The 57,671-nt window shown below is 41.4% G+C and carries 58 protein-coding genes and 1 tRNA gene (2 of these 59 cut by a window edge); 18 read left to right on the top strand and 41 right to left on the bottom strand.

Annotated features, from left to right (window positions below; all coding sequences use genetic code 11):
* The 4 genes from flgC to NFU46_RS04700 form a co-directional block, all read right to left on the bottom strand.
* Positions 1–22, bottom strand: the start of a protein-coding gene (gene flgC, locus NFU46_RS04715; RefSeq protein WP_058586423.1) for a flagellar basal body rod protein FlgC. Its footprint begins 410 nt before the window's first position; only the first 22 of its 432 coding nucleotides appear in the window; the start codon lies at positions 20–22; the stop codon falls past the left edge of the window.
* A 2-nt stretch (positions 23–24) separates the two neighbouring features.
* The gene (gene flgB, locus NFU46_RS04710; RefSeq protein ID WP_054562220.1) at positions 25–435 is read right to left on the bottom strand and encodes a flagellar basal body rod protein FlgB; all 411 of its coding nucleotides are present in this window, start codon (positions 433–435) and stop codon (positions 25–27) included.
* A gap of 135 nt (positions 436–570) precedes the next feature.
* Positions 571–1,401 (bottom strand): protein-glutamate O-methyltransferase CheR, encoded by an 831-nt coding sequence (locus tag NFU46_RS04705; protein WP_054562221.1) that lies wholly within the window; start codon positions 1,399–1,401, stop codon positions 571–573.
* A gap of 21 nt (positions 1,402–1,422) precedes the next feature.
* The gene (locus NFU46_RS04700; protein WP_054562222.1) at positions 1,423–2,355 is read right to left on the bottom strand and encodes a chemotaxis protein; all 933 of its coding nucleotides are present in this window, start codon (positions 2,353–2,355) and stop codon (positions 1,423–1,425) included.
* A gap of 142 nt (positions 2,356–2,497) precedes the next feature.
* On the opposite strand from NFU46_RS04700, the gene flgA reads away from it, so the two are divergent.
* The 3 genes from flgA (at position 2,498) to flgN (ending at position 4,025) form a co-directional block, all read left to right on the top strand.
* Positions 2,498–3,202, top strand: a complete 705-nt coding sequence (gene flgA / locus NFU46_RS04695) for a flagellar basal body P-ring formation chaperone FlgA (protein WP_058586425.1) — start codon at positions 2,498–2,500, stop codon at positions 3,200–3,202.
* Between the two features lie 78 nt (positions 3,203–3,280).
* Positions 3,281–3,601, top strand: a complete 321-nt coding sequence (gene flgM / locus NFU46_RS04690; protein ID WP_054553314.1) for a flagellar biosynthesis anti-sigma factor FlgM — start codon at positions 3,281–3,283, stop codon at positions 3,599–3,601.
* Positions 3,594–4,025 carry a flagellar protein FlgN gene (gene flgN / locus NFU46_RS04685; RefSeq protein ID WP_054562224.1) on the top strand — a complete coding sequence of 144 codons (432 nt, stop codon included), beginning with the start codon at positions 3,594–3,596 and terminating at the stop codon, positions 4,023–4,025. Before flgM ends, flgN begins: the two co-directional genes overlap by 8 nt.
* Positions 4,026–4,138: 113 nt before the next feature.
* Here the strand turns inward: flgN and NFU46_RS04680 are convergent, their stop codons facing one another.
* The gene (locus NFU46_RS04680) at positions 4,139–4,597 is read right to left on the bottom strand and encodes an LPP20 family lipoprotein (protein ID WP_063706505.1); all 459 of its coding nucleotides are present in this window, start codon (positions 4,595–4,597) and stop codon (positions 4,139–4,141) included.
* Positions 4,598–4,707: 110 nt separating this feature from the next.
* Between NFU46_RS04680 and NFU46_RS04675 the strand changes: the two genes are divergently transcribed.
* Positions 4,708–5,898 carry a flagellar assembly protein FlgT gene (locus tag NFU46_RS04675; protein WP_130166619.1) on the top strand — a complete coding sequence of 397 codons (1,191 nt, stop codon included), beginning with the start codon at positions 4,708–4,710 and terminating at the stop codon, positions 5,896–5,898.
* On the opposite strand, the gene NFU46_RS04670 is transcribed toward NFU46_RS04675, so the two are convergent.
* Positions 5,881–6,780 (bottom strand): LysR substrate-binding domain-containing protein, encoded by a 900-nt coding sequence (locus NFU46_RS04670; protein WP_251600135.1) that lies wholly within the window; start codon positions 6,778–6,780, stop codon positions 5,881–5,883. The two genes, NFU46_RS04675 and NFU46_RS04670, sit on opposite strands and share 18 nt — an antisense overlap.
* A gap of 109 nt (positions 6,781–6,889) precedes the next feature.
* On the opposite strand from NFU46_RS04670, the gene NFU46_RS04665 reads away from it, so the two are divergent.
* The 3 genes from NFU46_RS04665 to NFU46_RS04655 all read left to right on the top strand — a co-directional run bounded on the left by NFU46_RS04665 (position 6,890) and on the right by NFU46_RS04655 (position 10,530).
* Positions 6,890–7,618 carry a glutathione peroxidase gene (locus tag NFU46_RS04665; RefSeq protein ID WP_062566773.1) on the top strand — a complete coding sequence of 243 codons (729 nt, stop codon included), beginning with the start codon at positions 6,890–6,892 and terminating at the stop codon, positions 7,616–7,618.
* Between the two features lie 232 nt (positions 7,619–7,850).
* Positions 7,851–9,284 (top strand): sodium:proton antiporter NhaD, encoded by a 1,434-nt coding sequence (nhaD, locus tag NFU46_RS04660; RefSeq protein ID WP_251600133.1) that lies wholly within the window; start codon positions 7,851–7,853, stop codon positions 9,282–9,284.
* A gap of 181 nt (positions 9,285–9,465) precedes the next feature.
* Positions 9,466–10,530 carry a zinc-binding dehydrogenase gene (locus tag NFU46_RS04655; protein WP_251600130.1) on the top strand — a complete coding sequence of 355 codons (1,065 nt, stop codon included), beginning with the start codon at positions 9,466–9,468 and terminating at the stop codon, positions 10,528–10,530.
* A 42-nt stretch (positions 10,531–10,572) separates the two neighbouring features.
* Here the strand turns inward: NFU46_RS04655 and NFU46_RS04650 are convergent, their stop codons facing one another.
* The 13 genes from NFU46_RS04650 to rppH form a co-directional block, all read right to left on the bottom strand.
* Complete coding sequence (locus NFU46_RS04650; RefSeq protein ID WP_251600127.1) at positions 10,573–11,529, bottom strand: alpha/beta hydrolase; 957 nt, start codon at positions 11,527–11,529, stop codon at positions 10,573–10,575.
* 376 nt (positions 11,530–11,905) lie between these two features.
* Positions 11,906–11,980 (bottom strand) — tRNA-Arg (locus NFU46_RS04645).
* A 168-nt stretch (positions 11,981–12,148) separates the two neighbouring features.
* Positions 12,149–12,814 carry a FlgO family outer membrane protein gene (locus tag NFU46_RS04640; protein WP_251600123.1) on the bottom strand — a complete coding sequence of 222 codons (666 nt, stop codon included), beginning with the start codon at positions 12,812–12,814 and terminating at the stop codon, positions 12,149–12,151.
* A gap of 3 nt (positions 12,815–12,817) precedes the next feature.
* Complete coding sequence (locus tag NFU46_RS04635) at positions 12,818–13,492, bottom strand: FlgO family outer membrane protein (RefSeq protein WP_058586441.1); 675 nt, start codon at positions 13,490–13,492, stop codon at positions 12,818–12,820.
* A 14-nt stretch (positions 13,493–13,506) separates the two neighbouring features.
* A complete protein-coding gene (locus NFU46_RS04630) occupies positions 13,507–14,100 on the bottom strand; it encodes a FlgO family outer membrane protein (RefSeq protein ID WP_055020737.1) in 594 nt (197 codons plus the stop codon).
* A gap of 179 nt (positions 14,101–14,279) precedes the next feature.
* Entirely contained in the window at positions 14,280–14,636 is a 357-nt protein-coding gene (locus NFU46_RS04625) for an SPOR domain-containing protein (RefSeq protein WP_251600120.1), read from the bottom strand.
* A 141-nt stretch (positions 14,637–14,777) separates the two neighbouring features.
* A complete protein-coding gene (locus NFU46_RS04620) occupies positions 14,778–15,347 on the bottom strand; it encodes an SPOR domain-containing protein (protein WP_251600117.1) in 570 nt (189 codons plus the stop codon).
* Positions 15,348–15,707: 360 nt separating this feature from the next.
* Positions 15,708–16,589: a UTP--glucose-1-phosphate uridylyltransferase GalU gene (galU, locus tag NFU46_RS04615; protein ID WP_251600114.1), complete on the bottom strand. Its 882-nt coding sequence runs from the start codon at positions 16,587–16,589 to the stop codon at positions 15,708–15,710.
* Positions 16,590–16,615: 26 nt separating this feature from the next.
* On the bottom strand, positions 16,616–17,467 hold the full coding sequence (locus NFU46_RS04610) for a thymidylate synthase (protein WP_054562236.1): 852 nt from the start codon (positions 17,465–17,467) through the stop codon (positions 16,616–16,618).
* Between the two features lie 13 nt (positions 17,468–17,480).
* On the bottom strand, positions 17,481–18,284 hold the full coding sequence (lgt, locus tag NFU46_RS04605; protein ID WP_054562237.1) for a prolipoprotein diacylglyceryl transferase: 804 nt from the start codon (positions 18,282–18,284) through the stop codon (positions 17,481–17,483).
* Positions 18,285–18,298: 14 nt separating this feature from the next.
* Positions 18,299–19,108, bottom strand: a complete 810-nt coding sequence (locus tag NFU46_RS04600; RefSeq protein ID WP_055020682.1) for a sulfite exporter TauE/SafE family protein — start codon at positions 19,106–19,108, stop codon at positions 18,299–18,301.
* 338 nt (positions 19,109–19,446) lie between these two features.
* Positions 19,447–21,723 carry a phosphoenolpyruvate--protein phosphotransferase gene (gene ptsP / locus NFU46_RS04595; RefSeq protein WP_062566761.1) on the bottom strand — a complete coding sequence of 759 codons (2,277 nt, stop codon included), beginning with the start codon at positions 21,721–21,723 and terminating at the stop codon, positions 19,447–19,449.
* Between the two features lie 33 nt (positions 21,724–21,756).
* The gene (gene rppH / locus NFU46_RS04590) at positions 21,757–22,275 is read right to left on the bottom strand and encodes an RNA pyrophosphohydrolase (RefSeq protein ID WP_054562240.1); all 519 of its coding nucleotides are present in this window, start codon (positions 22,273–22,275) and stop codon (positions 21,757–21,759) included.
* A gap of 540 nt (positions 22,276–22,815) precedes the next feature.
* On the opposite strand from rppH, the gene mutH reads away from it, so the two are divergent.
* Positions 22,816–23,487, top strand: a complete 672-nt coding sequence (gene mutH / locus NFU46_RS04585) for a DNA mismatch repair endonuclease MutH (RefSeq protein WP_251600111.1) — start codon at positions 22,816–22,818, stop codon at positions 23,485–23,487.
* A gap of 49 nt (positions 23,488–23,536) precedes the next feature.
* On the opposite strand, the gene eno is transcribed toward mutH, so the two are convergent.
* The 5 genes from eno to rlmD form a co-directional block, all read right to left on the bottom strand.
* Positions 23,537–24,835 carry a phosphopyruvate hydratase gene (gene eno / locus NFU46_RS04580; RefSeq protein ID WP_175079977.1) on the bottom strand — a complete coding sequence of 433 codons (1,299 nt, stop codon included), beginning with the start codon at positions 24,833–24,835 and terminating at the stop codon, positions 23,537–23,539.
* Between the two features lie 100 nt (positions 24,836–24,935).
* Entirely contained in the window at positions 24,936–26,570 is a 1,635-nt protein-coding gene (locus NFU46_RS04575) for a CTP synthase (protein WP_062566759.1), read from the bottom strand.
* 157 nt (positions 26,571–26,727) lie between these two features.
* Positions 26,728–27,528 carry a nucleoside triphosphate pyrophosphohydrolase gene (gene mazG, locus NFU46_RS04570; RefSeq protein WP_175082319.1) on the bottom strand — a complete coding sequence of 267 codons (801 nt, stop codon included), beginning with the start codon at positions 27,526–27,528 and terminating at the stop codon, positions 26,728–26,730.
* On the bottom strand, positions 27,528–29,687 hold the full coding sequence (gene relA, locus NFU46_RS04565) for a GTP diphosphokinase (protein ID WP_058586455.1): 2,160 nt from the start codon (positions 29,685–29,687) through the stop codon (positions 27,528–27,530). Before relA ends, mazG begins: the two co-directional genes overlap by 1 nt.
* A 7-nt stretch (positions 29,688–29,694) precedes the next feature.
* Positions 29,695–31,020 (bottom strand): 23S rRNA (uracil(1939)-C(5))-methyltransferase RlmD, encoded by a 1,326-nt coding sequence (gene rlmD / locus NFU46_RS04560; RefSeq protein WP_175082318.1) that lies wholly within the window; start codon positions 31,018–31,020, stop codon positions 29,695–29,697.
* Positions 31,021–31,100: 80 nt separating this feature from the next.
* Here rlmD and barA point away from each other — a divergent pair, with 80 nt between their 5' ends.
* Positions 31,101–33,869: a two-component sensor histidine kinase BarA gene (gene barA / locus NFU46_RS04555; protein WP_058586457.1), complete on the top strand. Its 2,769-nt coding sequence runs from the start codon at positions 31,101–31,103 to the stop codon at positions 33,867–33,869.
* Positions 33,870–33,905: 36 nt separating this feature from the next.
* Positions 33,906–34,382: an energy transducer TonB gene (locus tag NFU46_RS04550; protein WP_251600108.1), complete on the top strand. Its 477-nt coding sequence runs from the start codon at positions 33,906–33,908 to the stop codon at positions 34,380–34,382.
* A gap of 410 nt (positions 34,383–34,792) precedes the next feature.
* Here NFU46_RS04550 and pdxJ read toward each other — a convergent pair whose 3' ends face one another.
* From pdxJ to rpoE, 10 genes are all read right to left on the bottom strand, one after another.
* On the bottom strand, positions 34,793–35,524 hold the full coding sequence (gene pdxJ, locus NFU46_RS04545) for a pyridoxine 5'-phosphate synthase (RefSeq protein WP_054554340.1): 732 nt from the start codon (positions 35,522–35,524) through the stop codon (positions 34,793–34,795).
* A gap of 43 nt (positions 35,525–35,567) precedes the next feature.
* Positions 35,568–36,254 carry a DNA repair protein RecO gene (gene recO / locus NFU46_RS04540; protein WP_251600104.1) on the bottom strand — a complete coding sequence of 229 codons (687 nt, stop codon included), beginning with the start codon at positions 36,252–36,254 and terminating at the stop codon, positions 35,568–35,570.
* Positions 36,255–36,271: 17 nt separating this feature from the next.
* Positions 36,272–37,204 carry a GTPase Era gene (gene era / locus NFU46_RS04535; RefSeq protein ID WP_054554338.1) on the bottom strand — a complete coding sequence of 311 codons (933 nt, stop codon included), beginning with the start codon at positions 37,202–37,204 and terminating at the stop codon, positions 36,272–36,274.
* Positions 37,194–37,871 carry a ribonuclease III gene (rnc, locus tag NFU46_RS04530; protein ID WP_054554337.1) on the bottom strand — a complete coding sequence of 226 codons (678 nt, stop codon included), beginning with the start codon at positions 37,869–37,871 and terminating at the stop codon, positions 37,194–37,196. Before rnc ends, era begins: the two co-directional genes overlap by 11 nt.
* Before the next feature lie 2 nt (positions 37,872–37,873).
* Positions 37,874–38,809, bottom strand: coding sequence for a signal peptidase I (gene lepB / locus NFU46_RS04525; RefSeq protein ID WP_062566752.1), 936 nt, complete (start codon positions 38,807–38,809; stop codon positions 37,874–37,876).
* A gap of 26 nt (positions 38,810–38,835) precedes the next feature.
* Positions 38,836–40,623: a translation elongation factor 4 gene (lepA, locus tag NFU46_RS04520; protein WP_175079985.1), complete on the bottom strand. Its 1,788-nt coding sequence runs from the start codon at positions 40,621–40,623 to the stop codon at positions 38,836–38,838.
* Positions 40,624–40,693: 70 nt separating this feature from the next.
* Positions 40,694–41,143: a SoxR reducing system RseC family protein gene (locus NFU46_RS04515; RefSeq protein WP_054554334.1), complete on the bottom strand. Its 450-nt coding sequence runs from the start codon at positions 41,141–41,143 to the stop codon at positions 40,694–40,696.
* A 3-nt stretch (positions 41,144–41,146) separates the two neighbouring features.
* A complete protein-coding gene (locus NFU46_RS04510) occupies positions 41,147–42,100 on the bottom strand; it encodes a MucB/RseB C-terminal domain-containing protein (protein WP_251600100.1) in 954 nt (317 codons plus the stop codon).
* Positions 42,101–42,104: 4 nt separating this feature from the next.
* A complete protein-coding gene (locus NFU46_RS04505) occupies positions 42,105–42,731 on the bottom strand; it encodes a sigma-E factor negative regulatory protein (RefSeq protein WP_054562254.1) in 627 nt (208 codons plus the stop codon).
* 1 nt (position 42,732) lies between these two features.
* A complete protein-coding gene (rpoE, locus tag NFU46_RS04500; protein ID WP_036969086.1) occupies positions 42,733–43,314 on the bottom strand; it encodes an RNA polymerase sigma factor RpoE in 582 nt (193 codons plus the stop codon).
* Between the two features lie 393 nt (positions 43,315–43,707).
* Here rpoE and nadB point away from each other — a divergent pair, with 393 nt between their 5' ends.
* A complete protein-coding gene (nadB, locus tag NFU46_RS04495; protein WP_054554331.1) occupies positions 43,708–45,330 on the top strand; it encodes an L-aspartate oxidase in 1,623 nt (540 codons plus the stop codon).
* On the opposite strand, the gene NFU46_RS20515 is transcribed toward nadB, so the two are convergent.
* Together NFU46_RS20515 and NFU46_RS04490 are read right to left on the bottom strand one after the other, a co-directional pair.
* A complete protein-coding gene (locus tag NFU46_RS20515) occupies positions 45,305–45,664 on the bottom strand; it encodes a protein YgfX (RefSeq protein WP_350338387.1) in 360 nt (119 codons plus the stop codon). The two genes, nadB and NFU46_RS20515, sit on opposite strands and share 26 nt — an antisense overlap.
* Positions 45,665–45,704: 40 nt before the next feature.
* Positions 45,705–45,956 carry a succinate dehydrogenase assembly factor 2 gene (locus NFU46_RS04490; protein WP_251600097.1) on the bottom strand — a complete coding sequence of 84 codons (252 nt, stop codon included), beginning with the start codon at positions 45,954–45,956 and terminating at the stop codon, positions 45,705–45,707.
* 120 nt (positions 45,957–46,076) lie between these two features.
* Here NFU46_RS04490 and ygfZ point away from each other — a divergent pair, with 120 nt between their 5' ends.
* Positions 46,077–46,988: a tRNA-modifying protein YgfZ gene (ygfZ, locus tag NFU46_RS04485; RefSeq protein WP_251600094.1), complete on the top strand. Its 912-nt coding sequence runs from the start codon at positions 46,077–46,079 to the stop codon at positions 46,986–46,988.
* A 12-nt stretch (positions 46,989–47,000) separates the two neighbouring features.
* Complete coding sequence (locus tag NFU46_RS04480) at positions 47,001–47,486, top strand: peptidylprolyl isomerase (RefSeq protein WP_054554327.1); 486 nt, start codon at positions 47,001–47,003, stop codon at positions 47,484–47,486.
* Positions 47,487–47,523: 37 nt separating this feature from the next.
* Here the strand turns inward: NFU46_RS04480 and NFU46_RS04475 are convergent, their stop codons facing one another.
* The 5 genes from NFU46_RS04475 to NFU46_RS04455 form a co-directional block, all read right to left on the bottom strand.
* Positions 47,524–47,994: a hypothetical protein gene (locus tag NFU46_RS04475; protein ID WP_175079988.1), complete on the bottom strand. Its 471-nt coding sequence runs from the start codon at positions 47,992–47,994 to the stop codon at positions 47,524–47,526.
* Positions 47,995–48,008: 14 nt separating this feature from the next.
* Positions 48,009–48,803, bottom strand: a complete 795-nt coding sequence (locus tag NFU46_RS04470; RefSeq protein WP_370316364.1) for a YdiY family protein — start codon at positions 48,801–48,803, stop codon at positions 48,009–48,011.
* A 59-nt stretch (positions 48,804–48,862) separates the two neighbouring features.
* Positions 48,863–49,183, bottom strand: coding sequence for an HI1450 family dsDNA-mimic protein (locus tag NFU46_RS04465; RefSeq protein ID WP_054554325.1), 321 nt, complete (start codon positions 49,181–49,183; stop codon positions 48,863–48,865).
* 118 nt (positions 49,184–49,301) lie between these two features.
* A complete protein-coding gene (locus NFU46_RS04460) occupies positions 49,302–52,415 on the bottom strand; it encodes an efflux RND transporter permease subunit (RefSeq protein WP_251600091.1) in 3,114 nt (1,037 codons plus the stop codon).
* Positions 52,416–52,424: 9 nt separating this feature from the next.
* Positions 52,425–53,627, bottom strand: a complete 1,203-nt coding sequence (locus NFU46_RS04455; protein ID WP_251600087.1) for an efflux RND transporter periplasmic adaptor subunit — start codon at positions 53,625–53,627, stop codon at positions 52,425–52,427.
* A gap of 258 nt (positions 53,628–53,885) precedes the next feature.
* Between NFU46_RS04455 and NFU46_RS04450 the strand changes: the two genes are divergently transcribed.
* The 5 genes from NFU46_RS04450 to NFU46_RS04430 form a co-directional block, all read left to right on the top strand.
* The gene (locus tag NFU46_RS04450) at positions 53,886–54,677 is read left to right on the top strand and encodes a crotonase/enoyl-CoA hydratase family protein (protein WP_063706431.1); all 792 of its coding nucleotides are present in this window, start codon (positions 53,886–53,888) and stop codon (positions 54,675–54,677) included.
* 69 nt (positions 54,678–54,746) lie between these two features.
* Positions 54,747–55,100: a CidA/LrgA family protein gene (locus NFU46_RS04445; RefSeq protein ID WP_175079990.1), complete on the top strand. Its 354-nt coding sequence runs from the start codon at positions 54,747–54,749 to the stop codon at positions 55,098–55,100.
* Positions 55,090–55,800 (top strand): LrgB family protein, encoded by a 711-nt coding sequence (locus NFU46_RS04440; RefSeq protein WP_175082312.1) that lies wholly within the window; start codon positions 55,090–55,092, stop codon positions 55,798–55,800. The genes NFU46_RS04445 and NFU46_RS04440 overlap by 11 nt, the downstream gene beginning before the upstream one ends.
* 33 nt (positions 55,801–55,833) lie before the next feature.
* The gene (locus NFU46_RS04435; protein ID WP_251600084.1) at positions 55,834–56,673 is read left to right on the top strand and encodes a mechanosensitive ion channel family protein; all 840 of its coding nucleotides are present in this window, start codon (positions 55,834–55,836) and stop codon (positions 56,671–56,673) included.
* A 100-nt stretch (positions 56,674–56,773) separates the two neighbouring features.
* Positions 56,774–57,671 carry the 5' portion of a PepSY domain-containing protein gene (locus NFU46_RS04430; RefSeq protein WP_105175283.1) on the top strand. 254 nt of this gene lie beyond the right edge of the window, so only the first 898 of its 1,152 coding nucleotides appear in the window; the start codon lies at positions 56,774–56,776; the stop codon falls past the right edge of the window.

Raw genomic sequence — 57,671 nt, 5'->3', positions numbered from 1 at the left:
CAAAAACATTATACAAACTCATGATTAAGCTCCTTGACTACCGAGGGCTTTTTTAAGGCCTTTAATTTTACTACTCATAAATTGCAGGCTTGCCTGATACTCTAATGAGTTCTGTACATACAAGTTTCGTTCCACTTGTATATCGACTGAGTTACCATCACCTGTATCTGCTTGATTTGGCGTACGAAACATTTCTGCACTGCCAACAAAACGACTGCCCCCGGCAATATGTTTAGCATCGGTTCTTACCATGCTATTGCCGCCTTGTTGGTTGCTTTTTGCCGCTTTTAATGCCGAGGCAAAATCGATATCTTTCGCTTTATAGCCCGGCGTATCAGCATTAGCGATATTTGTCGCTAATAACTCAGCGCGTTGTGAACGGATCAACATCGCATGAGGATGAACACCAAATGCTTTATCAAAACTGATAGCCATAACCATCTCCAAAAAATTGACTCTGTAGTGGTTAATGCAAAAGCTAAGCCAAAAATTTAGGAGTGATTTAATTTATATAAGAGACTGAAAAATAGTTAAATTTAGCAACCTAAGGGCTAGGTTGCTAAGGAGGGTTTACTTTTTCTGATAGATGATACCGGGGTTACAACGAACCATATCAAAGCTATCACTTAAGCCCGCCATTGATTCTGACGCACCTAAAAACAGGTAACCTTTCGGGTTTAAAGCTTGAGCAAATTGCGAAATGATTTTAGCTTTTACTTCTGGTGAAAAGTAAATCAACACATTACGGCAAAATATGATGTCAAACTTGCCCATTAAAGCGTATGAATCCAATAAGTTTAAATGTCTAAAGCTGACCATTTTACGTATAGGGTCAACTACCTGAGCCATTCCATTACCGCTGTCCTTGAAGAACTTTTGACGACGCTCCATCGACAAGCCACGAGCAAGGGCTAGCGAGTCATACTCAGCATTCTTGCACATATCAAGCATGGTATTAGAGATATCAGTGCCAATAATTTGCGCACCCATCTTTAATACGCCTGGATTTTTAGATTGGAACTCGGCAACCGACATGGCAATTGAGTACGGCTCTTGTCCTGATGAACTTGCCGCTGACCATATCTTTAGTGGCCTACGCACATCTTTAAGCTCAGGAAATAGTTTTGTTTTCAATAACTCAAACGGATATTGGTCACGAAACCAAAGCGTTTCATTGGTTGTCATCGCATCAACGACAGCGGCACGAAGCTGCCTCTCATGAGGGCTTAGTGTTTTACTTACCAACTGTGATAAAGACTCAACATTAAAACGCGCCATAAGCGGCGCAAGGCGGCTTTTAACTAAATAAAGTTTATTATCGCCAAGCACAATGCCACATTGTTGCTCTAAAAAAGAGCGGAATTGATCGTATTCGCTTTGTTGTAAATGCTTATTTTCCAAAGTAATACCACCTATAAATAATTAATCACAATGAACCCACTTCTTCACAGCTGTCGCTAATTCATCTGGGTTAAATTTTGCAATAAAATCATCAGCACCCACTTTTTCGATCATTGCTTGGTTAAACACCCCACTTAAAGAGGTATGCAAGATCACATGCAAAGGTGATAATTTTGGATCAGCCTTAATTTCAGCGGTTAAGGTATAACCGTCCATTTCTGGCATTTCTACATCAGATATTAATAGACCAACACGTTCAGTAATATCATTTTGACAATCGAGCTGAGCAATCTCTCTTAAACGTAAAAGTGCTTCTTTACCGTTTTTAGCTAGTTCAGTTTGTACACCTAGAGGTTCAAGCGCACGCTTAACTTGGTTTCGAGCTACTGCAGAGTCATCAGCAATAAAGACAATACGCTCACCTAAGTCACGCTGAATCTCACCTTCACCAACTACTTCAGCGCTTACTTCAGTGTTAACTGGGCAAATTTCGTTTAATATCTTTTCTACATCGAGAATTTCAACTAATTCGTTTTCAATCTCAGTGACCGCAGTTAGGTAAGAATAACGTCCGGCTCCCGAAGGCGGCGGCATTATTTTTTCCCAGTTCATATTCACGATTCGTTCAACACCACCAACTAAAAACCCTTGCACTGAACGGTTGTACTCAGCAATGATGATAAAACTGTCTTTGATATTTTCAATTGCAGGGCCACCTACAGCCATCGATAAATCAATAACAGAGATAGTTTGACCACGGATATGCGCAACACCGCGAATGTACGCATTTGATTTAGGCATGTTAGTAAGTGGTGGACATTGCAGAACCTCTCTTACTTTAAACACGTTTATACCAAAGCGTTGTCGCCCTCTGAGTTTGAATAATAGTAATTCAAGGCGGTTTTGCCCAACCAACTGAGTACGCTGGTTAACTGAGTCTAAAATGCCTGCCATTTCAATCTCCTAAAGATAAACAATCAGAGCTGGAACAATAATTGCCTTCTTTGTGTTAAAGCTACATAAGGTTACAAAGCGTCTGTTTTTTGACGCAAAATATTTATACCTTGTTTTCAACCATAAGCATAGTCGAAACAATATGAGTTTGTTAAAAAAAAGCCGAAGATACAGTGTTTTTTATTTTCTTACTAGCCTGTTGTTTACAACACAACTACAGGCAGAAGTTTATAATACCGAGCAACTTCAACAAATCGCCATCGATTTTGTTAGCGAGCAGCTCCCTGATCTGGACACCACACCTCAAATTAGTGCTTTACCATTAGATAGTCGCATTCCTGAGAGGTTATGTGAGTCACCAATTAACAAAGAGTTACCAACTGAGCCTCCTTTTAATCGGCAGGTAACTGTACAACTTAAGTGCCAAGATTTAAATAGTTGGACTCAATACGTTCACGTGCGCATTATTGAGCTCGAACCTGTGGTTGTTGTTACCACTAATTTAGCCCGTGGAGAGGTCATTCGCCCTGAACATTTACGCCTCGAAATGAAGCCAAAGCAATTTGTTAGAACGCAATATGTTCAAGATGAGGCTATACTTATTGGCAGTCGCAGTAAGCGCAACTTGCGTGATGGTAGTCCGATTGTAATGAGCCAGGTTTGTATGGTTTGTAAAGGCGATAATGTAACTATCTATGCTTCATTACGCGGGTTAAGAATTAAAACCACCGGAATTGCTCTAGAAGATGGTACGTTAGACGAATTAGTACGTGTAAAAAACAAAAAATCAGGTAAAGTATTAAATGCACGTGTGGATGGGGTCGAGTCTGTACAAGTAAATATTTAATTTTTTATATTTATGCTAAAGTATCCGCTGTGCCCGCCGATATAAAGGTATATGTTGGGTAATGTATAGGTCAAAATTATGGTAAGCAATGTCAATAATGGTCAACAACAGCCTTCTGTGTTGACAAATACCAAGCAAAAAAAGCTTGATTTACAAAAAGATAATGCTAATGCAGCCGCTGCAAAATCGGCCGCACCAAAAGCAAGTGCAGATTCTGTTAGCTTAACTCCTCAAGCTAAACAGCTAAAATCTTTGCAAGAAAAAGCAGAGCAATCATCAGGCTTTGATAGCAATAAAGTGGCTGAGCTGAAAAAAGCAATCAGTGAAGGTAAATACCAAATTGATGCTGAAAAGCTAGCAAAGAACATCGCTGCATTCGAGTTTGATGTCTATGGCTGATCATAATCATTTAATAGCTAGCAAATTAACACAACAAGTTTCTTGCTTGGAGTCTATTGCTGCGCTGTTAGATGATGAGTTGACAGCCATTGCTGCAAAGCGTGGCGACGGATTAAAGAGTATTGCCCAACAAAAAATCTCTTTGCTCCAACAAATTCAAACCATTGATAAAGAAGTGCAAAAGCTTGTTGCGCATAACGAATCGCAAGATGACGAAGTAAGTGCACTCATTAAGCAAGTAAATACTCTCCTAGCAAGCTGCAAGAAGAAAAATGATGTAAACGCTCACGCGGCCCATCAAGCACAGTTGAGTGTTAAGCAACTTAAAGATATTTTAATCGGTGCACCATCATCGATGACCTACGACCAAGGCGGCAGCGTGATTCAAGGCGATAAGAAAATCGTTCACAACTTGAAAGCCTAAATACTATTTCATTAAAAAAGCGCGATAACTAAGTTATCGCGCTTTTTTAATGCTTGCAGAATTTGCTGAATTTATCCTGCAAGCCAATAGGTTACAACTAGACTAAGTTGCACCTAATAATATGTTACTTTTTTCACTTGGCGCGGTTTTACTTCGCCGATGTATAAATCGTGCACTCGCTTCATATCAAGCTGTAATTCAGTTGCGTAGGTATCCCCTACTGCGTAGGTTTTAATAACCTGCGCCCCTTTGATCACACCTTGTACTTGGCTTTGTAATTGATCGTTATGAGCAACACTGTTTTGTACTGTGGTGCCTGCGGAAATTTTTTGCCCGTAAACTTGCTCAGCAAGCTCGCGATACGCTTCAAGCTTTGAGGCTTTAATCGCAAGCAAAGTCCGCTGCGATTCATTGCTACCTGGTTGAGCACTAATTGGCGCATAACCCACGGCTTTTAGCACTGGGTAGCTATCTGGCTCAATGTAAGTGTATTCTACATGTTTATCAAAAATACTACTGCAGCCGGTTAATGCTGCGCAGGCAACCAGCCCACCGAATAGAAGTGCTCGCATAATTTGCTTCCGCTTAAAACTCTTTGGCTACAAATATGCACGTTTAATGCCACTGTGGTACAGTCCTTGCTCATTTAGGTTATTCATTGGTTTTAATGCTAGGTGTCAGCATGAAAAATAAAACAATAGCCAGCTTAAAAGGCCTTGGCTTAGCCTTTACAATTTTGTTTTCTAACAATAGCTTAGCGCAGTGGTTTGAATCAACAGGCCATGCAGTTGTAAAAAATGGCGATACGAGCCAAGCCAAATCTGCCGCCATTAAAGACGCCATAACTCAGGCTTTAGTGTTTTCTGGCGCTCGAGTAAGCTCTGTACAGACCCTAGTTGACGGGGTTTTGACGCAAGATCAGCTGAAAATAAGCAGCCATGGTGAAATCCAGAAAATAGAATTGATCAGCGAAGACCGCCATAACGACACCTATGCCATCACGCTTCGCCTCGATATTTTTGCTCAAGCAGAAGAATGCCCTGCAAACCAATACACCAAATTTATTGCCGTGACACAAAGCCAACTCGCCAATCGCGAGCAAGCGCGTATGGGCCAAATTTTTGACGTAAACAAAGCCATTAGTGAACACTTATATGCCAGCTTAAGTAATACGCAAATGGCAGCTAAACCGACAGCCTATTACAATATGCCGTTGCGAGTAGATCATTTTTTCACTCAGCAATACGATTACAGTAATGCGCTACTTGAAGAGATCACTAGCCGCAGTAACTCGCAATATGTATTACTGAGCCGTATTCGTGATTTATCGGTTAACCATAAGATCAACAACGATTATGCATTTTGGCAAGATGATAGTTTCAAGCGTGCATACAAAGTAGATTACGTCTTATTTGATGGCACCACTTACGAAAAGCTCTGGCAAAAAAGCTACCAAACAGAAGGCATTTGGCCGTATAAAAAGACTGAGATCATCGATGTATATAGCGACCGATTTTGGGCAACTGACTATGGCCAAGCTATTAGCGATATAAACCAAACCCTAACCTATGACTTGCAAGCTGCAATGGCCTGCTTACCCACGCAAGGTAAAATACTGCATATCGAAAATGACAGGCTAATCATTAACTTGGGGAAGGCGCATGGGCTTGAGCAAGGGCAAATTTTAAATATTGCCCATCATAATTACCTAACAGATGCACAGGGTAATAAGCTCCCGCACAAAATCACCACACTTAACCAGGTAAAAGTGACTCAGCTTTATCAGCAATCAGCGGTTGCCATGAGTATAGATAAGCAACCACTGCCTAACATTCAAATTAACGATATTGTTGAATTAGCTGCTAGCGAGTAAATGAGTTTGTAGGCCTTCATGAGCATTTAGCCAACTAGCTAATTGCTCAACACCAGCTATATGTGGGTAGTGCTTACGAGTTGCAATGACAACTTGGCGTTGCTGGTTTGGTGTTATAGCTAAATACTTCACTCCTTCACGTGGTGTACATGCAAGCTTAGGAACAAAAGTTACCCCATCATCCATTGCCACCAGCGCGAGTAAGGTTTCAATACTGTTACCTTTATATTGGTTCGAGACTTCAACCCCAGCTGAAAAACAAAATTGCTCTGCTTGCTCCTTAAAGCAATGCCCTTCGTTTAACATTAATAAGTCACATTCATGTAATTGAGCTAAGGCAACTTCGATATGTTTTGCTAAAGCGTGTTGCTCAGAAACTGCAACTAAGAAGTCTTCTTTATAAAGCGGTGACACATGATAAGGCGCTAAATCAGCCACATCAGCAACAATTGCAATATCAATCTCACCATTATCAAGAGCCACCAGCGTTTGCGCTGTTTGCATTTCAATAAATGAAAACTGGGTTTCACTAAAGGCCTGCTTCATCGAAGTTAAGAGTGTTGGCAGTAAATAAGGTGCAATGGTAGGAATAATACCTACATTGATTATACCCTTTAGTGGGTCATGTGAGCTGGCGGCTATTTCTTTAAGCACTTGGGTTTGATCTAGGATCAGTGTGATCTGCTTAAGAAGTTGTTCACCTTGCACAGTCAACGTGACCTGCTTTGTTGAACGGTCAAAAATAACAACCCCCAGCTCTTGTTCAAGCTTTTTAACTTGCCCGCTTAAAGTCGGTTGGCTGACATAGCAAGCATCAGCTGCTTTTCTGAAGTGCTTGTATTGCGCAACCGCTTTTACGTATTCAAAGTCTTTTAAATTCATATCACACCACTAATAGCTTTTATCTATCATGCTAATACAAACAAACGATTGGAGCTATCGAAAATTTAATCGCATAATGGCACTCAACAAATCAAGAGGAATCAAAACAATGTTAAACAATATCGAAGGCCAAAAAGTACCAAACGTTACATTCGCAACACGTGTAGACGAGCAGTGGAAATCAATGACCACTGACGAAATTTTTAAAGGTAAAACAGTTGTGCTATTTGCATTACCAGGTGCATTTACACCAACATGTTCATCAACTCACTTGCCACGTTATAACGAGCTTGCGGCTGTATTTAAACAAAACGGTGTTGATGACATTGTATGTATTTCTGTAAACGATACCTTCGTAATGAATGCATGGGCACAAAACCAAGAAGCGCAAAATATCACTTTATTGCCAGACGGCAACGGCGAATTTACCGACGGCATGGGTATGCTAGTCGATAAAAACGACTTAGGTTTTGGTAAGCGCAGTTGGCGTTATTCTATGCTGGTAAAAGACGGCGTTATCGAAAAAATGTTTATCGAGCCACAAAAACCTGGCGACCCGTTTGAAGTATCTGATGCAGATACCATGCTTGAGTACATTAACCCAGCACAGGTAAAACCAGAATCAGTGAGTATTATTACCAAGCCTAATTGCCCGTTTTGTACAAAAGCTAAAGCGTTACTAGAAGCGAAAGGTTATGTGTACGAAGAAATTGTATTAGGTCAACACGCTTCACTAACTAGTTTAAAAGCGATTTCTGGTCGTGAGACAGTGCCGCAAGTCTTCATAGGCGGTGAGCACATTGGTGGCTCTGACGATTTAGAAAAACACTTTGCATAATTTTCAAGTTGGGGCTGCTAATTGCAGCCCTTTATTATTTTAAAACCACAACACATTGATTAAATTATAAATTACACAACTGGTCTGCTCTCGCCATCACCCGTATTTATATTCAAAATACCAACATCTTAGTTACCAATTTGTTACATAAAGCAAAGAATGAATCTAAAATGTCTGCAGCTACATTTACTTAAACCGTAACGAAATTAAGATGATTTAATTGGAATATACAATGAAAAAACTAACACAAGGATTGCTCCTTTCCTTGCTATGTTTCGGTGGCCAAGCTCATGCTGCGTCAACTGGTACTATCGATTTACTCACCCATCCTGTTGGCATTATCTGCCTTGTTATTTTTATCTTTGCTTATGTGCTCGTCATACTCGAAGAAAAAATTCACTTACGCAAATCAAAACCCGTATTGGTTGCAGCCGGGATTATTTGGACCCTTATTGCTTGGCAGTACAGTGCACAAAACTTATCTGATCTTAGCACCGACGCATTTCGTCACGCCTTGTTAGAATTTTCGGAGTTAATGCTATTTTTGCTCGTTGCGATGACCTATATCAACGCCCTAGAAGAGCGTCGTTTATTTGATGGCCTAAGAAGCTGGCTGGTTGCGAGGGGCTTTAGCTACAAACAATTATTTTGGATAAGCGGTGTACTGGCATTTTGTATTTCACCTGTAGCCGATAACTTAACGACCGCCCTACTTTTATGTGCAGTGGTAATGAAGGTAGCAGCAAATGATAACCGCTTCATTGCTATGTCGTGCGTCAATATTGTAATAGCCGCAAATGCCGGTGGCGCATTCAGCCCGTTTGGTGACATCACGACACTGATGGTTTGGCAAGCCGATGTTGTTGCCTTTACCGAGTTTTTTGTTTTATTCCTACCAGCTTTAGTCAGCTATATTATTCCTGCATTTGTTATGTCTTTATTTATCAATAACCGTCACCCGGATACGGCCGATGAAGATATTGAACTTAAACGCGGTGCGCTTCGCATATTGTGCTTATTCTTACTGACAATACTCACCGCCGTGGTGCTAAAAACCGCCTTTGGTTTACCACCGGTTGTGGGCATGATGATGGGTCTTGGCTATTTACAGTTTTTTGGTTACTTCTTACGCGTGACACTCCCCGGCTCTCTTGCCAGAAAACGCGCCATGGCAGAGCGTGAAGGCGACAAAGAGCGCTTATCTCGCTTAGGTAATGTTGTTCCTTTTGATGTATTTAGCCGTGTATCGAGAGCCGAGTGGGACACGCTCTTGTTCTTCTATGGCATCGTTATTTGTGTTGGTGGCTTAGGGTTTATCGGCTACTTAGCGCTACTTTCTGATTTACTTTATAACAACTGGTCTGCTACCGGTGCGAACGTTATTCTTGGTTTAATGTCAGCGGTAGTAGATAACATTCCAGTGATGTTTGCAGTGTTACAAATGATGCCTGACATGTCGCACGGTCAATGGCTGCTTATTACGCTAACAGCAGGAATTGGTGGCAGCCTGTTATCAATTGGCTCTGCGGCAGGAGTTGCACTAATGGGTCAAGCGCGAGGGATATACACCTTTAATAGCCACTTAAAATGGTCGCCGGTCATTTTACTAGGTTACTTTGCTGGTGTTTTAACTCATTTATACCTCAATACAGCCTACTTCGGCTAAGACTTAATAAAGTAAAAACCCTTATCACTTTAAGGGTTTTTACTTTAAAGATTCCACAATGAGCAGTTTATAAACAGACATGTCGTAATAAGCTGTATTTTTGTCGCAAAAAGTCAAGATTAAGGCAGGTGCTTTACTTTAGTCTAATAATTCACAAATAAGGTGAATTGAGGACACACATATGAGCCAAATGAATTCTGTTGCCATGCAAAATGGCAAGCTGCATGTAAAACAAATTGATATCCCTACACCTGGACCCGGCCAAGTACTGGTAAAAAGCCTAGCTTGCGGCATTTGCGGTTCTGATATTCATATAACCCGCCACACCAGCGATGTATTCGATATCTATAAAAACCTTGGCATCATGGCTAAAGATGCAGGCGATGACCAAGAAGTATTATTAGGCCATGAGTACGCGGCAGAAATTGTTAGCTACGGTCCAAATACTAAAGGCGAATTAGCTAAAGGCACCCGTGTAACCTCAGTGCCAATTTTACTTTCTGCTGGCGGCGCTGGCGTAGGTGTAACCCCAGGGCTATATGGTGCCTATTCTGAATACTTTATTGTTGATGAAGCCTTGCTATTACCTATTCCTGATGCTGTTCCATCAGAAGCGGCAGCCATTACAGAACCACTTGCTGTTGGCCTGCACGCAGTGAACCGCGCACAAATGAATAATGATGACGTAGCTATTGTGGTTGGCTGTGGCCCAATTGGCCTTGCAGCGATTGCCGCGTTAAAGCTTCAAGGCGTAAAACACATCGTTGCCTCTGATCCACAAGAGAGCAAAAAACAAATTGCCCTTGAATTTGGCGCTACAGAATATGTTAACCCTATGGCAGATGATGAAGTTGCTAAAGCCGCAGCACTTGCGGGTAACAACAAGGTCGTTATTTTTGAATGTGCCGGTGTAAGCCGCTTATTGAACGACTACATTTTACGTGCACCAGCAAAAGCAAAAATCATTGTAACAGGTGTACATACCGCGCCACTAAACGTTAACTTTGCCTATGCCACAGTGAAAGAGTTAGACCTTATTTTCTCTTATTACTACCAGCCAGAAGAGTTTGCACAATCACTTGAGAACATCGCGTCAGGCAAAATTGCATGGCAAAAAATGCGTACTGGTAAAGTCGGCATAGACGGCGTACAAGGTGCATTTGATACCTTATTTAAACCAAACGACCATATCAAAATCATCATTGAACCATGGCGCACAGGCGAGCTTGAAAAAGTAACGGGTTAATTTTAATGAGGCTATTAAAAAAATAATAGCCTCATTTTAGAGCTAAAATCTATAAGCGTTCAACCTACTATCAAAAACTAAGCCATCAGTCTCCTCACCTCTACCGCCATTTAAAACAGTTGTAAAAAATGATTTAACTACATCATTTGTCTTTTCATAGAAGAGGCCATGAGTTTTTCCTACATTTGGACCGCCAGTAAAGTCAAAATAAAAAGCATTTGAAGCGACCAAATTCCTAGCAGTTCTTCCTAACCGATCTTTTTGAAAATTCGCATCAGACCATTTTAGGACCCAATCATTTTCATTGATCGTAATATAAACTCGTTTTCCAGCTTCTATATTATTGACCCAATGTTGATGACCTGCGTTATCAACATCAGCTTGGCACAATACAACGTTATCAAACATTCTTGTTTCAGCTTCGTATAAAGCGTTGATAACGTAATTCTGAAACAAGTAATTCCCCAAACTGTAAGTCATAAAGGTAAATTTAATATCGCATGCCTTAAGGGCCTCTTTATTAAACGGTTCTTTCATGTATTGGCCTAACTTTTCCAACGTAGCATCCAAAGCACCAACTGATGCCTGTGCATTTCTCTTAGCGCTTCGGTATTCTTTTGTCTTAAAACCTCCAGGATTAGAGGGCCAAGAAAAAACAACAACCTCAACCCCATGCTCTTTTTCTAATGCTAATGACTTTTCTAAGTTCTTATAAAAGCTTTGATTAAAGCCATGTACAAAAAAAACGCAATTTTTACCTGAGGAAGTGAGCCGTTCACGAACTTCTGCAAATGCTTTTTTAGAAGGAATATTATTCTGAGTTATTTTAGATGGCTCAGTGACTAGTCGCACTTGCCATACTCCCTCTACTTTATCTGCATGAGCGAGCCTAACTTCATTAGGTCCTTTTGCGTTTGCGTAGTCACCAAAAGCATTGTGATCGCCTACGCCATTTTTAAAGTTTGATTTATTTATGTTTCTATTCGTAATAATCAACATATCAATATCCTTATTCTGTTTTTAGCCACAGTAAGTAGTTAGAACCTGTCACCTATATAGGCCAAGGTTAAAACTAATCTGCAAAATAATGATTAGTTTAAATTTCAACTAAACAGCAAGAAAAACAGGAAAGAATACGAAAAATGAATTGATTTTAATTACTAAAAATAGACATAGTATTGAGTGAGCAAAATATAAGCAGCACTTAAAACCAATAAAACAAACTACTGGATAAGAAGAGTGTGCAACTTTAGAGATCGCTATGATTTTATAGAACACTCAAACTTATCGGATATTGATTGAAGCAATCTATTCGGAACTTTAACGCTACACATATGCTACAAAGGAGAAGAACACGACTAGTCATTGATTTTATTGGTAGCCCCTACAGGAATCGAACCTGTAACTGCCCCTTAGGAGGGGGCCGTTATATCCATTTAACTAAGAGGCCACTCAAAAGCTGAGGGAAAGCTTGTAACTTGTAACTTGTAACTTGTAACTTGTAACTTGTAACTTGTAACTTGTAACTTGTAACTAAAAGTATAACGGTCTAAGGCTTTGGTAATCAAGAGAATAAACCAATCGACTTTTGAGTAAGTCGATTGGCAAAGTAATGAGGTTAGTTAACGCTAGCCGTTGCTGATTTGATTGACTCATTTTTTAGCACAAAATAAGGGATCACTTTTTGTGCGCTGGCAATAACCAACTTTGAGTTTAAATTAATTACTCGTGCATTCACTTCTACACCATTAGGGCGGTATATCAGCGTGCCTGTAAGTACATGGCTCGCGATGCGACGCTCGGCTAACTCTTCTACATCTCGCGACATCACAAAATCACCACGTGAGGTCACACTAATGATATCCATCGCTTTAAAATCAACAACGCCAAATCCAAATTTTTGCAGCTGGTGCATCATTGTTTCAGAGAGTTGATTACCAAGTTGTGAGCTGCTTTTTAGGCTTGCATCTAAATCAACAAAGCTAGTAATGGCAATGCCTAACTCACTCTCTTGTTGCATAGTATCTACTAGCTCAAGCGCCATTTGCTCGACATAATTAACAACGGTTTTATGATGTTGATAAGGCACAAATAAACGATGGTTAGCGTTATCCTGCTGCATATCATTTTGTTCAAGCGCTTGTAGCATAGCAACGTAATCGACTTGAGTATTTGCTGATGCAGGTACATTTTGAGCTGTATTTTGCGGCTCTGCTGATTGCTCTGGCAGCAATTGGCAGCCAGATAGTGCGAGCGTTAACGATGCTAAAATAAAACCTTTCATAGCTTACTCACTTGCTTGTTTTAGTGTAATACCATCACTGCGGTTGGTACTATCAAGGGCATCAACCACTGATTGCGGGATAAAACCTTGCGCTGACCCTACAACTGCTTTGCTTGCTAAACCAACAATCCGAGCATTCACGAGCACACCACTTTGATGATTAACCAAAGTACCTGCCAATACATAATTGAAGTTTTGATCTTGGCTTAGCTCTAAATAATCACGACTGAAAACATAGTCACCAGTTGGCGTGACACGCATATAATCAGTGGTTTTAAAATCAATGACAGGTACACCAAATGCGTGAAGCTCATGAATGAAGCTTTCGGCAATTTGATTACCTAGCAAATTCGTTGAGTTGTAATCTGCATCAAGGTATATGAAGCTTGAAACAGCAACCGGCGTGCTATCGCTAACATATTGCAAGTTTTCAACAAGATCCTGCATGATGCCACGCACATAGTGATTAATATTTTTACGCGTTGGTGCTGCTGTAAAGGTGCTGTTATTCATCACCGCCTGATTGGTTTGAAACACACTGTCGTTACTATGTGGCGCGGCGACTTCTCTTTGCGCAGCTAACTGAGGATCATTATCGTGTTGTGTTACATCACCAGTTAACATTGATGAGCAACCAAAGCCAAAAGGCAAACATAAAGTTAAAATTAAACGTTTCATTAAATGAGTTCCTCTTAATATTCGCTTCGATACAACTGGCCATCACGTTGCTGAACTTTTTCAGCGCCCCACATTACATTGATAGGGATCTCAGTGCTTGCTGCTGACACAATTCGCAGATCTTTGGTATTCACTAATCGGGCATTTACTATGTAGGCATGTTGTTGCCGCGTCAGTGTGCCGGTAATAACAAAGTCAATATTCTGACGTTGACGTAAGGTATTTACATCACGACTAAGTACACTATCGGCCGATTGCTGCAAATTTAAAGTATTTTCTAATCGATACTCAATGGTATGAAAACCAAGCTGAGTAAATTGCGTTAATAAACTTTCTTGAATTTGCTGACTCAAGCCACTGCCCTGATCTTCAGCTAAATCAGTACCTAAGCCATCAGCCATGTAGAAACTGGTCACAGCAATACGTGCATTGCCTTTGTAAGGGCCTTGAATACGGCTCAGCTGACTACTTAAATCAGCAACGTATTGATGCACCGTATAAGGTGCCATCGGCGATTTTGGGGTTTCTCTAGGGGGCGTTTTTTGTGGCTCTTCAGTTAAGCTACAACCCACCAACACTAAAAAAACTGAATAAAATAACAGGCGCATAATTGCCATCCTCACTAAACTTAGTAAGTACAAAGCAATAATTATGCCTAAGTATTATTATAAACGGGATATACCAAGATAATCGTGAAACAAGAGGCTCTGATATATGCTATGAGCTAGTCTTTTTGCTTTAAGGCCTCTTTTAATATCTAGCTGCTGATTGTTATTTAGTTCAAATGCTACAGCGTCTGCCCAACAAAATGGGCTGTAACACAAGTCTGCCCTACTTTTTTAACAATCTCACAAAATGCAGTGGCTTGAGTATAGTTTGCAAATGGGCCAGCTCTTAATCCATACAAGGTTACGCCTTTTTGATCACGTTGTTTAAAGCGAAAATCTAGACCATGCATGATATCAGGATAGTCACGCTTTAGCTCTAAAACACGGTGAGCTACTTTATTAGGTGTTAGATATAAACCTAACTGCACTCCAGACTCTGCAGCTTTATGTACTTCAACAGCTGAACTTTGTGACTGCATTGATGATTGTTGCACTAACTGCTCATTATATACTGGCTGGCTTTGTTCTTGGCTCATCATGCATGCTGGTAGAGCTGTGAGGCAGATGATTATCAAAAGGTATTTGGAGAAACTAGAAAAGTGCATGATGACGTCGACTCTAAAAAATAGACTTAAATTCAGCAATAAAAATGCCAGCTGTAGGATGAAAGTTTTAAACTAAAAATAAACTCGGTTATTTGTGTAATTGCTAACCCAGCAATCAATACCTTGCCGCTTAACTGCTTCACAGTCAGCCTTTGCATTCTTTAAATACTTATAGCGGCCAAATTTAAGGCGATAATAAGTATGCTCATTTACCTGTGCTACTTCAACATTGAGTATCGGTTTACCTTGAAAGATGCTTGGGGCACGCCTAACCATTTTTTTAAATGAATAAGCCAGACCTTGTTCAGATTCAACAGACATAAGCTGTAAAGCAAAACTATAACTATGATTAGAAAGCTCAGTGTTTGTCGATGACTCTGGCACAGAGCTAAGTTCTTTATCTGGGGTCTGCTGAATATTTCCAACTGATTTATAGTTTGTGGTTACTCTGTCAGGGCTCGCTGGTATTTGCACATGATAAGTACTTGGCTGACTGAACGCTTTACTTAAAAGAGAGGAAAAATCTAAGTTTAGAGTTTTATTTTCAAAGATATAAGACAATGAATTATGACTGCAACCAGATACAGCTAGTAACACCACGAGGTATAAACTGTAACGTAAAAGCTTTGAGCAACATTTCATAATCAGGATTCTTTAAAGTACCATTAAAAAACAACTTCTTATCCAAAGAAGAACACACTGTTAGTACTTACCTGTACATCAACACTTAAAAGATAATTTGAGATATAAGCCGTAACCACTAACGTATTAACGTTTCGTCTATTACTTTTTGTTTTAGTTATTTACTGGAGAACAACTATAGATGAAATATACACGAAACAATTAATTTACATTCAATAGTAACAATGTGTTAAGACAAAGGTATATCAGAAAAATCCTTTATTGGGTAATCATCGGCAATTGTAAGGTTTATGTAAATAATAAAAAAGTGCCATATAGGCACTTTTTTTACATAATTTTTAACTAGATGGTTTGCATTACTTATTTAACCAGCGACTTTATGAAATCTGTAAGCTCGTCTTTGAATTCATCACGGCGTAGTGCAAATTCTACAATAGCTTTTAAATAACCAATTTTGCTGCCACAGTCATGGCTTTTACCTTTCATTGAGTAGGCATCAACAATTTCTTTTTCCATTAACATGGCAATGGCATCTGTTAATTGAATTTCGTCGCCAGCGCCTGCTGGGGTTTTTGCAAGTAATGGCCAAATATTTTTACTCAATACATAACGACCCACAACAGCAAGATTTGATGGCGCTTGATCAACTGGAGGCTTTTCAACCATGTTTAAAATAGCAGCGCTCTCACCTTGATTGATTTTTACATCACCTAAATCTACTACACCAAACTTATCAACTTCGTTTTGTGGCACAGGTTCAACCATAATCTGGCTTTCACCCGTACTTTCAAAACGCTGGATCATTTCAGCTAAGTTATCTTTTTTAAGGTCGCTTGCTACATCATCGATGATCACATCCGGTAAGATAACAACAAACGGTTCATTACCAATGATAGGAGCTGCACAGTTAATAGCATGGCCGAGACCTTTCGCTTCACCCTGACGAACTTGAATAATTGTTACATCTTTCGGACAAATTGATTGTACTTCTGCAAGTAATTGGCGCTTTACACGTTTTTCAAGCGTAGCTTCTAACTCAAAACTGGTATCAAAGTGGTTTTCAATTGAGTTTTTACTTGAATGCGTTACTAAAACAATTTCTTTAATTCCTGCTGAAATTGCTTCATTTACAACGTACTGAATCAACGGGCGGTCAACAATAGGAAGCATTTCTTTAGGAATTGCTTTTGTTGCAGGTAACATACGCGTGCCAAGACCAGCAACTGGGATCACAGCTTTCATTGATTTCTCCTTAAATTTTATTGTTCTTACACTGAAAACGGATACTTAATTGCATCGTGACACTGATAACCGACTACTTCAAAATCATCTTTTGTAACCCAGGTTTCAATGTCTTCTAGTGATTTAATGTTTGGGTTTATTTTTAATTCTGGCGACGCGAAAGGCTCACGCTTAAGCTGCACATCACGCATCAACTCAAGTTGGTTTTCATAAATATGCGCATTCGCTATTTTATGATACGCCTTACCCGGCTTGTGACCAGTTATTTGCGCAACTAATGCAAGTAACACAAAACATTGAATTTGATTAAAGTTCAAACCCAGCGGCACATCGCAGCTACGTTGGTATGATGTTAAGTATAGAGTATCGCCCAACAAAGAAAAGGTGTGCGTGTGCATACAAGGGCGTAAACAGCCTAACTCAAACTCACCTGGGTTATAAAAAGTGACGATTTCACCGCGATCATCAATCCCTTTTGATAAGTTATCGATAACTTTTTTAAGTTGATCAAGGTGGCTGCCATCCGGACGTTGCCAACTGCGGCCTTGCACACCATACACTCGACCCATATCATCTTCACCACGGCGATGTGGGTTTTCTAGCCAAGCTTTGTTTTCGTTTGCGTTAGCATTCCAAGTCATACAGCCGATATCACGAAACTGTGCAGCGCTGTCGTAACCACGTAAATAACCAAGTAACTCCGCTATCGCCGCTTTGTAAAAGCTCTTGCGCGTTGTTATTAGCGGAAACTTATTATTTGCCACATCATATTCAAGATCGGCATTAATAACGGTTAAACACTTGGTACCAGTGCGTTTGTTCTCAACCCACACACCTTCGTCAACAATGCGCTGACATAAATCTAAATACTGTTTCATTGATTTGCTCTTGTTATGCTTTACTTGCCACGCTGTGTTGCGGCTTTTTATAGGCCCATATTAACAAACCAAGGCCACCAATTACCATCGGCAATGACAGTATTTGCCCCATCGAGATAAAGCCTGCGAATAAACCTAAATGAGCATCTGGCTCACGGAAATATTCAACAATAAATCTAAACACGCCATAGCCAAGTAAGAACACCCCAGCAACACTTCCCGCTGGACGAGGCTTTTTAATAAACCATTGTAAGATTAAGAACAGCACCAAACCTTCTAAAAAGGCTTCGTATAATTGTGATGGATGACGAGGCTCTGGGCCCCCTGATGGGAAAATAAACGCCCAAGGTACATCAGTCACTCGGCCCCATAGTTCGCCATTAATAAAGTTACCAATACGTCCGGCTAGTAAACCAAGCGGCACCAGTGGCACTACAAAATCGCCCACTTCAAATAATGATTTTTTACGTGTCCAGGCAAAAATAGCAATGGCTGTAATCACACCTAGCGTACCGCCATGGAACGACATACCACCTTGGTCAATTCTGAATAAATACAGTGGGTTTTCAATAAAGTAGCTGAACTGATAAAACAATACATAACCAATACGGCCACCGAGTATTACCCCGAGCATGCCGTAAAATAATAAGTCACTAACTTGTTCTTTTGTCCAACCTGAGTTTGGTTTTTCTGCTTGACGATTAGCAAGCCACATCGCCAAAGCAAAACCAATTAAATACATTAAACCGTACCAACGTACGCTGAGCGGGCCTACCGAAAAAATAACCGGATCGATATCTGGAAATTGAAGAGCCATAAAAATAAAAACCTTTAACTAAACACCATTTTAAGCGCAATTATGACAAGTAATAGCGCGAATACTTTTTTTATTGTTGCCACAGGCAAGTAATGCGTGGCCTTGGCACCTATTGGCGCAATGAGCGACGAGGTAACCACAATCCCCACTAACGCAGGTAAATACACAAATCCGGCAAATCCATCACTGAAAGATGTTAATTGCCACCCGGCAGATACGTAACCCACCGAGCCGAACAGCGCAATGACAATACCACATGCAGCAGCACAACCAATGGCCTTTTTAATATCAACAGAAAAATAATGCAGTAGCGGCACAATAAGCGCCCCGCCACCAATACCAATTAGTCCTGACAGCGCCCCCATTATGGCACATAAAAAGCCAAGAATAGGCCCTGATGGCAGCGGCTTTTCACTGGCTGCTTTTTTTCGTGTCGATAACACCATTCTGAGCGCGATAAACACCACGCTACCGGCAAAAACAAAGCGCAGTAGCTGCTCTGGGATAAAGCTTGCTGCAAAGCCACTGATCAATGCGCCAAGGCCAACGCCAGTCATAACCCAAGGAGCAATTTCCCATGGCACGTTAGCATTACGATGATGAGCAAGGGCTGAAGAAGTCGAGGTAAAAATAATGGATGCTAACGAGGTTGCTATCGCGATAACTAATACATGGCTTGGGTCGGCAACATTAAACGACACTAATAGCGCACTAAGTACCGGCACGATAATCAGACCGCCACCAATACCTAATAATCCTGCTAAAAATCCAACCACGCTGCCCAAAATTGCGCAGTACACCATTAAAAGTATTACGTCATGCATAGCACACTCATATATTCAATTTGTTATATACATATACTAAACTAATATATATACCCAAACCACCTCAAGATGCGAGTTTCAGTTGGAATTAAAAGCGATTTAGGCAAGGCATTGATTGCAAGTAATAGTGGTTCTATTGTTAAGATCAATAACGCAGTATAAATCGCTTTTAAACCAACCCTTTGGGCGCTTCACAGGCACTTACTCTCATCGTTGTTACTTCTTAAAAGGGACTGCCATTCTTGCAAAGTAACGCCTTGATATTAAGCACCTGTGAAACGCTGAATTCTACATCTTGAGATGGCTTGGGTATAGGTGCTTCACAGCACAATTTTCCCTTATGATTGACCTTGGCTTGGGGTGTAAAAAAGCTCACCGAGTTGATGTTCGATCATAAAGTTACGTGTCAACCTAAGTACATGCTTTGCCGTTGGTTGTAATAAGCACTCTGCAAGTAACTTTTCCATATCACTGACATTTAATCGCCTAAGCACAAACTTAATTTTACTAATCGAAGCGTAGTTCATGCTCAAGCTTCGATAACCCATCGCAATGAGCAGTAAAGCGCCTTCTGGGTCGCCGCCTAACTCACCACACAAACTAAATGGCAACTCATGTTGCTGACACTCTTGTGCTATTTTTAACAGCACTCTAAGTACACTTGGGTGATAAGGGTTAAATAGCTCAGCAACGCGGGCATTAGAGCGATCAACTGCCAGCATATACTGGGTTAAATCGTTGCTACCTACAGAGCAAAAATCGACTTTTTGCGACCACTCTTCAAGCATAAATACACTCGAAGGTACTTCTAACATCACGCCAATTTCAGGGCGCTCAATGGCTTGTTCAGGATATTGTTCACTTAACTCAAAGTAGGCTTGTTCGAGCAATTTTAACGATTCATCGACTTCCTCGGAGCCGCTGATCATCGGCAGCATGATTTTTAAATTACCCAAACCAATATTGGCTTTTAACATTGCCTTGAGCTGATCTAAAAATAGCTCTGGGTGATCTAAGGTCACGCGAATACCACGCCAACCTAAAAATGGATTTTCTTCTGTTATATTGAAGTAATCTAAAACTTTATCGCCACCAATATCGAGTGTACGCATCACCACAGGATTAGGATGGTAACTAGTAAGCACTTCGCGATACCAGCTTTCTTGTTCTGACTGTGAAGGAAATTGGCCTTTTTGCATAAACCAGGCTTCGGTGCGATAAAGACCTACCCCATCGCAAAATGGCTTATTGTCATGCTCGGTATTTAATTCGAGACCCGCGTTAAGTAATAAGCTAATGTGTTCGCCATCTTTAGTGATGGCATCTAGGTTTTGCTCTGCTACAAAGCGGTCGTTCAATAAGGCTTCTTGATATTTGAGCTGACTGTATTCCTCTTGCAGCATTTGTGAAGGAGAAATATATAAACGCCCTGCATAGGCATCTAAAATCATTTGCTTGCCTTCAAACTGCAATAACGGCACATCTTCAATGCCCCAAATTGCAGGGATCCCCATAGCACGAGTTAAAATTGAAGCATGGCTATTTGCTGCACCATTAACACTCACAACCCCAGCAAGATGCCCTTTAGGTACTTCAGCAAGCATTGCGGGAGTTAATGTACCGGCAATTAAAATAGTGTCTTTAGGGTAAGGTTTTGCCGCATGCTCAGTATTAACTAAATGGTGTAAGACTCGCAAACCAATATCTTTAACATCAACAGCACGCTCTTTAATGTAAGGGTCTTGCATGGCATTGAATTGAGTCACTAATTTCTCAATTACAATTTTCAGGGCGCTTTTAGCATTCCAGCCTTGTTGTAATTGCGCTTCAACATTTTGACCAAGACTTTTGGCATCAAGTAACTGCTGATAAACATCAAATACCGCCAGCGCTTCTTGCGGAATAGAGTCGCTCAGAGTCATAGATAAGGTATTAAACTCGTTACGCGTCGCAGCCACAGCTTGGGTAAATAGCTTACGCTGGGTGCTCACATCGTCGTCTTTTTGCAGTTCAATAGAACTAAAGTCAAGTTTAGGGATCACCACAAAGGCTTCACCTATGGCAATACCTGGCGCACTTGATACCCCTTTTAGTACTGAGGTTTGGTGTGAAAACTCATCGACGCGTAATATTTCTTTTATTTCTGCATGAGCTAACTGAGAAGCTAGCTGGGCCGAGAGCGTAATTAAGAATGATTCCTCGTCAGGGCTAAAAACACGGGCTAGTTTTTGTTGAACAACAATAACGCCTAAAACCTTTTTCTGGTGCACGACTGGCACTGACAAAAATGCGTTATAGCCTTCTTCATTAACTTCAGGTGAGAGTTTAAAACGAGGGTGAGACTTAGCAAAAGCAATATTGATAGGCTCTTCACGCTGAGCAACAAGACCCACGAGGCCTTCGGTAAAACCTATACGAAACTTACCCACTGCATCTGGGTTGAGGCCTTGGGTGGCCATCAATACAAAGTTATCTTGGCTATAATCTGCAAAATAAATCGAGCAGCACTGTGTTTGCATGGCATCTTTTACCATTTGCACAAAACACCCCAGCGCACTATTTAAGTCCGCCTGTTGCGACACTGCCTCAGCAATTGATCTGAGCGTGGCTAACATGATGCTGCTCCTTTGATTTAAATAAGGTTGCCCTTATCGTTTATGTCGCCAATGATCTTTGTGTTGCTCTCGTTTATTAAACGGCATTGCAAACGGAGCAAACTCTTTCATTACTCGACGATATACATCGCGCTTAAACGAAACAACTTGCCTAACCGGATACCAATAACTCACCCATCGCCAATCATCAAACTCGGGGTGATGAGTTTTAAGTAAATCTACATCTTCATCTTTACAACGAAGTTTCAGTAAAAACCATTTTTGTTTTTGCCCAATACACACAGGACTTGAGTCTCTGCGAATTAAACGTTTGGGTAATTTATAGCGTAACCAATGTTTAGAACTTGCGACGATCTCAACGTCTTCAGGAAGCAAGCCCACTTCTTCGTGTAATTCTCTGTACATGGTTTGCTCTGCTGTTTCGCCGTCATCAACACCACCTTGGGGAAATTGCCAAGAGTGCTGACCATAGCGACGAGCCCAAAATACTTGTCCCTGATTATTGCAAATTACAATTCCGACATTGGCACGAAAACCTTCGGCATCAATCACCTTAGTGCCTCATTTGTAAGTCGATTTTTATTGATTGTTCCACATAACCTGCGATACAGCAAACACTTTACACCTAAGCCTAAATTAGATTGAAAAATTATTTTTTAACAAACATGTTTAATCAAGGTGTTACGAAGTAATTATTATAAAAATGTGCTGTTTGATTAAAATAACTATTTACAACCGTATTTTTATCACCTTACCCACAGCTTGTGCATAACTTTTATAAATCATGCCTAAATTGCAAACAAATCCACAATCCACAGTTGAAATATCCACTTTCTCCACAGAAACTGTGGATAAACATGTTTATATATCTGTATTTATACAAACAACTGTTTAATTAATGAAATAGAAACAACATAAAAAAACATTAAATTAATTTAATATCAGTTAGTTACAACCAAACCATCGAAAATAAAACTGATTATTTTTAGCCCACCCTTAACGTGCGCAAAAAACACCCAAACACAAAGATATCCACTAAGGCACGCATTTGCTATCATGATACGGTTAATTAGACAATCAAATAAACGCCTTATGCGACCAATAAAACCCGCTTCTATAAACGAATTAATGCAACGTGTTGATGATATTGCTGGCCTCACCCTAGGGCAGCTAGCCGAGCAATATCAGTTCAAAACCCCTGACGATTTACTTCGTGAAAAAGGCTGGACCGGGCAACTTATCGAATATGTACTTGGTGCAACAGCAGGCTCAAAGCCAACACCTGATTTTGAAGAGTTAGGCATTGAGCTAAAAACCCTACCTATTTCATTTAAAGGCAAACCACTCGAAACAACCTTTGTTTCAGTCACGCCACTTTTAAATGTAACCGGAATGACTTGGCAGCAAAGCACGGTTCGTAAAAAGTTGAATCATGTTTTGTGGTTACCGATTTTAGGCGAGCGCGAGATACTACCTTTTCACCGTACCATAGGCAGTGGCTTTTTATGGCAGCCAAGTGCAGAGCAAGATGCCCTTTTACAGCGTGATTGGGAAGAACAAATGGAGCTAATCGCCCTTGGTCGCGTGGATGAAATTTCAGGGCATTTAGGCGATGTAATGCAAATAAGGCCAAAAGCAGCCAACAGTAAGGCGCTGACTGACGCTATTGGCCCAAATGGCCAGATAATACAAACCTTACCTCGCGGCTTTTATCTAAAAACCAGCTTTACTGGCGAAATCCTAAAACAACAATTTCAGCTATAAAAAAACCTCCCGAAGGAGGTTTTTTAAAGTCTTGATGAGCTAAGCCAGATTACTGACCTTTAACCTCTTTAAGACCGTTGTAAGGTGCTTTTTCACCTAATACTTCTTCAATGCGAAGTAATTGGTTGTACTTAGCAATACGATCAGAACGGCTTAATGAACCCGTTTTGATTTGACCAGCTGCAGTACCTACTGCTAAATCAGCAATTGTCGCATCTTCAGTTTCACCTGAACGGTGTGAGATAACAGCTGTGAAGCCAGCGTCTTTAGCCATTTTGATAGCAGCAAGCGTTTCAGTTAATGAACCGATTTGGTTGAACTTGATTAGGATTGAGTTAGCAATACCGTTATCAATACCACGCTTTAAGATCTTAGTGTTAGTTACGAACAAATCGTCACCTACTAATTGTACTTTGTCGCCAATTAGTTGTGTTTGGTGTGCGAAACCATCCCAATCAGACTCATCTAAGCCGTCTTCAATTGAAACAATTGGGTATTGCTCAGTAAGGCCTTTAAGGAAGTGGTTGAATTCTTCAGAAGTGAATTTTTTACCTTCGCCTTTAAGGTCGTAGATATTCGCTTCTTTGTCGTAGAACTCAGATGCCGCACAGTCTAGAGCTAGAGTGATATCTTTACCAAGCTCATAACCTGCATTTGCAACAGCTACCTTGATTGCAGCAAGTGCCGCTTCGTTTGATTCAAGGTTAGGAGCAAAACCACCTTCATCACCTACTGATGTAGAGTGACCTTCAGCTTTAAGTACTTTTGCTAAGCTGTGGAAAACTTCAGCGCCCATACGTAACGCTTCACGGAAGTTTGAAGCACCAACTGGTTGGATCATGAACTCTTGAATATCAACAGAGTTATCAGCGTGCTCACCACCATTGATGATGTTCATCATAGGTAATGGCATTGAGTAAACACCTGGCGTGCCGTTTAGGTCTGCGATGTGCTCATAAAGCTCAACGCCTTTTGAGTTTGCAGCCGCTTTAGCTGTTGCTAAAGACACAGCTAAGATAGCGTTAGCACCTAGTTTTTCTTTGTTTTCAGTACCATCTAAGTCAAGCATTACTTGGTCAACAGCTTTTTGGTCAACTGCGTTTTGGCCTTTAAGCGCTTCAGCGATTTCGTTATTGATATAGCCTACTGCTTTTAAAACACCTTTACCTAGGTAACGTGCTTTATCACCATCACGTAATTCAAGCGCTTCGCGAGTACCTGTTGATGCACCAGATGGTGCTGCAGCACGGCCCCATGAACCATCAGCTAAATGTACATCAGCTTCAACAGTTGGGTTACCACGCGAGTCCATGATTTCGCGACCAATCACTTTTACGATTTCTGACATCTTGATTCCTCTTTTCCCGAAAATGGTGAGTTAGTGCCAGCTTTATTCCTGCTGGCTTTTTAAAACAAATAAGCCGTGCATAAAGCACGGCCTATTTAAATTACGATGACGCTTTTTGGTGAGTGTGTGCAGCTGCAACAAACCCTTCAAATAGCGGGTGACCATCACGTGGTGTTGACGTGAATTCCGGGTGGAATTGCGCGGCAATAAACCAAGGGTGATCTTTATTCTCGATAATTTCGACTAGTTTCTTATCTTCAGATAAACCAGTGAAACTTAAGCCTGCTTTTTCAAGCTGCTCTACGTAGTGATTATTCACTTCGTAACGGTGACGGTGACGCTCAACAATCTCGTCACTACCGTACACTTCGCTTACTTTAGAACCTGGTGTTAAATGACACTTCTGTGCACCTAAACGCATAGTACCACCTAGGTCAGATTGCTCATCACGGATTTCAACGTTACCGTCAGCATCTTGCCATTCAGTGATTAAACCAACAACTGGGTGTGCTGATTTAGCGTTAAACTCTGTTGAGTTTGCATCTTCAAGGCCTGCAACGTTACGCGCATATTCAATAAGCGCTACTTGCATACCTAAACAAATGCCTAAGTAAGGAACTTTATTTTCACGTGCATATTTAGCCGCTAAGATCTTACCTTCAACACCACGGCCGCCGAAGCCACCTGGAACTAAGATAGCATCAAGATGAGAGAGTAACTCAGTACCTTTGCTTTCTAAGTCTTGTGAATCAACGTATTCGATGTTCACAGTTAAACGGTTTTTCAGACCTGCATGCTTTAATGCTTCGTTTACTGATTTATATGCATCTGGTAGTTCGATGTACTTACCAACCATACCAATTGTCACTTCACCTGTTGGGTTAGACTCTTGGTATAACACTTGTTCCCACTCTGATAAATCTGCTTCTGGGCACTCAAGATAGAAACGACGACATACGAAGTTATCTAATTCTTGTGACTTAAGTAACGCAGGGATCTTATAGATGCTTTCTACGTCTGGTAATGAAATAACAGCTTTCTCTTCAACGTTAGTGAAAAGTGCGATCTTCGCGCGCTCGTTATTTGGTAATTTACGATCAGAACGACAGATCAAGATATCTGGTTGAATACCAATCGAACGTAATTCTTTTACTGAATGTTGTGTTGGCTTAGTTTTAACTTCACCTGCAGGGCCTAAGAATGGCACTAGCGTTAGGTGGATAAACAATGCGCGCTCACGGCCAATTTCAGTGCCAAGCTGACGAATTGCTTCTAAAAATGGTTGTGACTCGATGTCACCAACTGTACCGCCAATTTCAACGATTGCTACATCGCGACCTTCAGCACCGTCGTATACACGTTGCTTAATGTCGTTTGTGATGTGTGGAATAACCTGAATTGTTGCACCAAGGTACTCACCACGACGCTCACGTCGTAATACATCTTCATAAACACGACCTTGTGTGAAGTTGTTGCGGCTAGTCATCTTGGTACGGATGAAACGCTCATAGTGACCTAAGTCAAGGTCAGTCTCTGCACCGTCTTCAGTTACAAATACTTCACCGTGCTGAATTGGGCTCATAGTGCCTGGGTCAACGTTAATGTAAGGATCCAGCTTTAAAATAGTCACGTTAAGACCACGTGCTTCTAAAATAGCGGCTAATGACGCTGCTGCAATACCCTTACCCAACGAAGAAACAACCCCGCCAGTTACGAAGATAAATTTTGTACTCATGCGAACCCTAGAATATCAGGAATTAAAAGGAATAATATAGAATCAAGACGGGGCGATATTATAGCAAAGGGGCTGCTATCAATCCAGATAAAATTAGCAAATAAGTGCACAAAAAACGAGCTTGGTTACACTGTACCCAAACTGCTCTACAATGCACTTACCTGGCTTGTTTTTTTATGGCTTCCCATGCGTTGTCCATTTCTTCAAGGCTAGCCGTTTCTAAACTCTGGCCACGTTCACCTAAGTAAGCAGCCACTTTTTCAAAGCGTGACGCGAACTTAGCATTGGCACTTCGTAATAATTGCTCAGGATCGCGCTTAATATGACGGGCAACATTCACCGTTGCAAACAGTAAATCACCAAGCTCTTCGGCACTGTGCTCTGAATAAGGGTCGTGAGCCAGCGCTTCTTTGACTTCGTCTACTTCTTCAGCAACTTTATCAAGTGCACCATGATAACTTGGCCAATCAAACCCTAGGCTTGCTACACGCTGTTGAATCTTCTTCGCTTTTGATAACCCCGGCATAGCATTGGGAATATCTTGCCACAGGCTCATTTGTGGTGAAGCTGCTTTCTCTGCTCGCTCTTGTGCTTTAATAGCCTGCCACTGCGCCGAAAGCTCAGCGTCAGTCAGCTCACTTTGTTCTGCAAAGACATGGGGATGACGACGCACTAACTTATCATTGAGCGTATTAGCCACATCGGCAAAATCAAATAAGCCCTGCTCTTTGGCAAGTTGAGCATAAAAGATGACTTGAAACAGTAAATCGCCAAGCTCACTTTTAAGCTCAGTAAGCTCACCTTTTTCAATGCAGTCTGCTACTTCGTAAGCTTCTTCAAGGGTATGCGGCACTATTGATTTAAAGTCTTGTTTTAAATCCCACGGACACCCAGATTCTGGGTCCCGTAGTTTAGCCATAATTGCAAGCGACTGCTCAATTGCCTGTTTATCATCCATTACGAATGACCACGCTTTGCATCATGTACACCTTCGATTTGGTGTAACTTAGACAATAAGCGGTTGGTGCTTGATAAGTCATGTACTTCAACCTGCATTGAAAACAGCGCAAGCTGCTTATCTTCTACCGTGTTGACGTTCATGTTCAGCACATTCACTTTTTCGTTTGCAAGTACTGAGCTGATATCTCGAATAAGGCCTGAGCGATCGGTCGCTTCAACTTTAATCGTTAATGAGTAAGAGCCATTGACATCGTCTGACCAACTTACTGATATCACCCGCTCAGGATGCTTTTCACGAAGTTTCTCAAACGAATCGCAATCTTCACGGTGAACTGCAATCCCTCGGCCTTGCGTAATGTAGCCAATAATTTCATCGCCCGGCACAGGTCGGCAGCATTTAGCAACATGGCTCATTAAGCTACCTACCCCATCAACAACAATACCGTTCTTATCGCCGGTGACACTTTTTGGCTTTTTAAACTTAATTTGTGGTTCGTCATGCTCACGGTCACTAATAAAGTTTAATAACTGGTTTAAGCGAACATCTCCAGCACCTACCGCAACCATAAGGTCGTCAAGGCCTTTAAGGTTAAAGCGCTCGATTGCTGGCGCTAGATCTTTGGTTGTTAAATCTAGCTTTTGCAGCTCAGTTTCGAGTATTTCTTTACCGGCACTTAAGTTTTTATCGCGATCAAGCTGCTTAAACCAATGATGGATTTTAGAGCGTGCTCGCGATGACTTAATATAACCTAGCGATGGGTTTAACCAATCACGACTTGGATTAGGTTGCTTTTGAGTTAAAATTTCAACCTGATCGCCGGTACTTAATTGATGAGTAAAAGGCACAATTTTGCCAAACACTTTTGCGCCAATACAACGATGCCCTACATTTGAGTGAATGTAATAAGCAAAATCAAGTGGTGTTGCACCCAGCGGCAAATCGAAAATATCCCCTTTTGGCGTAAACACATAAACACGGTCTTCTACTACTTGGTTTTTAAGCTCTTCCGCTAGGTCACTGCCATCAACAACTTCTTCTTGCCATTGCAGTAACTTACGTAACCAGCTAATTTTTTGCTCGTAGCCTGAACCACGTCCTGGCAATGCACCTTCTTTGTACATCCAGTGCGCAGCAACACCTAGCTCAGCATCTTGGTGCATTTCGCTCGTACGAATTTGAATTTCAACGGTTTTACCTTCTGGGCCAAATACCACGGTATGAATTGACTGATAACCGTTTTGCTTAGGTGTTGCGATGTAATCATCAAATTCTTTATTTAAATGGCGCCAGTTAGTATGCACGATACCTAATGCCGCGTAACAATCTTGCAGACGCTCTACCACTATGCGCATAGCGCGAATATCAAAAAGCTGGTCGAACTCGTAGTTCTTCTGTGCCATTTTTTTGTAGATGCTGTAGATATGCTTAGGGCGGCCATACACCTCACCTTCAATACCTGCTTCAGCCAAGCGTGTTTTGACTAAAGCAACCATGTTCTCCATGTAAGCTTCACGGGCAAGGCGCTTATCATCCAGCTGTTTGGCGATATTTTTATAGGTATCTGGGTGCAAATAACGGAACGAAAGATCTTCAAGTTCCCATTTAAGCTGACCAATCCCTAAACGATTCGCAAGGGGCGCAAAAATGTCGCGTGTTTCTTTAGCGGCGATAACGCGCTCTTCTTCACTGGCATCTTTAACATCACGCAGGTGGCACACTTGCTCTGCAAGTTTAATCACTACGGCGCGCACATCTTCAACCATGGCTAACAGCATACGGCGAATATTATCGATTTGTACTGTGCCTTTTCCTTGATGGGCTAAGGTGCTGATGGTAGCCATTTGGCTTACGCCTGTTAGTAATAACGCAACGTGATTACCTAGCTTTTCGGTGACTGTCTCAATTGAGATTTTTTCGGCTAAAAAATAAGGCGTTAAAAAAGCAGTGGCAAGAGAGTCTGCATCTAAATTTAGCTCAGCTAAAATCTCCACCATTTCAATGGCTGTGTTTTCACGTTTTGCATCATCGCAATGCAGGCACAGTTGGTGGGCCTGCTCTAATAAGGTATGTTTGTCTTCTGTTAGCGCTAACAGCTCGATACGGCTGGCAAAATCACTCGGCTTAGTTAGCTGATGTGACTGTCTAGTGGCTACCATGTGCGCTTTACCTCCTGTGAAATAACGCCATCGTTTCAATATGCCCGGTATGCGGGAACATATTCATTAGCCCAATTTTTTCAATGCTAAAGCCTGCTTGTAAAATAATTGCACTGTCACGGGCTAAAGTAACAGGATCACAAGAGACGTATAAAATCGTTTTAAACTGAGTAAGTGGTAACTGCTCTAAAATAGCCATTGCGCCAGTACGTGATGGATCAAGTACTAACACGTCAAGTTCGGCACTAAACCAAGCAGCTGATTGCATTGATTTTGTTAAATCAAAACAATAAAAATCGGTATTCGACAATGAGTTAGTTTGCGCATTTTGTTTTGCTAATGCAACAGCAGAATCGACCCCTTCAACACCAATAACATATTTAGCATACTTTGCAATCAATAATGAAAAGTTACCAATACCACAAAACAAATCCAATACCTGCTCATGACCTTGTAAATCAAGCCACTGTCTTGCTTGGTGTAGCATAGCTTGGTTCACTTGTGGGTTAACTTGAATAAAGTTTTCAAGGCCAAACTCAAAGCGTAAATCATAAGCTGGTATCTGGTAGTACGGCATTGGGTGGTCACTGTGATCAATTTCACCGCTTTGTGATTGCCACACAACACGCCAGCTATATTCATCACACGCCGCCACTACAATGGCTTTTAACTCTGCATTAATAGCTTTGGTATGCCTAATAACCACAAAGGCCGCGTTATCAGCTTCACATAATTGTAAGTGACTAATACTACTAAGACCTGAATGGCTGTTGATAAGAACATCAAAAACTGAAAAAACGTCTTTAAATGTGCTGCTCAGCACATCACAGCTTTCAATACTCACCAATTGTTTAGAGCCCTGAGCTCGATACCCTACGCGCATTTTCTTTGCGGATTTGTCATGCATTACAGCAATACGCGCAGAGCGACGGTAATGGCGCTTTTCACTAAGCAGAGGTGCTTGCCAATTTAAGTCATCAGCTTTGGCAAACTTGCTAAACAGCTGACTAACCGCAGCTTGCTTCTCAACCAATTGTTGCTCTGCATTAAGGTGCTGTAGCTGACAACCACCACAAACCTGATAATGCTGACAAAAAGGAGTAACCCTATGCGCTGAGGCTGATAGTACTTTTTTACAATCAGCACTGGCAAAACGCGCCTTATCTTCAATCAATAACGCTTTTACTTCTTCACCCGGCAAAGCACCATTAACAAAACAGACTTTATTTCCCTGCTTAGCAACGCCCCGCCCTTGGTGATCCATAGCAGTGACATTGAGGGTTAGCATTTTTTGCGAAACGGATTTCTTTTTGGCTTTGAAAATCTGTGCCATCGGGCAACACCTTAATTATTGATAAAGCGGGAGTAAGTATATACTCTTAAACAACGATAATAATGATAACAACATTCTTTATGACTAAATTTGGCTTACGTGACTCAGTCTTAACCCTTACACTTATACCGACTGTGATCATAGGCTTGTTGCTGGGCGGTTATTTTACAATAAATCGTTACATTGAGCTCGATGAAATTTTGTATCAACAGGGCGTGACTATTATTGAGCCCCTCGCCATTGCTGTTGAGCAACCATTAATAAAGCGTGATAAAGCCTTATTAACTCGCTTAGTTAGTCATACACATAACAAACACTCCCCTGCTATCCAATCAATTGCTATTTTTGATGAAAACAATGAGTTAGTGATTTTTAGTAAATACCAAAGTGAATTCAAAGAAATTGTTAGCAGCAATGCAAACAGCATGGATGGCATTCAAGTACAAAATTCTGAACACTATCTAACATTCTCTACTGCCATAATTAATCATAGCCGCCAAGACATGATTTGGAATCATCACAGCTACCAAGCATCGCTAGGCACTGTGGTGATCATGCTCAACAAACAACAAGCCATTATTGGCCAGCAACGGGCATTATTAGTCAGTGGCGTAGTGATTTTACTCGCGCTCATACTTGCCACCGTATTAGCGTTTAGATTAACTCGCATGTTTATTCAGCCTCTTAATAAGTTAGTACTAGCTACCGACAAACTCATTGAAGGTAAAGTCGACACTGGGCTCGATCAAAAAATGTTTGGCGAATTTGAGCTATTACGCACAGGTTTAAATACCATTTCAGAAACTATGGTTGTGCAACGTGATGAGATGCAAAAGCACATTGACCAAGCAACCTCTGATTACCGCGAAACACTCGAACAATACGAAACCCAAAATATTCAGTTAAGTATTGCTAAAAAAGATGCACAAGATGCGAACCGAGTAAAATCAGACTTTTTAGCTAAAATGAGTCACGAATTACGTACACCTTTAAACGGTGTAATAGGTTTTACGCGCCAGCTTTATAAAACCCCGCTCAATAAGCATCAAAAAGATTATCTAGATACCATTGAACTGTCGGCCAATAGCTTACTTACAATTATCAGTGATATTTTAGACTTTTCGAAATTAGAAGCCGGTGCCATGGAACTTGAGTCAATGCAATTCCAGCTCCGTGACAATATTAATGAAGTTATGACTTTGCTGGCACCAAGTGCTCACGAAAAGCAACTTGAGCTTTCAATATTTATCCATCCGCAAGTGCCAGACAACCTAACTGGCGACCCGACCCGCTTTAAACAAATTTTGATAAACCTATTAAGTAATGCCATTAAATTTACTGAAAAAGGCTCAATCAAGGTTGATGTTGGCTACCGCTTATTAGATGAAGAGCGCGCCTCTATTTTGGTGTCTGTCACCGACACCGGTGTGGGTATCCCTATGGATAAACAAGATGCGTTGTTTACACCATTTGGCCAAGCAGACTCTAGTATCACCCGTAAATTTGGTGGCACAGGTCTTGGGTTAATCATCACTAAACATATTGTTGAAGCGATGAATGGCCGCATTACCCTAAACTCAGCACCTGGTAATGGTACCTGCTTTACGTTCAATGCCGTATTCAGAACGCCAAGTAACTCAATTACCAGTGACTTACCAACACAATCACTGATCAATAAACGTATTTTGTATCTTGAGCCTCATGAGCATACCCATCAAGCAACGTTATCGCTACTGCATGAATGGCAAACTCGCGTTACCGCCTGCATGGATGAAGAAAGCTTCTTAAATGAGATCAACAAAGACTTCAGCTACGATATTTGTATTATTGGCCATACCGCTACTATTGACGATATGCAGCAACTTAAGAGTTATGTAAAAGCAGTGCGTCCTGTCACTGATTATTTATACATCATGCTTAATACGGTTTCGCATAATATGCGTGAAGCCTTTGTCGGTAGCGGTGCAGATGCTTGCTTAAGTAAACCGCTTAACCACCGTAAATTATGTGAGGTACTTGCTGCGCCTTACCGTCTTGACCATCCAGTGCATAACATTGAGCAAGGTGATGAAAAATTATTACCACTTAAAGTTCTGGTTGTTGACGATAACGATGCCAACCTAAAACTGATTTGCACCTTGCTTGAAGAACAAATTGAGCTCATAGATACCGCACATAATGGCTCACAAGCTTACAGCTTAAGTAAAAGCCATAAATATGATTTGATCTTTATGGACATCCAAATGCCAATTATGGATGGTATTACCGCATGTAAACTTATTCGCGAGTCATCTCTTAATGAAGATACCCCTATTATTGCAGTGACTGCTCACGCCCTCGCAGGTGAAAAAGAGCAACTGCTTAAAGATGGCTTTAAAGGTTACTTAACTAAGCCTATTGATGAGGACATGCTAAAACAAATAATTAGCGATCATAGCCCGCAATCGCCAATTAATCGTGAACGTAGCAAAACTGCCGCAGTTGACTCAGAACCTCCATTTGAAAGTGCCCGCCTCGATTGGCAACTGGCACTTCAACGCGCAGGCGGTAAAGAAGAACTAGCGCTTGAAATGCTTAATATGTTGTTACTCAGCGTGCCTGAAACCTTGCGCCTACTCAATGAAGCTATAGAAAAAGAAGATTGTGAACATGTACTTAGCATAGTGCACAAGTTCCATGGAGCATGTTGTTACACAGGCGTACCAAAACTAAAATCACTTGCCGAAACACTCGAGACAGCTTTAAAAGGCGATTGCGATTTAAATTACATTGAGCCTGAACTATTTGAGCTTGTTGATGAGCTGAATAATTTGTTGAGCGATGCCGGTATGGTTGAGCAACAACGATAAAAGAACACCCAATAAATTATATAAAGGAATATATTAATGAAAAACTCTTTAATACTAGCTGGCAGTTTGTTTGTCTTTGGTTGCGCATCAACCGAAGAAAAACCAGTAAAATTAGAGTATGCGGATTTAGCTGTTAGCTATAATGAAATGGAGTCAGCAAAATGGCAACAGCTTGAACGCTTTCCTGCCAGATACCCAAAAAAAGCTGTTATCCAAGCAAAAGAAGGTTGCGCAACTATTGAGTATGTCATTACGCCACAAAATGAGATTAGAGATATTCAGGTAGTTGCCTCAACTAACTCTGTATTTGCCGACGCAGCAAAAGATGTAATCACTAATTGGCACTGGAATGAGCTGGCGAAAAATATTACTGATAAAGCGGTGAAAACCCAAACTCGCTTTGACTTTTGTTTTGACACACCTGAGCAATCTTGCAAAGAGCTAAAACCTAACTATTCATGCCCTAGTTCAGATATTATTTATTCCACGGGTACACGCGTAGTGAAGTATTAAAGGGAGCTTGCTTTGTATTTTATCTTACTTATCGTCTTTAGTGCTATTTCACTCACTTGGTTTTTCCTCCGCTATAAAAAACTAAGTATAGAAGCTATTAATTACGTAAAAACCTATTACACAGAGCAGTGGCAAACATACGAAAGCCAAGCCCGTTTGATGAGGGCCAAACCTAACTCAATTGTGTTTCATTCAATTAAGAAAGGCGAATTGTCGGCAATAAATGACAATGTCTTAAAAAGCTTTAAGAAAAAACATCAATATTTAGTGGCCCTACTCTGCCTATCGCCACTGTTATCATCCTACCTCTCAGAATTTATTGTTTACCTAAACAAATAAAAAACGCGGTGGATATTATCTCCACCGCGCTCAGTATTCAAAGCTTGCAGGCTCTTATGAAAGGCGTCAGCTTAAAGTCTTGCTTCAATCATTAAACGTTTCATATCGCTGACTGCTTTTTCTAAACCATCAATCGCTGCACGGGCAATAATCGCATGACCAATGTTTAACTCATAAATTTCTGGCATTGCCGCAATGGGTTTTACATTGTGATAATGAAGACCATGGCCGGCGTTAACGATTAAACCTAAGCTATCAGCATATTGTACGCCGCTACGAATACGCTCAAGCTCAGTGTGAAGCTCTTCGTCATTTTCAGCATCAGCATAAGCACCTGTGTGAATTTCAACGTATGGAGCATTACACGCTTTTGCAGCGTCAAGTTGTGCGTTGTCGGCATCAATGAATAACGAAACTTTAATTCCTGCTGCTGTTAGCTTTTCTGTAGCTGCTTTTACTTTTTCAAAATTACCCACAACATCTAGGCCACCCTCGGTGGTGAGCTCTTCACGTTTTTCAGGCACTAAACAAACATAAGCAGGTTTCACTTCAAGGGCGATGTCGATCATTTCATCGGTGACTGCAATCTCAAGATTCATACGTGTTTGAATCGTTTTTGCCATCACATATACGTCGCGGTCTTGAATGTGACGACGGTCTTCACGCAAATGAATGGTGATACCATCTGCACCAGCATGCTCTGCAACAGCTGCAGCATGCGCAGGATCTGGGTAACTCGTGCCACGCGCTTGGCGTAAAGTGGCAATGTGATCAACGTTTACACCAAGAAGAATATCTTTCATTTTTTTACCTGTTTAAAACAACGATTCAAGGCTGAATAACAGCCTACTTAATAAATAACTCACGGCTTTTTAATGGCTTTTTGCCAATTAAAGGCTTGAGTAGGTATCGACTTAATTGCTTTGCCATATATAACACATCAGGGGCGCTAAAGTCATGAGCCGCTATGGCATTTAATTGCTTTCCTGAAAAGCCACTATGGGGGTCGTCATGCAGCAAGAAACCGTATTCAGCAAAGTACTGGTAATTTGCTGCATCGTTAATTTCATCACCTTCGGCATCAACAGTAAAATCAACGCCATAACCCAGCATCTCAAGTAACTGAAACTCATAAGAGCGCAGCACAGCTTGTAGGTTTTTAGTGGTTGATAACTCGTCTAGATGCTGTTTATAAAGATGATATACACTTTCCATCGGCTCATTAATAGGTACGATACGATTGGTTAATTCGTTCATATAGAAGCCGCAATAAAGCTCGGTACCCTGCAACATAGTTTGCCGGCCATGGGGTTCAAAACGATTAATGTATTTTAAATCAGACTTGCCGCTATATTGTACGAGCAGAGATTGGAAAGGTTGTAATTGTGCTTTATGTTTAGTGGCCTGGCGACCACTAACACGGGCCAGCATTCTCAGCTGACCTACGCCTTCTACCAGCATATCGAGCATGACTTGCGAGTCGCTAAATGGACGTCGGTGCAGCAAGTATGCTGTGTAGAATTCGCTATCCATGGCGTGTAAGGCTTTACTTAGTCTTCACCATAGCCAAGGCTACGTAGCGCACGCTCATCGTCAGCCCAGCCAGACTTCACTTTTACCCAAAGTTCTAAAAACACTTTGTTATCAAGCATATCTTCAAGGTCTTTACGAGCTTCACGGCCAATCACTTTGAGCTTTTCGCCTTTATTGCCGATCACCATACGCTTTTGTGTTTCACGCTCAACGAGGATCAAACCATTAATTTGCCAGACACCATTTTCTTGCCATTTAAACTGCTCGATCTCAACGGTGACCGAATATGGTAGCTCATCACCCATAAAGCGCATCAGCTTTTCACGGATCACTTCAGCCGCCATAAAGCGCATTGAACGGTCTGTTACGTAGTCTTCAGGGAAGTAAAACTCACAAAGCGGTAAACGCTTTTTCACTTCATCTTTGATTAAATCAATATTTTTACCCTGCTTCGCAGAGACCGGCATAATAGCCACAAAATCAAATTTACCACCTAAAAACTGCATGTGCGGAAGCACTAAATCACGGTCTTTAACTTGGTCAATTTTATTCATAACTAATAATACTGGACGACCACTCTGACGTACTTTATTTAGTACCATCTCATCGTCTTCGTTCCAGTGTGTGCCTTCAACCACAAAGATGATAAGTTCCACATCGCCAATTGAGCTTGATGCAGCACGGTTCATTAAACGATTAATAGCACGTTTTTCTTCGACGTGTAAGCCTGGTGTATCCACATAAACAGCTTGGTATTTACCTTCGGTATGAATACCCATGATACGGTGGCGTGTGGTTTGTGGCTTACGAGAAGTAATAGACACCTTTTGCTCAACAATATAGTTAAGTAAGGTTGATTTACCTACATTTGGGCGGCCAACAATGGCAACCATACCGCAGTGCGTGTCTAGCTCTGCAGGTTCTTTGCTAATTAAATCATCAAGATTCATTTTTAAGTATCTTTAAGGCTTTTTCAGCGGCTTTTTGCTCAGCTTTACGACGTGAGCTACCTACTGAGATAATGCTATCCATCCCTTCAACAATACATTCAACCGTGAATGTTTGATTGTGCGCTTGGCCTTTTGTATCAATTACAGTGTAGCCAGGTAACGATAATTTGCGCGCTTGTAAGTATTCTTGAAGTAATGTTTTTGGATCTTTTTGATTTAAGCCCGGCGAAATTGCGTCAAGACGCGACTCGTACCAACTTAAAATTAACTCACCACATTGTTCAATGTTTGAGTCTAAGAACACCGCACCAATAATCGCCTCTACGGCATCAGCAAGGGTTGATTCACGGCGAAAACCACCGCTTTTAAGCTCACCCGGACCTAAGCGTAAGTAATCGCCTAAGCCAAACTCTAGGCCAAACTCAGCCAACGTTTGACCACGAACTAGGGTCGAACGCATGCGGCTTAAATCACCTTCGCGTGCTTTTGGAAATTTAGTGTAAAGTGCATTCGCAATCACAAAGCTCAAAATCGAATCACCTAAAAACTCTAAGCGCTCGTTATGTTGGCCTTTATGACTGCGGTGCGTCATTGCCTGCTCAAGCAAAGCTTGATCAGTAAATGTATAACCTATTTTGTTGTATAACTCTGTTACGTTTTTTTTCATCGTTACTGAATATTACCTAGGCGTTCAAAACGAACACCAGTTGGAACCCAGCCTGGTAAAAAGTCATCTGGGCCATTCTCAAATTCAAAACTCATCCATATAAAGACGGCTTTACCTACCAAGTTTTCTTTAGGTACAAAGCCCCAAAAGCGACTGTCTTGGCTATTATCACGGTTATCACCCATCATGAAATAATGATCGGCAGGAACAACCCACTCGTCTGAGCGTGTACCTGGTTGTTGATAATAACGGCCTTTCATTTCAGGAGCTTGCGGGTTAATTAAAATATTATGATTCACTGTGCTTAGGTTTTCTTCTAAGCGCACTAAATTCATCGAACCCTGCTTGAACTCGTCACTATTGAGGATTTCCATATCAATTTTGTTGTATTCATTACACAGCAAATCACCTTGCTGTGTTACACCTTCGGCACATTTTGGCTGAATATAAAGGTGCTTATTGCGATATACAATTTTATCGCCCGGTAAACCAATCGTGCGTTTAATGTAATCCACGCGCTCGTCTAATGGGTATTTAAATACCACAATATCACCACGTTCAGGTTCATCAACATCAACTAACTGGCTGCGCCAAATTGGGTCTTTGATGCCATATGAGTACTTCTGCACTAAAATGAAGTCACCCACTAATAGGGTTGGCATCATTGAGCCTGATGGAATTTGAAACGGTTCAAAAATGAAAGAGCGAAAAATAGTGATCGCTGCAATCATCGGAAAAATTGACTTAGCCGTTTCAGTGATACTTGGCTCAGGCGCAATTAATGCAGCGGTTTCTTCGTCTAATTCGCCGCCTGCTGCGTTTTGAGCAAGGGCAATGCGTTGCTGACGTTTTGGCGCAAACATAAAGTGGTCAATTAACCAAATTAATCCTGAGCCTAGCGTTAACAACACTAAGAAAATAGAAAAGTAACCCGCCATGCATTAATTCCTTTATTTACTTCTAATTATTTACCAACTTTAAGGATAGCTAAGAATGCATCTTGAGGTACTTCAACGTTACCTAGTTGCTTCATTCGCTTTTTACCTTCTTTTTGTTTTTGTAGTAGTTTCTTCTTACGACTCACGTCACCACCGTAACATTTCGCGATTACGTTTTTACGTAATTGCTTAACTGTTGTACGGGCAATAACATGCTGACCAATCGCTGCTTGAATCGCAATATCAAACTGCTGACGTGGAATTAAGTCTTTCAGTGCTTCAGCTAACTGACGACCACGTGATTGTGCAATATCGCGGTGTACAATAATCGCTAACGCATCAACACGTTCACCATTAATTAATACGTCAACACGTACCATGTCTGAAGCTTGGAAATGCTTAAAGTTATAATCAAGCGATGCAAAACCACGGCTTGTTGATTTTAACTTATCAAAGAAGTCCATGACTACTTCAGCCATCGGTAATTCGTACGTCACCGCAACTTGCTTACCATGGTAGCTCATTTTAGTTTGTACACCACGCTTTTCAACACAAAGCGTAATTACGTTACCTAAAAATTCTTGCGGAACTAATATGTTAGCTTCAACAATTGGCTCACGGATTTCAAGAATATTATTCACCGGCGGTAAGTCAGACGGGTTATCTATCTGTTTAGTTCCGTCTTTAGTCTCTACTTCGTAGATTACTGTTGGCGCAGTGGTAATAAGATCAATGTCGTATTCACGCTCAAGACGCTCTTGAATGATTTCCATGTGTAGCATACCTAAGAAGCCACAACGGAAACCAAAGCCTAGTGCTGTTGAGTTTTCTGGCTCGAAGAATAACGACGCATCGTTCAAGCTTAATTTATCAAGCGCATCACGGAATGACTCATAGTCATCTGATGAAATTGGGAACATACCTGCATAAACCTGCGGTTTAATGCGTTGGAAGCCCGGTAAACGCTCTGGAGCAGAGTTACGTTGTAGAGTGATGGTATCACCTACAGGTGCACCATGGATTTCTTTAATACCCGCAATAACAAAGCCTACTTCACCGGTTTTTAAGATACCCGTGTTGGTTTGTTTTGGTGTGAAAATACCCACCTTATCTGCGATATGAACTTGATCATTCGACATGATCTTAATTTTATCGCCCGCGCGCAATTCACCATGCTTAATACGTACTAATGATACAACGCCTTGGTATGGGTCAAACCATGAGTCAATGATAAGCGCCTGTAGTGGCTCATCTTTGTCACCTTCTGGTGGCGGAATATCTTTAACAATGATTTCTAATACTTCTTCAATACCAATACCAGTTTTAGCACTACATTGCACAGCATCTAGGGCATCGATACCAATGATGTCTTCAATTTCTTCTGCTACACGAAGTGGATCGGCTTGTGGTAAGTCGATTTTATTTAGAACTGGAATAACTTCTAAGTCCATTTCGATTGCTGTGTAGCAGTTAGCTAAGGTTTGTGCTTCTACACCTTGACCCGCATCAACAACTAAAAGTGCACCTTCACAGGCCGCAAGTGAACGCGATACTTCGTATGTGAAGTCAACGTGTCCTGGCGTGTCGATAAAGTTTAACTGGTATGTTTCGCCGTCTTTAGCTTTATAATTTAGCGTTACACTTTGCGCTTTGATGGTAATACCACGCTCACGCTCAATGTCCATTGAGTCTAACACCTGCTGCTGCATTTCACGGTCTGTTAAACCACCACAAACTTGGATAAGACGGTCAGAGAGAGTCGATTTACCATGGTCAATATGGGCGATGATCGAAAAATTACGGATATGCTTCATAAACTGGATTCTAAACTTCTATATAAAATGGACTAAGTGTATAAAGCGACAATTTTACATTTAATTGGCTTTAATCACCATCTATTTGAGTGAAAGGAATAGTAATTGGGTGAATTTTTATTACTTTAATATCATGCTTAAGGCTCTTAACCCTTGATTTTGCTATCGCATAGCCCGTTAAGCCACCAATCACGGCGGCTAAAATTTGCCAGCCTTCTGCAAGTGAAAAAGCCGAAAATGCGATTAAAGCAAACCCTAAACTAAACAAAAGGGGTAGCATGTAAACAGCCATAGCGTGTTTAACTAAGTGGCTATCATCAAGTGCTAAAGTTACTTTTTGCCCTACTTGGAGCTCTTTTTCGAAGGTATAAGGAAAGGTTTTTTTAGCTGTTCCAAACAACTTTGCAAAAACTTGCGAACCACAACGACCATTACAGCCGGCACAGGCTTGCTTTTGTTCTGCTTCTAAATTCGCTGTCGTGCCTTTAACCGACACGACAGTGAGTGTTTGTTCAATCATGATTTAAAGAGGTCGCGCTACCGACTCAGCTATAGCTTTGGCTGTCATAGCAGGAATATTACCAACAACCGATACATCAAAGCTACCACCATTGTGCACATACACAGTCGTTGCACCTGAGGTTAAAGCGCCGCTTGCGCGCTTACCCGGTAAAGGTCTTTGAATAAAAACAGACACTTCAACAAACCCATCTGAATATAAATAATAGTCAGCAAGTTCATTATTTAAATCAAGTTTATGACGATCTGACTTTAATAGCTTAAAGCCATCAGGAAGCCAATCAATTTTCCAATCATTCGCTGCGCTGTCTTCATTATTGGCTAAATCGTTAGTCGCAAGTACTGCTGGAAAATCACGATTTTGCATTTCAACTAACATAGGAGCAGGCTGCTCTGTTACGCTGATATGAGTTAACTGTAACTGCTCAAGCATCTCACCTTTGTGATTCACATAGGCAGATTTAAGTAACAACGAAGACTCAGTATCTAACCAAATCCAATAGTTATATTTGTATTCATCTTTTGACTCGATACGCACTAACTGTGCTGAGCGCCCTGCAATACGTCCTTTTCCGCCAAGCACAAAATCATAGTGAGCGCTTAGTCGGTTAATATCTTTAAAAAGTACTTCAGGAATTGGCCCGGCAATAGAGTCTGTTTTAACTGAATAAGGCTCTGAATGAGGCTCAAAATAGGTCACTTGATCGTCAACGCGCACCATTTCTAGGCCAGCGCCGTTGAGTAAACTTAGGTGCTCAAGTTCAATATCACCTTGTTTTGCATGTAACCAGCGATAAGGTTCCATAGCTTGGCCTTTTACAACCACAAATGATGCGTCAAAGTTGCGAGTATGAACGGCCGTAGCCATATCATTTAATAAAGTCTTGGCGGGATTTTCGTCGCTGGCAATGGCTGGAGCCGTTAATACCAGCGACAAAATAAAAGTAAAAACTTTCATTTAATTAGTTTTTTTCCTCGTCTGCATTTTCTGCAGTTTGCGATTTTTCTAGCGAATATGCAACACGTGCTTGACGTTGGTGCTCAAGAACTAATGCACCAATACGCTGCTGTTGTAACTCACGTAAACCTTGCTCTGCATTTTCTAATGCAGGTTGCTCTGATGAGTAACTTACAGGAGAAGCCATACCTGTTAATGGTACTGTTTGTAATGTTGGAATGTCACTTTGCGGAGACTCGGTGTTTTGTGGCAATGTTTGTACGCCCACAATCGCAAACATAGCAACACTAGCAGCAATAGCCACTTGGGCAAATGGACGACGCCAATTAAATGCTACCACGTTATCTGTGCCTGTTGCCGCCACGATTTCTTCGCTTTTTGGTGCCGTTGTTTTATTCGCGAAATCTGCGTAAACAGGTTCTTGCTCAAGTGATTCTGCCACTGCATCTGCAATGTCAAAATTAAAAGCGTTGTTATTTGCCTCAGCACGCATTACATCACCAATCATTGCGTAACGACCAAATGTAGATACATCGTCGTTTGTGATCGCTTGATCAGTTAACTGCTGCTCGCCGTCAAGTAACGCGGACAACTGCTCATTATCCAACTTGTTAACGTCTGCTTTTGTCATACTAAGACTCACCTATTAATGGATTCAATTTATTATCAATCGCCTCACGGGCACGGAAAATACGTGAACGCACCGTTCCCACAGGGCAATCCATAACCACGGCTATTTCTTCATAGCTCATACCTTCAATTTCACGAAGGGTAATCGCGGTTTTAAGATCTTCAGGCAAACTATCAATCGTATTAAAAATTACAGCACGTACTTCGTCACTTAATAACAGGTTTTCTGGCGATGCGTTTGAACGCATTGCATCTGCACTGTCATAAAATTCTGCTTCTTCGGCATCAACATCGTTAGCTGGGGGTTTACGACCCTGCGCAACTAAGTAATTTTTAGCACAATTTACGGCGATACGGTACAACCAAGTATAAAAGGCGCTATCACCTCTAAAGTTAGGTAAAGCACGGTAAGCTTTAATAAAAGCTTCTTGTGCGACATCAGCAACATCACCTTGATTCGATACATAACGTGAAATCAAACCTGCAATTTTATTCTGATATTTTCTAACTAATAGGTTGAAGGCGTTTTTATCTCCTTGCTGGACCCTTTTAACTAGCGCTAAATCCAAATCCTGCTCGCTCATTCGAGCCGGTACTCCTCTGTTTGATTCTTGCTTGCTATTCATATACTCGCCATTGTTTACACAAACTCTGACTGCACCATGAATATAAAAGTTCAGTTTAAAATGATTTTTTTATAAAATAGCACGCAAATAAATTGAGTCATACCAATCTTATTACACGACAACCTCAATAACTGCTTAAAAATCAACGGTTATCTAAATTAAATTCACAATTTAAAACAGATAACAATAAACTGTTTATGTGACGATAAAACTAATAAGATTGGTATAACGTATTAAAATGACTAATAGTGTTAAAGCAAATATGGTACATATACGTATACCACATAAAAATTTATTTGCTCAAACTTTTGGCACTACTAGCCGAGCATTGTAACCGCAAAGACCACAGACATGAACCAAAATAAACATCACATTACTGATGTCGCTATCATTGGCAGCGGCGCCGCTGGCCTTTCTCTTGCTTTATCGCTTGCTAATCACTGTAAGGTGACAGTACTTAGTAAAGGCGCATTAACTGAAGGTTCTACCTTATATGCTCAAGGTGGTATTGCAGCAGTATTTGATAAAAAGAATGACAGTATTGAATCTCATGTTGAAGACACTCTAGATGCAGGCGGCGGATTATGTGACCGTGATGCGGTTCACTACACAGCGAGCAATGCAAAAAAATGTTTAAAGTGGCTAATTGAGCAAGGCGTACCTTTTGATATGGAATTCGATTCAAAAGGTAAAGAGCGTTTTCATTTAACTCGCGAAGGTGGTCATAGTCATCGCCGTATTTTACATGCCGCCGATGCAACTGGCCGAGCAGTGCAAACCACCTTAATTAGTCAAGTACAAGCACACCCTAACATCACCCTGTTAGAAAATTACAATGCTATCGATTTAATCACAGATAAAAGCTTAGCTAAAAAAGGCAAGCATGTTCACGGCTTGTACGTCTGGAATTGTGTTGATAAAAAAGTTGAAACTATCGCTGCTAAGTTCGTATCACTGGCAACGGGCGGCGCAAGTAAAGTGTACTTATATACTTCTAACCCTGATGTATCGAGTGGTGATGGTATCGCAATGGCATGGCGTGCAGGGTGCCGTGTTGCCAATATGGAGTTTAACCAATTCCATCCAACAAGTTTGTACCACCCAGAGCTGCAAAACTTTTTGATCACCGAAGCAATGCGCGGTGAAGGTGCTTATTTAAAACGCCCTGATGGCACTCGCTTTATGAAAGACTTTGATGAGCGCGAAGAACTTGCCCCTCGCGATATTGTTGCTCGTGCTATCGATTTTGAAATGAAACGCCTTGGTGCTAACTGTGTGTACCTTGATATTAGTCACAAAGACAAAGATTTTATCATTGAGCACTTCCCAACTATCTACGCAAAATGCTTAAGTGTTGGCCTCGACATTACCAAAGAAGCCATTCCTGTAGTGCCTGCTGCACACTATACCTGTGGCGGTGTTATGACCGACTTTAATGGCCGTACAGATTTAGATAACTTATACGCTGTTGGCGAAGTGGCTTACACAGGTTTACATGGCGCTAATCGTATGGCGAGTAATTCGCTACTCGAATGCATCGTGTTTGCCCATGCTGCTGCGAAAGATATTCTGAGTAAAATCGATGCAAGCCCTGCCCTTGAAGCCTTACCACTTTGGGATGAAAGTCGCGTAACTAACTCAGACGAAGAAATCGTTATTACCCACAACTGGCATGAACTAAGGTTATTTATGTGGGATTACGTGGGTATTGTACGCTCAACAAAACGTTTAGAACGTGCGCTTCACCGCGTAGAATTACTGCAGCAAGAAATTCACGACTATTACGCAAACTTTAGGGTTACAAATAACTTATTAGAACTTCGAAACCTAGTACAGGTTGCAGAGCTTATTATTCGCAGCGCCCTTGAGCGTAAAGAAAGTCGTGGTCTTCATTACACAATTGATTACCCAGAGCAAAACGAAAATCCAACGCCGACAATTTTAACGCCTAAGTCGGTTGCTGCACTGCAATAATCGCACGCTTTAAACGCGAGAAACTTTCTTCATCAACACTGGCTGAGCTTATAATCAGCCAGTGTGATTGATAAAACCCAGCCAACCTCAGCACTACAAAATTAGCAAACACATAACTTTTAGCTGTTATCTGGCCTTGAATTTTAAGTTTGTCGTTAACAAACCTGAGCTCTGCTTGCTCTAAAATTATAAAACCCTTTTCAGGCTGTGCTTGTTGGACTTTTTTAAAACTAAGAATGGCTAAGAAGAAGCACGCTAAACAAGCCAAAAGTTGAGCGAAAACATGCTGGTAAACAAAGCATAAAGTGATGGCTGTTAAGCAAAAAAAGACCACAAAGGGTTTGTGGTCTGTGGTGTTGTTTGTAACGGTAAATCTATACACAAACTCGGTCTAAAATTAACGCGACCATACCGTTCAGTTCTGGGTCCTTACACTCTTCATGACCCATGAACCAGGCGAATAAATCAGGATCATCGCACTCAAGTAAGCGTTGAAAAACGGCTTGCTGTTCTTTTGATAGTGAGTCAAACGCTTCTTCAACGAATGGCATAAATAAAACATCTAGTTCTAACATACCGCGACGGCATGCCCAACGAATACGTTCTTTACTGTGAATTTCAGTCATTTTAAACCTCGTACTTATTTGTCTGCAGTTTACCAAATTGCTATCGAATAAACAGCTATTTAAATTGCTACCCTAACTAAGTTATCATTAGCGCTCATTCATATCGTAAAGAAGGTTTTTATGTCGACTGTTTACGCATGTCCTTTATCTTATTCACTTATCAGCCTAACTGGCAAAGATAAGTTGTCTTACCTTCACGGACAAATTACGCAAGATATCAACAAATTAACTGATGATAACTTCCTTTGGGCTGGCCACTGTAATGCAAAAGGCAAGCTTTGGGGTGTGTTTAGGTTGTTTTCACATCTTGATAGCTATTACCTTGCGGGCTCAAAACCTGAGGTAGAGCAATCGCTAGTCGAGTTAAAAAAATATGCGGTATTTTCGCAAGTAGACATTCAGCAATCTGAAAAACCGCTAATTGGCTTACTAGGTGATGACCTAACAGCGACTCTAGAAACCTTAGCAATTAATTTTGACGACGAGCACAGCGCAGTCGATTTTGCTGGCGGTAAAGCGTTAAAGCTTGCAGATAACCGCGTATTGCTGATGGTCAACGACGAATTTAGCTTACCTGATGACATAACAGCTCTTGATGATGACGCGTTATGGCAACAGGCAGCTATTGCCGCAGGCGAGCCGTCATTAAACAGCGACGCTATTGGCGAATACGTACCGCAAATGGTTAACTTGCAAGCGCTTGGTGGTATCAGTTTCAGAAAAGGCTGCTACACAGGGCAAGAAACCGTCGCCCGTATGAAATACCTAGGCAAAAATAAACGTGCTATGTATATAGTTTCGGGCAAAGCTGAAGGCTTACTTGACGAGCTTGAACTCGAAACACAAATGGGCGAAAACTGGCGCCGTGCTGGCAAGCTTATTAGCCAAAGTTTTAATCAACAAACGCAAACCTTAATGGGTCTGGTTGTGCTTCCTAACGACAATGAAGCAGGCCAAATTTTGCGAGCAAAACACCTCCCTCAGGTAGAGTTATCTATTCAAGCTCTGCCTTACTCTCTCGAAGATGAATAAATAGGAATGACTATGATCGTAGCAGCAAACAAAGTGGTAAAAATGCATTATTCAGTTTTGGATAATAACAAAAACACCATCGACAACTCTTTCGATGGCGAGCCACTGGTGTTTATCGTTGGCACGGGTTTCTTAATTCCAGGCCTCGAAAATGCGCTATTAGGTAAAGAAGCGGGCGACACATTCAGCGTAACAGTTGAGCCAGAGCAAGGCTATGGTGAGCGTCACGATGACCTAATGCAAGCAGTGCCAAAATCAATGTTTGAAGGTATGGAAATTGAAGTTGGTATGCAGTTCCGCGCTACGACAGACGCTGGCGACCAATCAGTAATGATCATTGAAATTCAAGACGAAGACGTTATTGTAGATGGTAACCACCCTCTTTCAGGTATTACCCTTCATTTTGATGTTGAAGTACTTGAAGTACGCGATGCAACTGAAGAAGAATTAGCACATGGTCATGTGCACGGTGAAGGTGGTTGTGGTCACAGCCACTAAACCATTACTATAAAAAAAAGCGCCATTGGCGCTTTTTTTATATCTGTTCAGCTGCTTTCTGTGCATCCAGTGCTGGCTCTGGTTCAGCAATATGCTCTCTAAGCGCAGCAAGTAAGCCTTCTTGGTCATTGGTTCCTAAGCGATAGTGCGTGCCATCTTTCATTGCCAATTCAACAGCACTAAATCCAGATACACTGTAAACCCAGCCATCATGCGTGATACGCAGACCAATACCATGGCGAAATGAATTACTTACCGCTCGAACAGATTCAATCTCATCAAAAGTCACTGTTTTACCAAATACACCCGGACCAAATGCCCAGCTTACTGTTTTATCGCTCACCTTAATCGTTAAGCCATGAAACAAAAAGGCCACCAGCACTAAGATAGCGCTAAACACCATAAGAGGAATATCTGCACCAATTAAGTTCCAAGCTAAGGCAATGAAGGCGCCAATCCAGCCTAAGATAACAAAAATAAAAATAGCGTACTGTTTATGTTGATACATTCTGAAGTATTCTCTTAAAAGCTATAAACAAAGGTTGCACTCAGCTCAGAATCGTACTTGAGCTTATCTTCCTCTGGTTTTGAGTTATAGCGATACATGTAAGTAAATTTGAGTGATACATCACCCATAATTTTGCTGATCAGGGATGTTTCTGACTTTAAACGCGAGTTTAACCCTGACAATGATTGTTCATAACTGACATCTTGATTAAAGCGAGTACGAGCAGAGACTGTACGCTCCCACTGCAGCGCTAAACGAAGCAGGTAACCTGTTTTTGTTTCATCTTCTTCTGTTGCAGTCTCTTGATCAGCCACCGAGCGGTATAAACCCGGCCCCACATCGATATCGACTTTATTCTTGCTGCCTTGGTAAATGCGGTTACCGTAACCCGTCGCTATGGTGCTCTTAAACTCAAGACCACTAAACTTATCTCGCTCATAGTCACCATAAATGAAAAATGACTCATTTTTCACATTTAGCTTATAGTTACCTTGGCCCGATACAAAAATACGGTCTGCAGAGACTTCTTCATCACCAGTTTCTTCATTACGGTCACGTTTGTATAAAGTATCGAGCTTAAATTGGTTACGCCACTTTTCGAAATCTTGGTATAGGTTACCTTTAAGTTTGAAGCTGGTTGAGTTGGTATTGCCACGGCTTACCATAAAACCAAACTCCATATCTCCGTACAGCAACTCGCCTTTATGAATTTTATGGATTTCTTCTTCTGATAATTGCCCGTACTCATGAAAGTCTTCAAACGGATCAACAGCAAAAGCCTGCCAACTGCAAACTAGCAGGGCGGGCAAAATAATTCGTTTTATTGAATTAAAACAACTAAAAGTAGAGTCAAACATCGGCTGGAGAGTTATTCGCTATCTTTCCAAAGAATGTGGCAAAACGGTGCATCTTTGTCTCGGCTAATTAAAATTTTCGCAAACAAGATATCTTGATTGTCGAATTCAAGTCCTACTAAGACTTGTACAAACAGCTCAGGTTCAATTTCTAGTGCAACAAAATCTTGCCACTGCTCGTCAGGCTCACCTTCTTCAATAAAGCCAAGCTCTTCTCTGTGCTCGTTAAAATCAGCAATATCTTGCTCGCTTAAATTATCAGGTGCTAACTCTAAAAAGATATCATAAGCCTGATGAGTTACTTCTTCTTCACTGTATAAGCGTGGACCAGCCATTCCTTAAACCTCTGCACATGTGTATCGCTTTGAATCTGGCTATGATAACAAACCTCTTTTGAGTTTTACCAAAAAAAAAGCCAGGTTGCCCTGACTTTTTTGTAATTAATAACAGATTTTACTCAGCACTTGCTGTGCCTTTTATTTTTTCGCGCATTGATTGCACGAGCGTATAAAATAGCGGAACAAGTAAGGTGCCAAAAATGGTTGCAGCTAACATCCCGAATAACACGGTAATACCGAGCGATATTCGACTGCCTGCCCCTGCACCACTTGCAAACACCAGCGGTAATACGCCAAGTACAAACGACAGTGCCGTCATCAACACCGCTCTAAAACGTAATCTTGCCGCGTTAAGAGCCGCTTCAAAAATACTTTTGCCTGCAGCGCGTTCTTCCATAGCAAATTCAACAATCAAAATGGCGGTTTTGGTGGACAGGCCAATCAGTAGCACTAAACCAACCTGTGCATAGATGTTGTTTTCCATGCCAATCACATACAGCGCAAGCATGGCACCAAATAATGCCAGCGGCACCGCTGCAATGACCGAAAACGGAATTGTCCAACTTTCGTATTGAGCAACCAAGAATAGATACACAAATACTACCGCTAAGCCAAACAAGATTGGCGCAGTGTTACCCGCTTCAATCTCTTGTTTAGACTGCCCAGCCCACTCATACACATAGCCTGTTGGTAATTGCTCGGCCAGCTCTTGCATTGCTTTAATGGCATCACCACTGGCATACCCCGCCGCAGGTTGTCCGCTAATGCTTGCACTTCGGTATAAATTAAAGTGCGTTAAGCTTGTAGGACCCAGAATTGGCTCAAGTTTAGCTAATGTAGTGAGCGGCACCATTGCTCCCTCATCATTACGTACATAGTAGTACTGTAAGTCAGCTGGGTTTTGGCGAAAACGGCTTTCCGCCTGCATGATAACGCGGTAAGTACGGCTAAATTGGTTAAAGTCATTAATGTATAACGAGCCTAGCTGCGCCTGCAAGGTTAAGAAAATATCGCTAAGCGCGACCCCTTGAGCTTTTGCCTTATTACGGTCAATTTCAAGGAAATACTGTGGCACATTCGCTCTAAATGTACTGTAAACATTTGATAGCTCTGGGCGTTGGTTCGCTTCATAAATCAAACCATTTAATACTTGAGCAAGCTCAGCAGGCTCGCGCCCTTCACTGTCTTGTAATCTAAATTCAAAGCCAGCACTTGTACCAAGTCCAGGTATTGAAGGCGGGTTAAAGGCCATGATTTGCGCATCTGGCATTGCCCAAAACTGCCCCATCAAGCGCGTTAGTACCGCACGTAAACCAAGTTTAGGGCTAGTTCGTTCTTCCCAGTCTTTAAGTACTACGATACCAAGCGCATTATTAGAACCCGCACCACCGAGTAATGAAAAACCAGAAACCGCAATAAAATCGGTTGCAGCTGGTTCATTTTTAACAATATCCCCCAGCTTATGCATTACATCTTGGGTACGACCGCTTGCTGCCGCATCAGGTAATTGCACATCAACAAAAAGAAAGCCTTGGTCTTCTGCTGGTACAAAGCCTGTAGGCACCGTTTTTACCAACCAACCTGCAGCAGCAAAAATAACCACTGCAAACAATGCCATTCTCGCTGTACGTTTGAGGATAAAGTTAATCACTTTACTGTAACCATTGGTTGAGCGGGTAATGATGTTTTCAAACGGGGCTAGCCATTTAATCGGCTTCATGGCTTTTTCACTTAACAATAAAGCACACAAAGCAGGGCTTAATGTCAGTGCATTTAAAGATGAAATGAGTACTGCAAATGAAATCGTCACCGAGAACTGTTTATAAAGCTCCCCGGTTATTCCCGGCATAAAGCCTACTGGCACAAACACCGCAAGCAATACTAAGGTCGTTGCCACGATTGGCCCCGATACCTGCTCCATCGCTTTGGTAACCGCTTCTTTAATTGGCAGCTTTTCTTCTTTTAGTATTCGCTCAACGTTTTCAATAACGATAATGGCATCATCTACTACGATACCTATCGCAAGCACTAAACCAAACAAGGTGATTAAGTTGATGGAGTAATCCATCATCATCATAAACGCGAAAGTCCCCACCAAAGATACCGGAATAGCCACCGTTGGAATGAGCGTAGCGCGCCAATTTTGTAAGAATAAAAATACCACTAAAATAACCAAGCCAACCGCTTGGACAAGGGTGACGACCACTTCATCAATCGAGCGATTGATGAACTCTGTGGTGTCATAAGGAATAGAGTACTCAACGCCATCAGGTAGCTGTTTAGCAAGCTCAGCCATACGTGCTTTTACATCGTTGGCAACTTGCGTCGCATTCGCTTCTGTTAGCTGATAAATAACAATAAAGGCAGTGTCTTGCTGGTTTAACTTTGCTGTTGTGCTGTAGCTTGCTGCACCTAATTCAATTCGGGCAATATCGTGCAGGCGCACAAAGTTACCATCTTTGCTCGAGCGAATAATGGTTTGACCAAACTCTTCAGGGGTTTTTAAACGCCCTTTTGCCTGAATCGAATATTCAAATTGCTGGCTCGGTGCAGAGGGTGCAGCCCCCAGTTTACCTGCTGCTACGATAGTATTTTGTTCTTGCAGCGCAGCTTGAACTTCTGACACAGTTAAACCCAATGATGCCATTCGATCTGGGCGCAACCACAAGCGCATTGAATAGGTTTGTTCACCCATAACCTCAGCTGATGCAACCCCATTAATACGGCCAAGAGGCTCGGTTAAGTAGTTGGTTGCATAGTTGCTTAAGAAAATAGCGTCGATATTTTCTTGATTCGAGTATAAGTTGATACCAAGTAACATCGAGCTCGATTTTTTCTTAACCGACACACCTTGGCGTTTAACCTCTTCAGGTAAGCCTGCTTCAGCAAGTGCCACACGGTTTTGCACATTAACTTGGGCAATATCTGTATCTGTGCCGACTTTAAAATAAACAGTTATGTTGGCCGTGCCGTTATTAGACGATGTTGATTCGATATACATCATATCTTCAACGCCATTAACTTGCTCTTCTATGGGCCGGATCACCGACTCTTCGACAATTTGCGCACTTGCACCTGGGTAACTAGCACTAATTTGAACTTGCGGAGGGGTAATTTGCGGATACATATTCACTGGCAGCAAGGCCATTGAAATTAAACCCGCAATGGTAATAACAATCGAAATTACCAAGGCAAACTTTGGGCGAGATATAAAAGTTTTACTGATCATATCTCACTCCTAAGAGTTAGCTTTGCTAGAAATAGTGCCGGTTGTTTCATCGACATTTTTTTCAACTGCTTTCACTTCAGCGCCTTGGCGTACCTTTTGTAAACCTTCAATAATGACTTTTTCACCGGCCTCTAAGCCTGACTCAACCACCCACATCGCATTAATACGTCGACCCAGTTTAACAATCCGCATAGCCACTTTGTTTTCATCATCAACAACGAGCACAAACTTACCTTGCTGGTTTTCTTGTACCGCTACTTGAGGAATGAGTGCCAAGTCTTGTTTATTGGTGCTTTCAACGATCAAGGTGACAAATAAGCCCGGCATGACAATGCCATCAGGGTTATCAAAAGCGGCTCTAAGCTCAACCGTGCCTGTATTGCGGTTAATTTTGGTATCAGCAAAATCAAGTACGCCTTTATCAGCGAAGGTCGAATTATTCGGTAAGCGTAAAGTTAAATCGATAGGCACATCACGAGGGTCTTTATCTGACGGTGCTTGATGATTTTGACGATAAGAGATGTAGTCAGCCTCTTCAACTTGAAAGCTCACATAAATTGGATCAACATCGGTCAGCTCCGCAAGCTCATTGGATGATGGCCCAACAATATTACCCACGTCATAGTTCACTTTACCAATACGCCCTGCAAACGGCGCACGAATTTCGGTATAACTTAGATTGAGTTTTGCTTTTTCAAGTTCAGCTTCTGCGGCTTTAACAGCTGCAGTGGTTTGCTCAAAATTGGTGGTTAGTTTATCGAGGTCTGATTGTGAAATGAAACCTTGCGCAGCCACATCTTTACCACGTTTTAAATCGCGTTCAGCGGCGCCTGCTGCGGCAATTTTACTTTTTAAATCAGCCTCAGCTTCTGACACAGTCGAGCGGTACTCAGATGGGTCAATACGCAGTAAGAGCTGATCTTTTTCAACCGATGAGCCTTCATTAAAGTGACGTTCAATGAGTTCACCCTCAACACGGGCCCTAATCGCAACCTCTTGGAATGCTTCAGTGCGTGCAACAAATTCTCGGTAATTACCAACTTCTTGTGTAACGACATTAAATACTGATACAGCCGGTGGCGGCGTAGCTTGTTGTTGTGCTTTATCATCTGAACAGCCAACCAATGTGGTTGTTAATGCGACAGAAATTGCAACAAAAACCAAAGAACGAGATGATTGTTTTGTTATGCGAGCTGTTTTGCGCATCAGCATATATTTACTCCTTGTAGCGCGACTTAAAGCTAAGTCTAGTCGTGTCATGGGATTTTGCGAAAGTATCTAACTAATCACAAAATCAAACTAGCGATGAACTAGCATCTTTGTTTTAAAAATATACACCAATTTGTAACTAAATATATGACAAGGTTACCCATTTTTGGAAAATATAATGATTCCTTGCGACACATCAGCAATTCTTTACTTAGTTGTAATTAACTCGTAAGCTCTAACAAACAGGTCAGAGGAGTTACCATGATAAAACTAGAAATAAAACAACAAGTCGCATGGGTTAGCCTTGCTCGTCCCGAGAAACAAAATGCACTCAGTTTTGCCATGTTTGTCGAGCTTTCAAACGTAATCAAAAAAATTAAACGTGATCGCAGTTTGCGTGCGGTGGTTATCTCTGGCGAAGGCGAACACTTTTGCTCTGGACTGGATGTTGCTGCGGTGATGAAAAAGCCAAGCAATATCATCAAGCTTTTATTCAAGTGGTTACCAGGAAACCAAAACTTAGCGCAAAAAGTAGTGCTAGGTTGGCAAGACTTAAGTATTCCGGTGATTGCAAAAGTGACCGGGCACTGCTTTGGTGGCGGTATGCAAATCGCACTTGGTGCTGATTACCGCATCGTCGATAAAAACGCTAAATTAGCGATCATGGAAGCTCGTTGGGGCTTATGCCCTGATATGGGGGCTAACGTGGTGCTTGCAGGTTTAATGAAGCGTGACCAAGCACTTTGGTTAGCAAGTCATGCAGGGCCTGTCTCTGCTGAAGATGCTAAGGAGTATGGCTTAGTTACACAACTCACTGATGACGTTGATAAACAAACCGATGCTGTACTAGAAACCCTCATGGCGCGTTCGCCAGATACCTTGGCAGCAATTAAACGAATTACTCAGCAAAGCTACCGTTCACAGCAGCGTAAAATTCTCGCTAAAGAAACCTGGAGTCAAATTCGCTTACTGATGAACCCTAATACTAAAAAGGCGATTGCAAAGGCGAAAGGTGCAGAGGATATTCAATTTAATAATGCCAAATCATGGTAAGCTAAAGTCGCATAGTACAACTGACAAGGGTATGATGTAGTTGTACTTTATTCGCAATTATCCTGACTTATGAAATACCTTATCAGTAGTGTCATTATTCTTACCTGCTTAGCCGTTGCCAAGTTTTTAACGGCTTTGCTTGAAAGCTCTTTCCCTGCCCCATTACTCGGTATGGTGTTACTGCTCGTGCTACTATTAACGGGCCTCGTAAAAGAACAACATTTAAAACCAACAGCCAGCCCTTTACTTAATTACATGCCGTTGTTCTTCATCCCTGCAGGGGTTGGCATTATTGAGCACCTAGGTTTAATTTCGCAGAACTGGCCTTTATTACTAACTATTTTTATTGTCGTGCCGCTGAGTAGTGTTGTACTCATAGGCGCTGTTATCGCTTATTTTAAGGGCCGCGAAAATGACAGTTAGTTTATGGTGGCTCTGCGTTCCGTGCATTATTGCGCTTTTCTTAGTACTGCGTTTTTTAAACGCGAAAACCCAGCATGCCACTGCCAAAGCGCTTAGTAATCCTGTGTGCTGGGCAATTATATTAACTGCAGCCTTGTTAGTAGCACTAAAGCTTCCTTATGAGCCTTTTGCCGAGCACAGTAAAGTTTTAAGCTGGTTGCTTGAGCCTGCCATTGTGGCATTGGCTTTACCGCTTTATCAGCAATTTATCCATGTCAAAAAGAACCTGCTGCTAATCCTCATAAGTTGTAGCTTAGGGGTGATCAATGCCACCTTGGTCGCCTCGCTAATATGTTATTTTTTTGCAGCCCCTGCTCAGCTAAGCGCATCCCTAGCAAGTTTATCTGTAACAACACCCATCACCTTGTTAGTAACAGAGTCACTAGGCGGCATCCCTTCTTTAGCAGCAGCCATGGTGATTTTTATTGGCGTACTTGGGGCTATATTTGGTAATTTGATTTTCTCGCTTATCAATATCCGCAATGCCCAAGCAAAAGGTGTTGCCATTGGTACCGCTTGCCATGCCATTGGCACAGCATCACTGATTAGTGATCAGCCAAAAGCCGGTGCCTTTGCCTCTGTGGCGATGGCATTAAGTGCACTACTCAGCGCGATAATAGTGCCGATACTTTATCCTGTTATTCAGCATGTTCTGGTATAGTCAGAATTCGCAGTAACCTTGTTAGGAAAACACATGATTGACTCAGAAATACAGCAAGTCGAAAAATACTACAATCTGATCATGGAATATTTGGTCACCTACAGTATGCAAATTTTAGGTGCCATCTTAATTCTATTTATTGGTTTATGGATTGCGCAAAAAGTATCGAATATGGTTGCTGGCCTCATGCAGCGTCACAATATCGATATCACCCTCACCAACTTTGTCAGTAATGTCATCAAAGTATTGCTGATCATCATGTTCTTGGTTATTGCCCTTGGCAAAATTGGCATAAGCGTGACCCCATTTGTCGCTGCCATTGGTGCTGCATCTTTAGGTGCTGGTTTAGCAATGCAAGGCATGCTTTCAAACTACGGTGCGGGCCTTGCTATCATTGCAACAAGGCCATTTGTTGTTGGCGACACTATTGAAGTAAAGGGCGTCAGTGGACAAGTTAAAACCATTGAGCTTGGTCACACAATTCTGATTAACGAAGAAAAAGTCGAAATCACCATTCCTAACAAACATATTGTTGGTGAGATTTTACATAACTCGTTTAGCTATTCATTAGTTAAAGGTGAAATAGACATCGCTTATGATGCCAATGCAGACCTCGCTATTGAGCTTATCGAAAAAGTGTTAGACGAGCATGAACTAGTTAGTGACGCACCTCATGCACAAGTTGGTATTGAGCGCTTTGCTGAAAGTGGTGTTACCTTAAGCTATCGCTTTTGGGTGCCAACCACCAAAATTATTGAGACTAAATTAGCGGTTAACCGCAATGTATTTAAAGCAATTCAAGGGGCGGATATCGAAATACCTTTCCCACAACGGATTGTTACTCTCAATCAAACTAATGATAAAGGCGCTTAAAGCGCCTTTTTTGCAGCTCGTCGACAGAGATTGTGTTTGTTCAAAAGATTGTAGTACAATTTAAATGATAACAATTACTATCATCAATTAACGTCGGGCTATTTTTACCATGAGTAAACGTCTTTGGTTCCAACTGCATGGTTGGTTTTCGCTCCCTGTATGGGTGCTATTTTGCTTTATCTGCGTCACAGGTACTGTGTCTGTAATAAGCCATGAGCTTACTTGGTTGACCAATAGTGAAGCACGCGCAAACAACCCGAATGATTTACCAGCCCTTGGTGTTGATCAAGTTATTAATAGCGTTGAAAAAGCCTACCCGACTGCCGATGTAATGAGTGTACTCACTTATGAGCCTTACTTGGTTAATGCGGTTATTTTCACTGATACCGACAAACCTTACGCTGTGGCTTACGTCAATCAATACACAGGCGAAGTACAAGCGGTTAATGACACTATCTCATTCATTGAATTTATGCGTACCCTACACGGCTGGCTATTCTTTCCTTGGCAAGAAGGCTACAGCGTAGGTTATTACCTCGTCAGCGCCATGGCTTTTGTTATTTTAGGTGCACTAGTAACAGGCTTAGTGATTTATAAAAACTTTTGGCGCGCATTTAGTCAGCCGAAACTACGTTTTAACCAAGGTAAAAAAACCTTTCTAAAAGATTTACATACCCTAAGTGGCGTTTGGTCAATTTGGTTTATGGCAGTAATGGCACTCACAGGCCTGTGGTATCTAGTGCAAGCCATCATGTGGCATAACGAAATAGACATTGAAGAGCATGCACCGCTCGTGGCGGTTTCAACTTTACCTGCTGATAAGCAAACACCACCAACCGACTTAAAAGCGGCACTGGCTATTACCAAAGAGAAATACCCAGATTTCAAACCTAGCTATGTGATGCTGCCAGAGCATAACCGCGGCATGTTTAATATCATGGGCAGTGGCGATACTATTTTCTACGATAACTACGCTTACTCAACTTCAATCAATCCTT

Source organism: Pseudoalteromonas sp. NCCP-2140 (assembly GCF_023708065.1).
Lineage (GTDB): Bacteria > Pseudomonadota > Gammaproteobacteria > Enterobacterales > Alteromonadaceae > Pseudoalteromonas.
This window is presented reverse-complemented; position numbering and strand designations above follow the sequence as displayed.

Coding starts and splice junctions, on each gene's coding strand:
- flgB (WP_054562220.1), bottom strand. CDS start 435: ATGGCTATCAGTTTTGATAAAGCATTTGGTGTTCATCCTCATGCGATG.
- NFU46_RS04700 (WP_054562222.1), bottom strand. CDS start 2,355: ATGGCAGGCATTTTAGACTCAGTTAACCAGCGTACTCAGTTGGTTGGG.
- flgA (WP_058586425.1), top strand. CDS start 2,498: ATGAGTTTGTTAAAAAAAAGCCGAAGATACAGTGTTTTTTATTTTCTT.
- flgM (WP_054553314.1), top strand. CDS start 3,281: ATGGTAAGCAATGTCAATAATGGTCAACAACAGCCTTCTGTGTTGACA.
- flgN (WP_054562224.1), top strand. CDS start 3,594: ATGGCTGATCATAATCATTTAATAGCTAGCAAATTAACACAACAAGTT.
- NFU46_RS04680 (WP_063706505.1), bottom strand. CDS start 4,597: ATGCGAGCACTTCTATTCGGTGGGCTGGTTGCCTGCGCAGCATTAACC.
- NFU46_RS04675 (WP_130166619.1), top strand. CDS start 4,708: ATGAAAAATAAAACAATAGCCAGCTTAAAAGGCCTTGGCTTAGCCTTT.
- NFU46_RS04670 (WP_251600135.1), bottom strand. CDS start 6,780: ATGAATTTAAAAGACTTTGAATACGTAAAAGCGGTTGCGCAATACAAG.
- NFU46_RS04665 (WP_062566773.1), top strand. CDS start 6,890: ATGTTAAACAATATCGAAGGCCAAAAAGTACCAAACGTTACATTCGCA.
- nhaD (WP_251600133.1), top strand. CDS start 7,851: ATGAAAAAACTAACACAAGGATTGCTCCTTTCCTTGCTATGTTTCGGT.
- NFU46_RS04655 (WP_251600130.1), top strand. CDS start 9,466: ATGAGCCAAATGAATTCTGTTGCCATGCAAAATGGCAAGCTGCATGTA.
- NFU46_RS04650 (WP_251600127.1), bottom strand. CDS start 11,529: ATGTTGATTATTACGAATAGAAACATAAATAAATCAAACTTTAAAAAT.
- NFU46_RS04640 (WP_251600123.1), bottom strand. CDS start 12,814: ATGAAAGGTTTTATTTTAGCATCGTTAACGCTCGCACTATCTGGCTGC.
- NFU46_RS04635 (WP_058586441.1), bottom strand. CDS start 13,492: ATGAAACGTTTAATTTTAACTTTATGTTTGCCTTTTGGCTTTGGTTGC.
- NFU46_RS04630 (WP_055020737.1), bottom strand. CDS start 14,100: ATGCGCCTGTTATTTTATTCAGTTTTTTTAGTGTTGGTGGGTTGTAGC.
- NFU46_RS04625 (WP_251600120.1), bottom strand. CDS start 14,636: ATGAGCCAAGAACAAAGCCAGCCAGTATATAATGAGCAGTTAGTGCAA.
- NFU46_RS04620 (WP_251600117.1), bottom strand. CDS start 15,347: ATGAAATGTTGCTCAAAGCTTTTACGTTACAGTTTATACCTCGTGGTG.
- galU (WP_251600114.1), bottom strand. CDS start 16,589: ATGAAAGCTGTGATCCCAGTTGCTGGTCTTGGCACGCGTATGTTACCT.
- NFU46_RS04610 (WP_054562236.1), bottom strand. CDS start 17,467: ATGAAACAGTATTTAGATTTATGTCAGCGCATTGTTGACGAAGGTGTG.
- lgt (WP_054562237.1), bottom strand. CDS start 18,284: ATGGCTCTTCAATTTCCAGATATCGATCCGGTTATTTTTTCGGTAGGC.
- NFU46_RS04600 (WP_055020682.1), bottom strand. CDS start 19,108: ATGCATGACGTAATACTTTTAATGGTGTACTGCGCAATTTTGGGCAGC.
- ptsP (WP_062566761.1), bottom strand. CDS start 21,723: ATGTTAGCCACGCTCAGATCAATTGCTGAGGCAGTGTCGCAACAGGCG.
- mutH (WP_251600111.1), top strand. CDS start 22,816: ATGCGACCAATAAAACCCGCTTCTATAAACGAATTAATGCAACGTGTT.
- eno (WP_175079977.1), bottom strand. CDS start 24,835: ATGTCAGAAATCGTAAAAGTGATTGGTCGCGAAATCATGGACTCGCGT.
- NFU46_RS04575 (WP_062566759.1), bottom strand. CDS start 26,570: ATGAGTACAAAATTTATCTTCGTAACTGGCGGGGTTGTTTCTTCGTTG.
- mazG (WP_175082319.1), bottom strand. CDS start 27,528: ATGGATGATAAACAGGCAATTGAGCAGTCGCTTGCAATTATGGCTAAA.
- relA (WP_058586455.1), bottom strand. CDS start 29,687: ATGGTAGCCACTAGACAGTCACATCAGCTAACTAAGCCGAGTGATTTT.
- rlmD (WP_175082318.1), bottom strand. CDS start 31,020: ATGGCACAGATTTTCAAAGCCAAAAAGAAATCCGTTTCGCAAAAAATG.
- barA (WP_058586457.1), top strand. CDS start 31,101: ATGACTAAATTTGGCTTACGTGACTCAGTCTTAACCCTTACACTTATA.
- NFU46_RS04550 (WP_251600108.1), top strand. CDS start 33,906: ATGAAAAACTCTTTAATACTAGCTGGCAGTTTGTTTGTCTTTGGTTGC.
- pdxJ (WP_054554340.1), bottom strand. CDS start 35,524: ATGAAAGATATTCTTCTTGGTGTAAACGTTGATCACATTGCCACTTTA.
- recO (WP_251600104.1), bottom strand. CDS start 36,254: ATGGATAGCGAATTCTACACAGCATACTTGCTGCACCGACGTCCATTT.
- era (WP_054554338.1), bottom strand. CDS start 37,204: ATGAATCTTGATGATTTAATTAGCAAAGAACCTGCAGAGCTAGACACG.
- rnc (WP_054554337.1), bottom strand. CDS start 37,871: ATGAAAAAAAACGTAACAGAGTTATACAACAAAATAGGTTATACATTT.
- lepB (WP_062566752.1), bottom strand. CDS start 38,809: ATGGCGGGTTACTTTTCTATTTTCTTAGTGTTGTTAACGCTAGGCTCA.
- lepA (WP_175079985.1), bottom strand. CDS start 40,623: ATGAAGCATATCCGTAATTTTTCGATCATCGCCCATATTGACCATGGT.
- NFU46_RS04515 (WP_054554334.1), bottom strand. CDS start 41,143: ATGATTGAACAAACACTCACTGTCGTGTCGGTTAAAGGCACGACAGCG.
- NFU46_RS04510 (WP_251600100.1), bottom strand. CDS start 42,100: ATGAAAGTTTTTACTTTTATTTTGTCGCTGGTATTAACGGCTCCAGCC.
- NFU46_RS04505 (WP_054562254.1), bottom strand. CDS start 42,731: ATGACAAAAGCAGACGTTAACAAGTTGGATAATGAGCAGTTGTCCGCG.
- rpoE (WP_036969086.1), bottom strand. CDS start 43,314: ATGAGCGAGCAGGATTTGGATTTAGCGCTAGTTAAAAGGGTCCAGCAA.
- nadB (WP_054554331.1), top strand. CDS start 43,708: ATGAACCAAAATAAACATCACATTACTGATGTCGCTATCATTGGCAGC.
- NFU46_RS04490 (WP_251600097.1), bottom strand. CDS start 45,956: ATGACTGAAATTCACAGTAAAGAACGTATTCGTTGGGCATGCCGTCGC.
- ygfZ (WP_251600094.1), top strand. CDS start 46,077: ATGTCGACTGTTTACGCATGTCCTTTATCTTATTCACTTATCAGCCTA.
- NFU46_RS04480 (WP_054554327.1), top strand. CDS start 47,001: ATGATCGTAGCAGCAAACAAAGTGGTAAAAATGCATTATTCAGTTTTG.
- NFU46_RS04475 (WP_175079988.1), bottom strand. CDS start 47,994: ATGTATCAACATAAACAGTACGCTATTTTTATTTTTGTTATCTTAGGC.
- NFU46_RS04465 (WP_054554325.1), bottom strand. CDS start 49,183: ATGGCTGGTCCACGCTTATACAGTGAAGAAGAAGTAACTCATCAGGCT.
- NFU46_RS04460 (WP_251600091.1), bottom strand. CDS start 52,415: ATGATCAGTAAAACTTTTATATCTCGCCCAAAGTTTGCCTTGGTAATT.
- NFU46_RS04455 (WP_251600087.1), bottom strand. CDS start 53,627: ATGCTGATGCGCAAAACAGCTCGCATAACAAAACAATCATCTCGTTCT.
- NFU46_RS04450 (WP_063706431.1), top strand. CDS start 53,886: ATGATAAAACTAGAAATAAAACAACAAGTCGCATGGGTTAGCCTTGCT.
- NFU46_RS04445 (WP_175079990.1), top strand. CDS start 54,747: ATGAAATACCTTATCAGTAGTGTCATTATTCTTACCTGCTTAGCCGTT.
- NFU46_RS04440 (WP_175082312.1), top strand. CDS start 55,090: ATGACAGTTAGTTTATGGTGGCTCTGCGTTCCGTGCATTATTGCGCTT.
- NFU46_RS04435 (WP_251600084.1), top strand. CDS start 55,834: ATGATTGACTCAGAAATACAGCAAGTCGAAAAATACTACAATCTGATC.